General features: G+C 52.7%; 50 protein-coding genes and 3 pseudogenes (2 of these 53 running past the window's edge). 17 read left to right on the top strand and 36 right to left on the bottom strand.

Features of this window, described 5'->3' with window-relative positions; genetic code table 11:
- The 4 genes from BLX24_RS13710 to BLX24_RS13695 all read right to left on the bottom strand — a co-directional run.
- On the bottom strand, positions 1-1,262 hold the 5' portion of the coding sequence (locus tag BLX24_RS13710) for a RagB/SusD family nutrient uptake outer membrane protein (protein ID WP_071503724.1). Its footprint begins 466 nt before the window's first position; the window shows 1,262 of its 1,728 coding nt (coding positions 1-1,262); it begins with the start codon at positions 1,260-1,262; its stop codon lies beyond the left edge, outside the window.
- Positions 1,263-1,283: 21 nt separating this feature from the next.
- A complete protein-coding gene (locus tag BLX24_RS13705) occupies positions 1,284-4,565 on the bottom strand; it encodes a SusC/RagA family TonB-linked outer membrane protein (protein WP_071503723.1) in 3,282 nt (1,093 codons plus the stop codon).
- A 203-nt stretch (positions 4,566-4,768) separates the two neighbouring features.
- The gene (locus BLX24_RS13700) at positions 4,769-5,884 is read right to left on the bottom strand and encodes a FecR family protein (protein ID WP_071503722.1); all 1,116 of its coding nucleotides are present in this window, start codon (positions 5,882-5,884) and stop codon (positions 4,769-4,771) included.
- Between the two features lie 43 nt (positions 5,885-5,927).
- Positions 5,928-6,500, bottom strand: a complete 573-nt coding sequence (locus BLX24_RS13695) for an RNA polymerase sigma factor (RefSeq protein WP_071503721.1) — start codon at positions 6,498-6,500, stop codon at positions 5,928-5,930.
- A 160-nt stretch (positions 6,501-6,660) separates the two neighbouring features.
- Between BLX24_RS13695 and BLX24_RS32690 the strand changes: the two genes are divergently transcribed.
- On the top strand, positions 6,661-6,807 hold the full coding sequence (locus BLX24_RS32690; protein ID WP_177225836.1) for a hypothetical protein: 147 nt from the start codon (positions 6,661-6,663) through the stop codon (positions 6,805-6,807).
- Between the two features lie 186 nt (positions 6,808-6,993).
- On the opposite strand, the gene BLX24_RS13690 is transcribed toward BLX24_RS32690, so the two are convergent.
- Together BLX24_RS13690 and BLX24_RS13685 are read right to left on the bottom strand one after the other, a co-directional pair.
- A complete protein-coding gene (locus BLX24_RS13690) occupies positions 6,994-8,199 on the bottom strand; it encodes a PepSY-associated TM helix domain-containing protein (RefSeq protein ID WP_071503720.1) in 1,206 nt (401 codons plus the stop codon).
- Complete coding sequence (locus BLX24_RS13685; RefSeq protein ID WP_071503719.1) at positions 8,199-10,535, bottom strand: TonB-dependent receptor; 2,337 nt, start codon at positions 10,533-10,535, stop codon at positions 8,199-8,201. The genes BLX24_RS13690 and BLX24_RS13685 overlap by 1 nt, the downstream gene beginning before the upstream one ends.
- A gap of 282 nt (positions 10,536-10,817) precedes the next feature.
- Here BLX24_RS13685 and BLX24_RS13680 point away from each other — a divergent pair, with 282 nt between their 5' ends.
- Positions 10,818-14,243, top strand: a complete 3,426-nt coding sequence (locus tag BLX24_RS13680; RefSeq protein WP_071503718.1) for a DUF7133 domain-containing protein — start codon at positions 10,818-10,820, stop codon at positions 14,241-14,243.
- A gap of 81 nt (positions 14,244-14,324) precedes the next feature.
- Here BLX24_RS13680 and deoC read toward each other — a convergent pair whose 3' ends face one another.
- The 5 genes from deoC to BLX24_RS13655 all read right to left on the bottom strand — a co-directional run bounded on the left by deoC (position 14,325) and on the right by BLX24_RS13655 (position 20,307).
- Positions 14,325-15,041, bottom strand: coding sequence for a deoxyribose-phosphate aldolase (gene deoC / locus BLX24_RS13675; protein WP_071503717.1), 717 nt, complete (start codon positions 15,039-15,041; stop codon positions 14,325-14,327).
- A complete protein-coding gene (locus BLX24_RS13670) occupies positions 15,038-15,877 on the bottom strand; it encodes a TatD family hydrolase (RefSeq protein ID WP_071503716.1) in 840 nt (279 codons plus the stop codon). The genes deoC and BLX24_RS13670 overlap by 4 nt, the downstream gene beginning before the upstream one ends.
- A 33-nt stretch (positions 15,878-15,910) precedes the next feature.
- A complete protein-coding gene (locus BLX24_RS13665) occupies positions 15,911-16,969 on the bottom strand; it encodes an SMP-30/gluconolactonase/LRE family protein (protein ID WP_071503715.1) in 1,059 nt (352 codons plus the stop codon).
- A gap of 154 nt (positions 16,970-17,123) precedes the next feature.
- Entirely contained in the window at positions 17,124-17,711 is a 588-nt protein-coding gene (locus BLX24_RS13660; RefSeq protein WP_071503714.1) for a Uma2 family endonuclease, read from the bottom strand.
- Between the two features lie 25 nt (positions 17,712-17,736).
- A complete protein-coding gene (locus BLX24_RS13655; RefSeq protein ID WP_071503713.1) occupies positions 17,737-20,307 on the bottom strand; it encodes a M1 family metallopeptidase in 2,571 nt (856 codons plus the stop codon).
- A 64-nt stretch (positions 20,308-20,371) separates the two neighbouring features.
- Here BLX24_RS13655 and BLX24_RS13650 point away from each other — a divergent pair, with 64 nt between their 5' ends.
- From BLX24_RS13650 to BLX24_RS13640, 3 genes are all read left to right on the top strand, one after another.
- Complete coding sequence (locus BLX24_RS13650) at positions 20,372-21,292, top strand: hypothetical protein (RefSeq protein ID WP_071503712.1); 921 nt, start codon at positions 20,372-20,374, stop codon at positions 21,290-21,292.
- A 3-nt stretch (positions 21,293-21,295) separates the two neighbouring features.
- On the top strand, positions 21,296-22,222 hold the full coding sequence (miaA, locus tag BLX24_RS13645) for a tRNA (adenosine(37)-N6)-dimethylallyltransferase MiaA (protein WP_071503711.1): 927 nt from the start codon (positions 21,296-21,298) through the stop codon (positions 22,220-22,222).
- A 167-nt stretch (positions 22,223-22,389) separates the two neighbouring features.
- The gene (locus BLX24_RS13640) at positions 22,390-22,959 is read left to right on the top strand and encodes a heme oxygenase-like domain-containing protein (RefSeq protein ID WP_071503710.1); all 570 of its coding nucleotides are present in this window, start codon (positions 22,390-22,392) and stop codon (positions 22,957-22,959) included.
- 102 nt (positions 22,960-23,061) lie between these two features.
- Here BLX24_RS13640 and BLX24_RS13635 read toward each other — a convergent pair whose 3' ends face one another.
- From BLX24_RS13635 to BLX24_RS13605, 8 genes and pseudogenes are all read right to left on the bottom strand, one after another.
- Positions 23,062-23,805 carry a glycosyltransferase family 2 protein gene (locus BLX24_RS13635; protein ID WP_071503709.1) on the bottom strand — a complete coding sequence of 248 codons (744 nt, stop codon included), beginning with the start codon at positions 23,803-23,805 and terminating at the stop codon, positions 23,062-23,064.
- 51 nt (positions 23,806-23,856) lie between these two features.
- Positions 23,857-24,966, bottom strand: a complete 1,110-nt coding sequence (locus BLX24_RS13630) for a DegT/DnrJ/EryC1/StrS family aminotransferase (protein ID WP_071503708.1) — start codon at positions 24,964-24,966, stop codon at positions 23,857-23,859.
- A 109-nt stretch (positions 24,967-25,075) separates the two neighbouring features.
- Positions 25,076-25,237 (bottom strand): annotated as a pseudogene (locus BLX24_RS34065) (N-acetyltransferase); the annotation flags it as partial.
- A gap of 78 nt (positions 25,238-25,315) precedes the next feature.
- Positions 25,316-25,552, bottom strand: a pseudogene (locus tag BLX24_RS34060) (LbetaH domain-containing protein); the annotation flags it as partial.
- A gap of 3 nt (positions 25,553-25,555) precedes the next feature.
- Positions 25,556-26,563: a Gfo/Idh/MocA family protein gene (locus BLX24_RS13620; RefSeq protein WP_071503706.1), complete on the bottom strand. Its 1,008-nt coding sequence runs from the start codon at positions 26,561-26,563 to the stop codon at positions 25,556-25,558.
- Between the two features lie 7 nt (positions 26,564-26,570).
- Complete coding sequence (locus BLX24_RS13615; protein WP_071503705.1) at positions 26,571-27,839, bottom strand: hypothetical protein; 1,269 nt, start codon at positions 27,837-27,839, stop codon at positions 26,571-26,573.
- A gap of 196 nt (positions 27,840-28,035) precedes the next feature.
- Positions 28,036-28,752 carry a LytR/AlgR family response regulator transcription factor gene (locus tag BLX24_RS13610; RefSeq protein ID WP_071503704.1) on the bottom strand — a complete coding sequence of 239 codons (717 nt, stop codon included), beginning with the start codon at positions 28,750-28,752 and terminating at the stop codon, positions 28,036-28,038.
- A 1-nt stretch (position 28,753) separates the two neighbouring features.
- A complete protein-coding gene (locus tag BLX24_RS13605) occupies positions 28,754-29,914 on the bottom strand; it encodes a sensor histidine kinase (protein WP_071503703.1) in 1,161 nt (386 codons plus the stop codon).
- Between the two features lie 250 nt (positions 29,915-30,164).
- Here BLX24_RS13605 and BLX24_RS13600 point away from each other — a divergent pair, with 250 nt between their 5' ends.
- On the top strand, positions 30,165-30,497 hold the full coding sequence (locus tag BLX24_RS13600; RefSeq protein ID WP_071503702.1) for a hypothetical protein: 333 nt from the start codon (positions 30,165-30,167) through the stop codon (positions 30,495-30,497).
- A 43-nt stretch (positions 30,498-30,540) separates the two neighbouring features.
- Here the strand turns inward: BLX24_RS13600 and BLX24_RS13595 are convergent, their stop codons facing one another.
- The 4 genes from BLX24_RS13595 to BLX24_RS13580 form a co-directional block, all read right to left on the bottom strand.
- Positions 30,541-31,899, bottom strand: coding sequence for an NAD-dependent succinate-semialdehyde dehydrogenase (locus BLX24_RS13595; protein WP_071503701.1), 1,359 nt, complete (start codon positions 31,897-31,899; stop codon positions 30,541-30,543).
- A gap of 69 nt (positions 31,900-31,968) precedes the next feature.
- Positions 31,969-32,382, bottom strand: coding sequence for a type II toxin-antitoxin system VapC family toxin (locus tag BLX24_RS13590; protein ID WP_071503700.1), 414 nt, complete (start codon positions 32,380-32,382; stop codon positions 31,969-31,971).
- Complete coding sequence (locus BLX24_RS13585; RefSeq protein ID WP_143092666.1) at positions 32,379-32,702, bottom strand: hypothetical protein; 324 nt, start codon at positions 32,700-32,702, stop codon at positions 32,379-32,381. The genes BLX24_RS13590 and BLX24_RS13585 overlap by 4 nt, the downstream gene beginning before the upstream one ends.
- Positions 32,703-32,714: 12 nt before the next feature.
- Positions 32,715-34,730, bottom strand: a complete 2,016-nt coding sequence (locus BLX24_RS13580) for an alpha/beta hydrolase domain-containing protein (RefSeq protein ID WP_083421966.1) — start codon at positions 34,728-34,730, stop codon at positions 32,715-32,717.
- 222 nt (positions 34,731-34,952) lie between these two features.
- Between BLX24_RS13580 and BLX24_RS13575 the strand changes: the two genes are divergently transcribed.
- Together BLX24_RS13575 and BLX24_RS32685 are read left to right on the top strand one after the other, a co-directional pair.
- On the top strand, positions 34,953-36,467 hold the full coding sequence (locus BLX24_RS13575; protein ID WP_177225835.1) for a PAS domain-containing sensor histidine kinase: 1,515 nt from the start codon (positions 34,953-34,955) through the stop codon (positions 36,465-36,467).
- Positions 36,468-36,654: 187 nt separating this feature from the next.
- Positions 36,655-36,813 (top strand): hypothetical protein, encoded by a 159-nt coding sequence (locus tag BLX24_RS32685; RefSeq protein WP_177225834.1) that lies wholly within the window; start codon positions 36,655-36,657, stop codon positions 36,811-36,813.
- 93 nt (positions 36,814-36,906) lie between these two features.
- Here BLX24_RS32685 and BLX24_RS13570 read toward each other — a convergent pair whose 3' ends face one another.
- Positions 36,907-37,905: an aminodeoxychorismate synthase component I gene (locus BLX24_RS13570; protein WP_083421965.1), complete on the bottom strand. Its 999-nt coding sequence runs from the start codon at positions 37,903-37,905 to the stop codon at positions 36,907-36,909.
- Between the two features lie 501 nt (positions 37,906-38,406).
- On the opposite strand from BLX24_RS13570, the gene BLX24_RS13565 reads away from it, so the two are divergent.
- The gene (locus tag BLX24_RS13565) at positions 38,407-38,991 is read left to right on the top strand and encodes a SprB repeat-containing protein (protein WP_177225833.1); all 585 of its coding nucleotides are present in this window, start codon (positions 38,407-38,409) and stop codon (positions 38,989-38,991) included.
- On the opposite strand, the gene xrtN is transcribed toward BLX24_RS13565, so the two are convergent.
- The 9 genes and pseudogenes from xrtN to BLX24_RS13520 form a co-directional block, all read right to left on the bottom strand.
- Complete coding sequence (xrtN, locus tag BLX24_RS13560) at positions 38,972-40,087, bottom strand: exosortase N (RefSeq protein WP_071503696.1); 1,116 nt, start codon at positions 40,085-40,087, stop codon at positions 38,972-38,974. The genes BLX24_RS13565 and xrtN overlap by 20 nt on opposite strands.
- Positions 40,084-40,305 (bottom strand): annotated as a pseudogene (locus BLX24_RS32130) (hypothetical protein); the annotation flags it as partial. The pseudogene BLX24_RS32130 and the gene xrtN, both read right to left, overlap by 4 nt.
- Entirely contained in the window at positions 40,257-41,132 is an 876-nt protein-coding gene (locus BLX24_RS13550) for a hypothetical protein (RefSeq protein ID WP_071503694.1), read from the bottom strand. The gene BLX24_RS13550 and the pseudogene BLX24_RS32130, both read right to left, overlap by 49 nt.
- A gap of 153 nt (positions 41,133-41,285) precedes the next feature.
- Complete coding sequence (locus BLX24_RS13545) at positions 41,286-41,585, bottom strand: winged helix-turn-helix domain-containing protein (RefSeq protein ID WP_071503693.1); 300 nt, start codon at positions 41,583-41,585, stop codon at positions 41,286-41,288.
- Between the two features lie 32 nt (positions 41,586-41,617).
- The gene (locus BLX24_RS13540) at positions 41,618-42,283 is read right to left on the bottom strand and encodes a hypothetical protein (protein WP_071503692.1); all 666 of its coding nucleotides are present in this window, start codon (positions 42,281-42,283) and stop codon (positions 41,618-41,620) included.
- A 3-nt stretch (positions 42,284-42,286) separates the two neighbouring features.
- On the bottom strand, positions 42,287-42,667 hold the full coding sequence (locus BLX24_RS13535; protein WP_071503691.1) for a diacylglycerol kinase family protein: 381 nt from the start codon (positions 42,665-42,667) through the stop codon (positions 42,287-42,289).
- A gap of 21 nt (positions 42,668-42,688) precedes the next feature.
- The gene (locus BLX24_RS13530) at positions 42,689-43,312 is read right to left on the bottom strand and encodes a DUF1361 domain-containing protein (RefSeq protein ID WP_229201796.1); all 624 of its coding nucleotides are present in this window, start codon (positions 43,310-43,312) and stop codon (positions 42,689-42,691) included.
- A gap of 181 nt (positions 43,313-43,493) precedes the next feature.
- Positions 43,494-44,081: a hypothetical protein gene (locus BLX24_RS13525; RefSeq protein ID WP_071503689.1), complete on the bottom strand. Its 588-nt coding sequence runs from the start codon at positions 44,079-44,081 to the stop codon at positions 43,494-43,496.
- Between the two features lie 211 nt (positions 44,082-44,292).
- The gene (locus tag BLX24_RS13520; protein WP_083421963.1) at positions 44,293-44,715 is read right to left on the bottom strand and encodes a DUF2141 domain-containing protein; all 423 of its coding nucleotides are present in this window, start codon (positions 44,713-44,715) and stop codon (positions 44,293-44,295) included.
- Positions 44,716-44,757: 42 nt separating this feature from the next.
- Here BLX24_RS13520 and recJ point away from each other — a divergent pair, with 42 nt between their 5' ends.
- The 7 genes from recJ to guaB all read left to right on the top strand — a co-directional run bounded on the left by recJ (position 44,758) and on the right by guaB (position 53,428).
- Positions 44,758-46,500 (top strand): single-stranded-DNA-specific exonuclease RecJ, encoded by a 1,743-nt coding sequence (gene recJ / locus BLX24_RS13515; protein ID WP_071503688.1) that lies wholly within the window; start codon positions 44,758-44,760, stop codon positions 46,498-46,500.
- Positions 46,501-46,702: 202 nt separating this feature from the next.
- Positions 46,703-47,434, top strand: coding sequence for an LPS export ABC transporter ATP-binding protein (lptB, locus tag BLX24_RS13510; protein ID WP_071503687.1), 732 nt, complete (start codon positions 46,703-46,705; stop codon positions 47,432-47,434).
- 120 nt (positions 47,435-47,554) lie between these two features.
- Positions 47,555-48,235 carry a response regulator transcription factor gene (locus BLX24_RS13505; RefSeq protein ID WP_071503867.1) on the top strand — a complete coding sequence of 227 codons (681 nt, stop codon included), beginning with the start codon at positions 47,555-47,557 and terminating at the stop codon, positions 48,233-48,235.
- Positions 48,236-48,237: 2 nt separating this feature from the next.
- Positions 48,238-49,608 carry a sensor histidine kinase gene (locus tag BLX24_RS13500; RefSeq protein WP_071503686.1) on the top strand — a complete coding sequence of 457 codons (1,371 nt, stop codon included), beginning with the start codon at positions 48,238-48,240 and terminating at the stop codon, positions 49,606-49,608.
- Positions 49,609-49,696: 88 nt separating this feature from the next.
- A complete protein-coding gene (locus tag BLX24_RS13495) occupies positions 49,697-50,641 on the top strand; it encodes a DUF8428 domain-containing protein (protein WP_071503685.1) in 945 nt (314 codons plus the stop codon).
- A 14-nt stretch (positions 50,642-50,655) separates the two neighbouring features.
- The gene (locus BLX24_RS13490) at positions 50,656-51,816 is read left to right on the top strand and encodes an endonuclease/exonuclease/phosphatase family protein (RefSeq protein ID WP_071503684.1); all 1,161 of its coding nucleotides are present in this window, start codon (positions 50,656-50,658) and stop codon (positions 51,814-51,816) included.
- A 139-nt stretch (positions 51,817-51,955) separates the two neighbouring features.
- Entirely contained in the window at positions 51,956-53,428 is a 1,473-nt protein-coding gene (gene guaB, locus BLX24_RS13485) for an IMP dehydrogenase (protein ID WP_071503683.1), read from the top strand.
- Positions 53,429-53,498: 70 nt separating this feature from the next.
- On the opposite strand, the gene BLX24_RS13480 is transcribed toward guaB, so the two are convergent.
- The 3 genes from BLX24_RS13480 to recO form a co-directional block, all read right to left on the bottom strand.
- The gene (locus BLX24_RS13480) at positions 53,499-54,242 is read right to left on the bottom strand and encodes a metallophosphoesterase (protein ID WP_071503682.1); all 744 of its coding nucleotides are present in this window, start codon (positions 54,240-54,242) and stop codon (positions 53,499-53,501) included.
- 33 nt (positions 54,243-54,275) lie between these two features.
- The gene (gene mazG / locus BLX24_RS13475) at positions 54,276-55,091 is read right to left on the bottom strand and encodes a nucleoside triphosphate pyrophosphohydrolase (protein WP_374755005.1); all 816 of its coding nucleotides are present in this window, start codon (positions 55,089-55,091) and stop codon (positions 54,276-54,278) included.
- Positions 55,092-55,181: 90 nt separating this feature from the next.
- A complete protein-coding gene (gene recO / locus BLX24_RS13470; protein WP_071503681.1) occupies positions 55,182-55,874 on the bottom strand; it encodes a DNA repair protein RecO in 693 nt (230 codons plus the stop codon).
- 133 nt (positions 55,875-56,007) lie between these two features.
- Between recO and BLX24_RS13465 the strand changes: the two genes are divergently transcribed.
- A protein-coding gene (locus tag BLX24_RS13465; RefSeq protein WP_083421961.1) for a putative Ig domain-containing protein crosses the window boundary here: on the top strand, positions 56,008-57,671 show its 5' end (the start). 1,849 nt of this gene lie beyond the right edge of the window; only the first 1,664 of its 3,513 coding nucleotides appear in the window; it begins with the start codon at positions 56,008-56,010; its stop codon lies beyond the right edge, outside the window.

Below are 57,671 nucleotides of genomic sequence, written 5' to 3'. Positions count from 1 at the left end.
GCAATTTTTGTCCCTGGTTTGGCCGCCAGGAACATGCCCACCTGATCGCGGAAGAAGAGCGGATACGGTCCTTTGGTCGAGCGTACGGTATCCTGCTTACCACTGGCATTGATGTAAGGCAGATAGCCTTTCAGGAACATCCCCTCCCGTTTGCTGTTGCCCAGGTTTTTGTACGTTTTCAGCCGGAGATCATCCGGGTATTTCTGAAACTTCACAAACGGTTTGCCCAGAGCAAAGCTGTATTCGGTGCTATCGACATCGCGGCCCGGCTGCAGTGCATATTTTGGGTTAGCAGTACCGAAGTCGGTAAAGCCGAAGTAGAACGTTGCATTGACCGGGAGCATCCAGAAATACATGCCGCCATCGTACTGCCAGTGTGTCAGCCCAAAGCTGCCCGGAAACCCGAAAAGCGTTTCACCTGAGGTTGGATTCGTATAGTCAAACGGGGCATCCCAGCGGCTTTCCAGTGCATATTGCCCGTATTTTCCGCCCAGAATATCGTTGCAGACGGTAGCACAATCGGCAAAGTGATCGGTACCGGTATATACTTTAGCGTTCAGGTAGAGCCGCACCAGCAAGGCCGCCGCGCCCCCCTGCGTCCACCGGCCAATGGCATTGGCGCCCAGGCTCTGGCGGGTCGGCAGCTTCGGAATCGACTCTTTAATCTCTTTTTCGATAAAATTGAACGCTTCCTGCGGCGGCACCTGCGGACCACCCTGTGTCTCGCCTTTTACCTTCGTGACGATCACAATATTGCGGTAAAAATCCAGCAGGCGGAGGTTGAGCCATGCCCGCAACACCCGCACCTCGGCAATCATACCGTCCAGTTCAGCCTGCGTCATATCGAACCGGGCGGGGTCTGTAATGCCCTGCAAATCTTCCAGGGTATTGGTTGCCAGCGTCACCCCGCCATAGAGTGCGTTCCAGGCATCGCTTGTGTAGCCATCGTTCGGCGTCCAGGTGTGGTAGTGCACCCGCTGAAACTGCCCGCCGTCGAACCAGTCGCCCTGGCGGTTCGGCGTCATCAGTTCATCCGAGCTGTTTTCCTGCAACATAAAGGTAGAGCCCCCCTGAATAGTCCAGTAACTGTGCTCAAACGGACGCAGAAAATCGCGGATCACGTCTTCTTTCTTTTGCAGAAAGTTGTCGGAAACGATCCGGTCAGAAAGTACTTCGTCAAGGTTAGTACAGCCGCCGGTTGCCATGAGGATCATGGAGACTGCCGCTGTTCGTATGGTATTGGTAAGGTTAATCCGTTTCATGTGTTAAGTAGGGTCCAGTGGTTAGAAAGTGACCTGTAAGCCTAATAAGTACTGCGTTGTCGACGGGAAATAGCTCAGCGAACTGTTGATGCCCGGATATAATCCGTTCACCTGCACCAGATCCGGATCGCCGCCGGTGTATTTGGTGAATGTCTTCAGGTTACGCGTTGTGGCATAGATCCGTACCGAGCGCATAAATTTGCTGGTAACCGGCTGCGTATAGCTCAGGTTGATGTTGTCGATTTTGACAAAACTGCCCGGTTCCAGGAAATAGTCAGACAACGACGAATAGGTAGCCGGACTCTTCAACTGAGCATATTTACCACCGTCGTAAGCCGACGACAGGGTGTTGGCATTCTGCTGGGTAGCCGGTGTGCCGAGGTAGAACGCGTAGGTATTAAAGATTTTATACCCGAACGTGCCCCGCAGGAATACCGTCAGATCCCATTTCCGGTAATGGAGCGAGTTGGTCAGACCAGCCGTAAACTTCGGCAGGCCGTTGCCGACAAACTGCTTATCATCGTTCGACGCCTTGTTGGCCACGATAACGTTGCCGGCCTTGTTGTAGACTAACAGGTTGCCCGACTCGTCGACACCAGCCGACCGGAGCATGTAGAAGCTACCGATCCGCGTGCCTTCCTGCAAACGCTGTGCATTACCCGGGCTGCCCGGTGCCGGCATGCCTACCACATCCACAAACTTCTGCCCTTTAAACGCCTCATTCGAGAATGAAACAAACTTGTTATCGTTCGTCGCACCGGCAAAGGTGATGTTATAGGCAAATTCCTTATTAGCTACTACCGCTGCATTCAGTTGAATCTCCAGCCCGGCGTTTTTCATGGTTCCGACATTGGCGAAGGTCGATCCCTGAATGTTCGGCGGATTCGGGACGGCATAGGACCCCAGCAAATCCTTATTTGTGCGGATGTAGTAGTTCAGACTGCCCGATAACCGGCTGTTTTTCAACAGGTCAAAGTCGACACCGATGTTGAAGTTGATCGCTTTTTCCCAGCGCAGGTTGTAGTTTGTGTTCTGGCTCGGGCCCCAAACCTGATACGATGAGCCATTGTAGAGGTAATAGCCATAACCCGAATAAGTATCGAGCGACAGGTAATTGCCGAAGTCCTGGTTACCCGTCACCCCGTAGTCGGCCCGCAGTTTCAGTTCGTTCAGCCACGGCAACCCACTGGCAAACTTCTCCTGAGTAACGCGCCAGCCCACAGAGGCGGCCGGGAAGTTCCCCCATTTGTTGTCGTACCCGAATTTTGACGAGCCTTCGCGCCGTAAGCTGGCCGAGAAGAAGTATTTCTGGTCAAAGTCGTAGTTTACCCGACCGAAAAACGCTGCCAGTTTTGAGTTGTTCCGGTAAGAACCAACGTTGTTAACGCCCTGTTGCAGGTTCCAGAGGCCGGTGCCCAGGTTGTTATACGTCAGCACATCCGACGGGAAGTTTTCATTAGCCGCATTGAAACCCGACGACTTAAAGTACTGGTACGAGTAGCCGCCCAGGAGCTTCACCGAGTGCTTCTGCACATCAAGAAAATAATTGCCCGTCCACTCAAAGCTTTTCTGATCGTTTTCGTCAAGCGACTGCGAGGCCGTATTCCGCTTCGAGCCGTTGACGACTGTCGTCAGCGTTGACGGGGTAAAGTTCTGGTTCCGGAACGATGAGCTCACTTCACCAATCGTAATCATCGTCGACAGATTTTCCAGCAGATTCAGCTTAAACGACCCGTTGATATCCAGATACTTGATCTCCTGACCCGCCTTTACCAGTTTTGCCCGCTCAACAGGGTTGTTGGCAAAAAATCCGCTGGTGATATAGTTATACTTACCCGCCTGGTCATAAATAGACTGTGTCGGGTTCAGGGTTAACGCATAGTTAAATCCGCTGTAGTCGGCCTGACTGGTTCTCGCATACCGTGGAGCCGCACTGAACGTAATGTTATACAGGTTGTTGGCTGAGGTATGGTTGATATTCACCCGGCCACCATACTCTTCCTTGGCTGAGCGCAGATCTACCCCGTTGGCGTTGCGATAATCCACCGACGAAAAGTAGTTGGTTTTGCCGCTGCCACCCGAAAACTGAAGCGTATGTTTCTGCGAGAACGTCGGATTCCGGCTCACGGCTTTCATCCAGTCGGTGTTGCCGCCCAGGTCGACACCGCGTTTGTTGGCCAGAAACTCGTCTTTCGACAAGACCGACAATTTGTTGGCGATGTAGTCAAACGCGCCGTAGCCGTCGTAGAAAATGCGGGAGTCGGAGCTTCCTTTTTTGGTCGTAATCACAATTACCCCGTTGCTGCCCCGTGTACCGTAAATAGCGGAGGCGGCTCCACCTTTCAGGACGTCAATCGACTCAATTTCGTTCTGGTTGATGTTGTCCAGGTTACCGCCCGGCACTCCGTTGATCACGAACAGGGGCCCTAAACCGGCACTCCGCGACGACACACCCCGCAGCTGAATGCTCGGTGTTGAGTTCGGGTCACCGGCAGCCGTATTGGTTACCGACAAACCGGCTACTTTGCCCTGAATCGCCATCAGCGGGCTGTTACTGCCTACGCGCAGCAAGTCAGCCGACGACAGGTGGGTAACAGCGCTCGTTACTTCCTTACGGTTCAGCGAGCCATAACCGACTACGACAACTTCGTTGATCGACTTCACATCCGGAACCAGCTGTACCGAAACAGTCCCCTGATTGGCCACGGCTACTTCTTTGGTTACAAAACCGACAAAGCTGAAGACCAGTGTCTGGGGACCGTCCGGGATGGTTAGCCGGTATGTACCGGTTTCGTCTGTGACCGCCCCACGCGATAAGCCCTTCAGCACCACGCTCACGCCCGGCAGCTTTTCGCCTTTTTCATCGGTAACGACGCCGGTAACCGTGCGATCCAGCGGCACATCAACCGGCTCCTCTACCTCACCCAGCTGGATATTGATCGGCTCTTCGGCAGTACGGGCCAGAATAATCTGCTCACCGGCCACGCTATAGCTGACCTTCGACGGGCTCAGCAGCTTTTCCAGTACCTGTTTCAGCGTGCTGTTCTGCACCCGCATCGACACCAGCATGCGGGCCGGCACCACCTGCGGACTGTAAGAAAATTTAACATTGGCGGCTTTTTCAATCGCCCGTAAAACATTTTTTACATTTTCATTCTGGATCGTCAGGCTCAACCGGCGGTTAAGTACCTCCTGAGCAGACGCATCACCGGCCTGCGAAACGCCGACGGAAAGCAGTACAATCAGGCATTGAAGAACCGTAAGCTGTACACATCTTACGACCCGGGCATTCACTTTTTTCATAGGGTTTATCACTTATGCAGTTAAGAAAAACGGCTGATATAGTCTGCTTAATCTGTGGGACCTATATCAAAATATTAAAATAATAGTAACCGGACAGCATCTTTTGCTGCCTCTCGGGTGAGCATTACAGGGCTGATGCGGATCAGGTGCTCATTACAGTAAAAAATTGATTAACAGAGAATTAACACAACAGAATCCGGCAATTACTGACAGCTTCCGCCGTTGATAACAACTTGCCCGTCAATGATTTCGTAGGTAGCGCCGATTGTCGCACAGACAATGGTCAGCTTTTGCTTAAAGGTTTCATTGGTCATCGTTGAGTTTAACTGACAATTTTCAAGTGCTTCCTTATTATAGTGGATATCAATCCCGTAGGCTTCTTTTATATCCCTGAGTACCTGACTGATCGGCGTCTCATTATATACAAATGAAGGCGTTTTCTTCCGGACGTAAGGGGTAATGACAATAGCTGGTGTATCGACCAGCATCTTATCAAACTGCGCCGTTTCGTTGTTGAAAATCACCTGCTGGTTCGGCAGCAGCATGACCCCTTTCGGCCGCTCTGCCGACGAAGCCGGTCCGTTGCGGTAGACCGATACCTGGCCCGACTGCACCTGCACCTTTACCCGTTTTTCCCGAAAAAAGGCCCGCACGGTAAACCGCGTACCAATCACCCGCGTTACCACATCGTTGGCATGAACAAAAAAGGGTTTATCCGTATCTTTAGTTACCGAGAAGGTAGCCTCTCCCGACAGGTAGACCACCCGGTTTTTGCGGCCAAAGTCAGCCGGATAGGTCAACCGGCTATCGGGGGCAAGCCATACTTCCGAGTTGTCGGGCAGGCGGATGAGCTGAAGTTTCCGGGATGTATTCACGGTTTCGGATAGCGACTCGCTGAGGGCCGTTACCTGCCGGTCGTAGGGCGTAACAGGTTTCGTTGCCGACTTCCACCAGTAGCCCCCGCCTAATGTCAGGACCACAGCCGCAGCGGCGGCCCACCGCATCCACCCGGACCGGCGTGTGCGGACAGCGGTCTCTGCTTCCCGCGCGTTGGTTTCCTGAATCCGGAGCCACAACCGGCGCACGGTCTCTTCGGGCAGGTACGTCTGCGCGTACGTATCTAACCCGAGGCGGATAGCTTCTACGAGGTCAACGGCCTGTTGATAGACGTCGCGCCGGTGGGGGTACTGTATCAGCCATGTTTCCCAGAACTGAGCAGACGCACGCGTAGGATCCAGTTGATGCGTCACAAAGGCATCGTCAGTCAGGAAATCAGCAGCAGAATAGGTCTCGTAGTTTTGCTCCACAGGCATCAGCATTTGTCAGTAGATGACAAATAGTGGAAAACGTACTCACCAAAACCTAAAAAAATGTAAAAAAAGTTAAAAATAAGGTGATGATCCAGCTACGGAGCTTCTCTACCGCCCGGAAAACGAGGTTCTTCGCCGACTGCTCGTTAACGTGCATAATTTCGCCGATCTGGTTGTAGTTCATATTCTCGACAAAGCGGAGTTTGAGGGCTTCCTGCTGGCGCGGCGGGAGCTGTTCGATCAGGCGCTGTATCCGTTGCTGACGGGTTGTGGCTGCTTCCAGTTCTTCCAGGATTTCCAGATCATTGGGTTCTGCCCATAAAGCGTCATAGTCTACCTCTTCCAGCGGGCGTCTCGGATGTTCCTTGCGTTCGAGCAGGTGCATGATGCGGTTTTTCAGCGCCCTCAGCAGGTAATGGCGGATGTTGTCGGGTGTCGTCAGGCGGGCGCGTTTGGCCCAGAGCTCGGTAAAGACATCATGTACGCAATCCAGCACAAAGGCCTCAGAAACAGCCACCAGGCTCATGCCATAGCGGTACATGGCCTGCACATGAAGCTGATAAAGCCGGGTGTAGGCGTTTTCGTCTCCCTCCTGAAAGGCCTGCCAAAGTTCCTGTTCGTTCATCTATCTGGTTTCCTGTCCCCGGATCCGGTACTCACGCATCCGCCGGCGTCTGACGGTATAACCCCGAACGTACCGGATTCGATCACTAAAAAGAGCGGCCTTTTCTGCTTTTATACTTCCCGTGTAATCAAAAAAACAGACCTACTGCTTATATGACTGATTGGCAGCCCTCGCGGCTAAAGCCGCCATTGTGGTGATGATGCCTTACCGCCCCGGCCTGAAGGCCGGGGTTCGTCTAAAAGGAAGCAGCCCGTTTCGTCCGGCCAGCCAGGCGTTACTTCATTCGACTACCGCCCACACCCCCTAACGCCACGCTTCAGCCTGGCGCACCCGACACCCCGCCATACGCCCCACACCCCCTAACGCCACGCTTCAGCCTGGCGCACCCGACATCCTGCCATACCGCCCCCCCCCCCTAACGCCATGCTTTAGCCTGGCGCATAAAAAAAGCCTGCGACAAGTCGCAGGCCTTCCGTAATCTGTTCAGTAGTGTTTACGCCGTTACCATTCGGGCACGTGCAGGGGTTTTCGATTCTTTTTTACGACGGCCCCGCCACACCAGAAAACCGGTCACCGGCAGGCTGGCGCAAATCAGACTTACGAGAAAGGCCAGGCATTTGGTCCAGATCCCGAAAATTGATCCCACGTGGATGTCGTAATTAGCCGAAACAACTTTCTCACCAAAGTTTTTGTCGGCATGCGGCCGGTTGTGCAGGAGTTCCCCCGAGTTTTCGTCGAAAATCAGATTATGGCTGACGTGGTACGAATAGCTCAGCTCCTTTACATACACCGAAAAATTCGGGTGTTCATGGTCGTCGATGTGGGGATGCCCCAGATCGATGCTGTAGTGCCAGGCAGTCGGATAGAGTTCCTCTACTTTGGCCGCCACTTTATCCAGCGTACCGGCCGAACGCAGCGAGGCCGGGGCTTTGGTGGTGATGTGCGAAAAATCGGGATAGGTCGTCTGTCCGCCGGAAAACACAAAATACATCAGCGACTGCACCGTAAAAAAGGCGTAAAACAAGCCCGTAATGGCTATAATCAAAGCCACAAACGACGCATAGAAGCCCAGGATGTTGTGCAGGTCATAGTTCTTGCGCTTCCAGTTCTTCACATTTTTCCAGTTGAACCAGAAGCGTTGCTTACGGGCACTTTTGTTTTTGGGCCACCACAGAATGATACCGGTAATGAGCATCACCACAAAAATAAGTGTCGGAATACCAGTGAGGTAGGTCCCCCATTCACTCTTAAGCAGAAAGCTCCAGTGAATGAATTTAACAATGTTGAAAAAGCCGTTTTTCTCATCAAAGACCGCCAGCACCTTTCCTGTATACGGGTTGACATACACCGTTTTATACATCACCAGCTCATTGAAGTAATGCCAGCCTTTCGGATCACTTTCGTAGTAATAAAACTGGTAGCTCCGGGTTTTGTCGAGCGGAGCATCTACCCAATGCAGCGGATATGTTTCGCCCGTCTGCCGGTTAATGCGCTTTTCCAGTTCCCGAAGCGGCAGAATGGATTTGTGGCTGATGCCGGTTTCGCCGTGGTGCAGGTATTCCTTACGGAGCATCGTCTGAACCTCGTCCTTAAAGACATACAGCGCTCCGGTGATGCTGACGATAAACACCACCAGCCCGGTACTAAGACCGAGCCAGAGGTGTAGTTTGCCAATGAGTTTCTTAACGTTCCCTTTCATTAAAATTTATACGAAATAGACAGACGGGCGTTCCGGTATGCTTCAGCCTGCCAATAGTAGAACTTAGTCCAGGTGTAGTATGAACCCGAATACAGGTAGTTATTGGTCAGGTTGTTGATGTTCAGCGCGACCGCAAACTTGTCGAACCGGTAAGAGATGGCGGCATCCAGACGGGTGTAGTCCGGCATGCGGTAGTCGGCTTCGGTATCGTAGGCCCCGTACCAGTTCGTACGGCCGTTCTGATACTGTACGCCAAGGGCTACGCCCAGGCCGCGCAGGGCCCCTTTGGTCAGGCGGTAGTTCAGCCACGCATTGGCGATGTTTCTGGCCGTTCCCGGAATCTGCTTGCCCACCACTTTTTCGTCGGTGTCTTTCGTAACCTTCGCATCGTTCCAGGCGTAGTTTGCGGTTACGTCGAGGCCGTCCAGGATTTCACCGCGCAGGTCAAATTCAACGCCCGACGCTTTGGTCTGTCCCAGCTGCACCGAAAAGAACTGGTGCTGCGGATCGCCGGTCAGTACGTTATTTTTCGTAATCTGGTACCCCGCCAGTGTAGCCGTCCACCGTCCATTCAGCCATTCTTTCTTTACCCCGATTTCCTTGTTGCTGCCCGTAATCGGGTCGAAGGCCTTGCCTTCGAAGCTCACACCGGCCTGCGGTACAAATGCCTGATCGAATACGGCATAGGCACTGGTGCTGTTATTCAGCGAATAACTCAGGCCAACACGGGGCGTAAATTTCTTCGCATCGGTACCGCCACTATATGGGTTCTGGTCGCGGACCGTTGTATACCGGCCGGCCAGCGTCAACCGCAGTTTCTCGTTCAGCAACCGGATTTCGTCCTGTACATACACCGCGCTGTAGTTGTTGTTGTAATACACGCCGCGCTCGCGGATGTCGAGCGTCCGGTCGAATACCGGATAGCCCGACGCCGGCACCTGACCATACACGGGGTGGTATACGTTGAAGCCGGCACGGCCGGTAATGGCCCCTGTCTGGCTCCAGTCGTGATAAAAATCCTTATCACCCATATCCACGCCAATCAACAGGCGGTGGCCGATTTTCCCCGTTTTCACGTCGCCGTTCAGGAAGAACTGGCCTACTTTCATGACGCCCAGGGCATCCCAGATTGACGCACCACGCAGCAGGGTATCGCCTTTGAAGCCCGTCGGCCACAGCGACTGCCCTACCTGATTGAAGGTCACGTAGGCAATCTGGCCGGTAAACTTCCAGTTGCTGTTGATCGTGTGTGCCAGTGTCAGGAAAAGGCTGTGGTCGTTGATGTTGGTTGGTTTCATGTTCACCTCCGCCGTTGTAAAATTGACCGGCAGGTCGCCCAGGCGATTCGGCGAGAAGGCATAATTGGACCCGATGGCCGACATCTGGTTAAACTGATAGTTGTACTCGGCCGTCAGCGATGTGCGTGGGGTAAACTGGAATTTCAGCACCGGCGCTACCGATACCCGGTTGTTGAATTCAAAGTCGCGGTGTGAGCCTTTCATCTGGCCCATCAGGTTCAGCCGGAACAGGACCTTTTTATCCTTGCTCAGCGCGCCGTCAAAATCCAGCGTGGTACGGTAGGTATCGAAGCTGCCGATGGTCATCGTGGCTTCGCCTTTGGTGATACCTGTCGGTTTTTTGGTTACGATATTATAGAAGCCGCTTGGTTCGCCGTTGGCCAGCATGAAACCCGCCGGCCCTTTCACAAACTCAATGCTTTCGACCATGCTCATGTCTTCGGCCACAGGACCAAAATCCGACTGCACGTTCATGCCGTTGCGGAAGCCGGGAATCCGTGAGCCGCGCATAAAAATATTGGCATAAATGTCCCAGTGTTCCATTTTAGCGGCCCCGCTGACGTTGCGGGTTACGCCTTCCAGAATATCAAAAATCTGCTGGTCTTTCAGCGTCTGGGCCGTTACAACCTGAATATTCTGCGGAATCTCGATCAGCGGTGTCTTCAGCCGCAGTGACACCGACGGGTAATCGGTCAGGTATTTACTCGGATTCGCCGTTATCAATACTTCCTGTAACTGATTCGCATTTTCCTGAAGTACAAAATCAACCGTTGCCGTTTCATTAGCCGCCACCGTCACTTTTTTAGCTGTGGCCTGAAGGCCGATAAAGCTCGCTTCGATGGTGTGCTGCCCCGCCCTGATGCCTTTCATTTCGTATGTACCGCTCGAATCCGCTACCGTTCCTTTTCCAAGTCCTTTCAGAAAAATAGTCACGTATTGAGCCGGTTTTCCATCCGACGTTGTAACCGTACCCCTAATCGTTCCCTGCTGGGCAAACACACTTCCGCTCAGAAGCATGAACAGTAAAAGCAATCGCATTTTTTTATATTTCTTTAGATTAATTCCAAACAACAGCACAAAAGTAGAACGGAAAACGATTTACACAAAATTTATTTAGAATTAATCAAAACAAAAATCATCTGATTACAGAAAGAGGTTACTAACAAGCCAGTATGTGGTATAACACGGAGAGACCATGCAGGGGGGCCGATTCTTTATTTTAACGGTGTGATCGTCAGGATAAAATCAGTCGCCATAAGTAACTTACCGGGCTTTTTTGATTTTACTACAGAGCCCATTTCCAACCTGTTTTAGTTAACAATGCTGTTTAACAAACCCTTTCGAAAGCCCATACTAGGTACTGCCCTGCTGGCCGTAGCGGTAGTATCCTGTATGAAAATGAACACCGGCCGAACGTCAAAAATGGACAATAAGCCGCTGGTGGTGAGAGAAGACGCGGCAACGGCCCGTGCCCGCGCCAAAGAAATCCGGGAAAAAACGTCCATTAAACTGGCCGACGGCCTCAAACTCGACCTGTGGGCTACCGACTCACTGGCACCGGACCCCGTCGCGATGGATATTGATGTGCAGGGGCGCGTGTACATTAACCGCACCAACCGGCAGAAAAACTCGGAATTCGACATTCGTGGTCACCGCGACTGGATGACGCCGTCGATTGCGCTCCAGACCGTCGAAGACCGCCGCGCATTTCTGCACAGCACGTTCGACCCGAAAAAGAGTAAGGAAAATGAGTGGGTCAAAGACCTCAACGACGACGGCTCCCACGACTGGAAGGACCTAGCGGTGGAGAAAGATGAGGTCTGGCGGCTCGAAGACACCGACGGCGACGGAATGGCCGACGTCTCTACGCGGATCATCAGTGATTTCTTCGACGAAATCACCGACGTAGCCGGCGGGATTCTGGTTCGGGCGAAAGACATGTTTATCACCATTGCGCCGGACGTCTGGCGGCTGCGCGATACCAACAACGACGGTATTCCCGATCAGAAAACGTCGATCAGCCATGGCTATGCCGTACACATCGGCTTCAGCGGCCACGGCATGTCGAACCCGATCGAAGGGCCCGACGGTAAAATTTACTGGAACATCGGCGACATCGGGGCCAATATCACTGCGCCCGACGGCAAAAAACACAACCGTTCCAACGAGGGGATCATCGCCCGCGCCAATCCGGACGGCAGCGACTTTGAAGTCTTTGCGGGCGGTTTGCGGAACACCCACGAATTTGTGTTCGACGAATATGGTAACCTGATCAGCTCCGATAATGACGGTGACCACCCCGGCGAAAGCGAACGGCTGGTGCACGTGGTCGAAGGCTCCGACGCGGGCTGGCGCTCCAACTGGCAGTATGGTAAATATACCGACCCGAAAAACAACGGCTATAAGGTCTGGATGGACGAAAAGCTGTTTAAACCCCGCTGGGACGGTCAGGCGGCCTACATCATTCCGCCGATCATGAACTTCCACAACGGCCCGACCGGTATGGTCTACAACCCGGGCACCGCTCTGGGATCGGCCTGGAAAAATAAATTCTTCCTCGTTGAATTTGTCGGCAACCCGGCCCGCTCGCCGATCTGGTCGTTTGGTCTGAAACCCAAAGGCGCTTCGTTTGTACTCGACGGCGAACAGAACATCCTGACCGGTATCCTGCCGACGGGCATCCGTTTCGGCCCCGACGGTGCGCTGTATGTGGCTGACTGGATCAACGGCTGGGACACCAAGAACTACGGCCGCGTCTGGAAACTGGACGTAACCGATGACAAAAACGACCTGAAAGCGCTGCGGACCGAAACCAAACGCCTGATGCAGCTCGACTACATGGCCCAAACCGAGGACATGCTGTATTCGCTGCTGTTTAATCCTGACATGCGCATCCGGCAAAAAGCCCAGTTTGAACTGGTGGCAAGGGGTGCTAAAGGTACGGCTACCCTGAACAAAGCCATCGCACAAACACAAAACCAGCTGGCCCGTATTCATGGCATCTGGGGTATGGGCCAACTGACCCGGCAGGACAAGGTAAATGCCTCGTCGCTGTTGCCCCTGCTGAAAGACAGTGATCCGGAGATTGTGGCCCAGGCCGCTAAAATGCTGGGCGATGCCGCTATTCCGGAGGCCGGTCCGCAACTGGTTCCGTTACTGGCCAGTAAAAACCCGCGCGTACAGTTTTATGGGGCACAGGCCATCGGCCGGATTAAATACCAGCCAGCCATCAACCCGCTGCTGGACATGATCAAGGCGAACCACGACGAAGACGTTTACCTGCGTCATGCGGCGGTGCTGGCCTTGTCGCGGATTGGTCAGGCGGAGCCGATGGTGGCCCTTGCCAACAATCCGGATAAGTCGCTCCGGCTGGCGGCGGTGCTGGTGCTGCGCCGGTTAGCCAGTGACCAGATCAATATCTTCCTGCAGGATAAAGACGAGTATATTGTGGCCGAAGCAGCCCGCGCGATCAACGATGATTTGTCGATTCCGGCCTCACTGCCGGCGCTGGCGGCCACGCTGAAAGAAACACGGTTTACCTCGGAGCCATTGCTGCGCCGCGCCATCAACGCCTGTCTGCGTGTCGGCGGCGATCAGGAACTGGAAACACTGATTGCCTTTGCCAAACGCAAAGACGTTGATAAAGTGATTCGTGCCGAAGCGCTCGCAACGCTTGGTTCATGGGCCAGCCCGTCCGTACTTGACCGCGTGGATGGTCGCTACCGCGGTCCGGTACAGCGGAATCTGGCGGCGGTAAAAGCGAAAGTTCAGCCACATGCACTGGCGCTGTTGCAGCAGGCAGAACCTGAAACGCAGATTGCGGCCGCGCAGATGTTTAGCCAGCTGGGCATGAGCGAAAACAATGCGGCCCTCGCCAAACTACTGGACGGCAACGCCGCGCCGGAAGTTCGTTCGGCCGTTCTGACCGCACTCGGCAAACTGAATTACAATGGTATGGAAGCCGCCATCCGCAAGAGCATGACCGATGAAAATGCCGATGTACGGGCAACGGCCCTCGGGCTGATGTCGGGGCAAACGCTGTCGCAGGATGCTCTGGCCGACGTATCGAAAGTTGTGTTTGACAAAGGCAGTATCAAGGAACAGCAGCAGATGTTACGCGTACTCAGCGCCCAGCCAGCCGACAAAACAGAACGGATTCTGTCGGGTCTGATTGACCAGCTGGCCGACAAAAAACTGTCGCCCAGCCTGACCCTCGAACTAAACGAAGCCGTAGAAGCCTCTAAATCATCGGCACTGGCCGCCAAACTGGCACCTCTGAAAGCCAGCGGCGATGGTGTGGCGGCGTTTAAAGACGCCCTGTTTGGCGGAGATGCGCTGGCAGGCCGCCGGATTTTCAATACCAGCACCGCCGCCGAGTGTGTCCGCTGCCACGCGATTCGCGGTCAGGGCGGAGAGGTTGGCCCGTCGCTGACCTTCATCGGCGACGTACTGAGTCGTGAGCAGATCCTACAGGCACTGATTGAGCCGAGTGCCCGCATCGCGCCGGGTTTCGGTACCGTTTCGCTGACGCTGAAAGACGGGCAGAACGTAACAGGCATCCTGTCGCAGGAAAATGAGCATGAACTCGTTCTGAAAACATCGGAAGCCGAGCCGCTGAAAATACCGGTTGCCCGGATTGCGAAGCGCGAAAACTACCCGTCAAGCATGCCGCCGATGGGTACACTGCTGTCGAAACGCGAAGTCCGGGACGTAGTTGAGTTTCTCTCGAATCTGAAGAAGAAGTAGAAACTGCTCTATATGGTAAAAGTGAAGTGGTGGCACGACTCAAAGTCGTGCCACCACTATATAGCCCCCTGCCCTACGCTCTTAGCTGATTCGCCGGTAGGCTTCCTCCATAATGGAGGCCGTTGAACTGGTGCCGATGCGTTTAACGCCCATTTGCTGAATGCGCAGAGCCTCATCCAGGGTGCGGATGCCCCCCGAGGCCTTGACTTCTACATTTGCCCCGATGTTGGCCAGCATTAGCCACAAATCGTGTTCGGTAGCCCCTTTATAGTCATAACAGCCATCGGCTCCTTTTACAAATCCGAAGCCCGTCGACGTTTTAACAAATGCCACACCAGCTTTCGTACAAATCTGGCACAGCCGGACCTTGTACGAATCCGCAGGTAAATAGTCGTTCTCAAAAATCACTTTAAGGATAGCACCTCCCCGCTGACAGGCGGCTTTGACTACCTGGACTTCATAGGCAATGTACTCCCAATCCTCACTAAGCACCTTGCCGATATTAATAACCATATCAATCTCAGTCGCTCCATCCTGACAAGCCTGCAAGACTTCCGCTATTTTGAGGTGAGGAGGCTGGCTTCCATGCGGAAAGCCGACAACGGTACATACTTGCACATCACTCCCGGCAAGTATCTCAGCCGCCATCGCTACCGCATAGGGCTTGATGCATACCGACGCGACATTATACTTTAGCGCCAGTTCACAGCCTGCTTTCAGCTCAGCATCTGTCAGGGCAGGATGCAGCAAAGCGTGGTCGATCATCTTCGCCACCGCTTCCAGTTCGTTCAATGTCATGCTTGCGGTAAAAGGTTAGCGTACAAAGCCGGCAGCAGCGACAGGGCGTTGGCCGTAGTATGGCGGGCGACATCGTCAATCGAAATACCTTTCAGGTCGGCAATGCGTTGGGCAATCTGGTGCAGGTAGGCCGGTTCATTGCGTTTACCGCGATACGGGACCGGCGCCAGATACGGGCTGTCGGTTTCCAGGACCAGGTGTTCCAGACCGATATGCGGTACCACCTGATCCAAGCCCCCGTTTTTAAACGTTACGACCCCGCCGATGCCCAGCTTAAAGCCCATACCCACCGCGCGGCGTGCTTCGTCGAGTGTCCCGACAAAACAGTGAAAAATACCGGTCAGGGTGGGCAGGGCCAGCTGCTCAATAACATCAGCAGCTTCGGCAAACGCATTACGGTCATGACCCGAGCGCGTGTGCAGCGATACGAACAGGTTCTGTTGAGCCGCCCACTGCAACTGGGTCCGGAACGCCTCAAACTGCCGGTCGACGTGGGTTAAGTCCCAGTAAAAATCCAGCCCGATTTCGCCGACGGCAATAAACGGGTGTCTGCTCAGTTCGGCTTCGACGGTAGCCAGTTCCTGCTCTACGGTTTGGTTGACATAGGTCGGATGGAGGCCCATCATAGGCAGGCATCGTTCAGGATATTGACCGGCCAGTGCCATCATACCGGCAATGGTTTCCTGTGCACAGTTGGGCATCCAGATCTGGCTTACGGGCAACGACCAGGCCCGTGCCAGCATATCATCACGTGTACCTTCGGGCTGCCCGTTCAGGATGCGGTCTGCCTCAAATTTCTCGTCGTAAATATGCGCGTGTGTATCAATCAGATTCATGCCGCAAAGGTACGGAATTACGGGGGAAGGTGTCTACAACTTAATCCGGTACAGCCAGTACGGGTACACCACCCGGTCGGTGCCGTCGTGGTAGCGGGGCGCGCGGTCGAGCTGCGCCATCGTGACATACAGGTAGCCATCGGGCCCGATGGCGTAGGAGTCGGGCCAGTGGATGCGTTTATCCTGCACGAGCGTTTCCAGCTTGCCCGCGGGCGTGCGCCGGCGAATGACCTGCTCCTGCGAATCGCCCATGTAGACGTTCCCGGCTGCATCGGCAATCATACCGTGGCTGAAACCGGCCTCGCCGAGGTCTTCAACGGCCGCCGATACCTGCGCTGCGGTATAGGCCGGATCATACAGGAATTTGGTCGGGATGCGGTACAGACGCTTTTTGGTAATGGGCCGGAAGTAAAAATACTCTCCGTCGTGGCTCAGAGCAATGCCGTTTACGTTGCTTGAAAACGGCCGGCCAGCCTGATCGCGCACGTCTTTCCCGTCGATGCTCAGGACTGTATTCGGGTCGGCTTTGGTGGAGGCATCGCCTTGCAGCAAGGTCCGGCTTTTGCCCGTTTTCAGGTCAAGCACGACCACTGCCGACCGGCCGGGATCCGACAAGTACGCCACCTGACGGCGGGCATCGACCTGTACATCATTCAGCCCGGCACCCGGCAAGTCGTCGAACCGGTAGACACGCTCAACCGTACCGTCCAGTGTTAGTTTTACCAGTTTGACGCCTGCCCGAATTGGTTTCATGCCGGTCGGGTTTGCCAGATCAAGCGCCCATACGGCATCACTACGGTCGATAAACAGGGCCTGCACGCTCAGGAAATGGTCCTGCGGTTGTGCCGTGTCCCATTTGTTCCATTCCGGATTCGGAAACGGTATCAGCTTACCGTTGGGCAATACTTCCACGACAGCATGCGCATAGTTGTCCGTCCATTTCGGAAAACTGACGAACAACCGGCCTTTTTTGGACATTGCTACCCCCACGGGCTGTAGCTTTCCGAACGATCGTACTTCCTCCAGTCCCTGCGCCTTTACCGGCAACAGGGCAATGAGTGTATAGACCAGGAGCAAACTGTAGTTTTTCATACGTTTTTGAGAACCGCTGTCCGGGATATATACATCCCGGACAATATAACAGCGGATTTGTAATCCGCTTACTATGTGTTTTATGTACCACGCACGGATTGCAAATCCGTGGTTATGGCGTTCAGGATTCAGAAATCCTGAACAGCAAGCATCATTAGGCCAAAACAATGCCTTCTGTTTCCCGATATACTTCGCGCATGGTAAGCGTCAGACCAATACTTTCCAGCCTGACGTCAGCGTCAATGTCAGCCGCTTCTGAAGCAATGTACCAGAAACCATAGTCATTTTTGCGAAATACCTCAGCGCGGACACGTGCCGAATCAATAAGCAGATATTCCTGAAAACCCGGGATACCCCTGTATAGACGAAACTTTTCACCCCGATCATAGGCCGCCGTACCCGGCGACAGTATCTCACCGAGCAGGCAAGGATTCGTTAATGTGTCCCGGTTCATATCACTATATTGATTCGGACCACAAATAACAACCAGATCAGGGTATGTGTATAACCCATTGGCTTCGACCAGAATCCGCTGATCACTGGAATAATTACGACAACCTGTGCTCCGTCTGAGATGGCTACCGATAGCAAAGGAAACATTTTCCTTAATCGCATTATGATTCGTTGATGCACCGGCCATCGCGAATACCTCTCCCTGAACGTATTCGCTTTTATAGTCGGCATTGCGTTCCCGTTCCAGATAGTCTTCGGGGGCTATAAACGGCTGGTTCAGAGCAGACATATACGAGTAGGTTATCTCCGTAAATTTAAAACTTTTCGTACAACGACTTTAACTGCGGGTCTTCTTCTTTGTTGCGGATATCCTGCCGGAGGCCCTCCACACCGTCGACATCCAGCAGCAGCCCGAGTGCCTGATAAGCTCCGAACCGGACAAACCACGGCTTTTCAAAACGGGCCACATTTTCCAGCAACGGCAGCGCTTTACGCTGTAAATCAACGGATGAACGCAGCAGGTACTTGCCGAACACCTGAATAAAATTGTACGCTTCCTGTGGTTTCAGCTGCTTCAGATTCGATACATACCAATCGTAACGGGCCGGATCAGCTTTGGTTGCATAATATTCTGCCACCGCCGTCAGTATCTCACCGTTGGCAGACTGCTCAAAGCGGGCGGCCACCTTAGCCGCATCTGCCGGTTGCTGTTCCAGGTAATTTTCGAGCGCTACCGAGGCCACCAGACATGAGCTGTCGGCTAAGGCCGCCTTCAGCAGCGGCAGGTTAGCTTTGGCATCGATGGAATGGAGCGTCAGCAGGGCTTCGGCCCGGACAGCCGGCTTTTTGTCATGCTGTGCTTTATCACGCAGCAGCCGGACAACCTCCTCCCGCAACGGGCCTTTATAATCGGCAAACTGGTTAATGGCCGATTGCCGTACCCGCCAGAAAGGATCGTTCAGCGCCTCGACCAGCTTGTGCTGGGCCGATATATCGCCGAAGAACCCTTTGTCCTTATCCCCCAGCCGGAGTACCGCGTCGTGGCGTTCCTGATAGGCCAGCCGCCGGTCATACTGAAACAGCGTCATGCGCAGGTCCCGCTCCTGCTCTACCGTCCCGACCATGCGGTGATCGGCATCGAATATCACCAGATCAGGCTCCTGTTCAGCCGGAAACGTGAACGACTGCCGCGCCTGCGTCATCACAATATCGTGCGTGGTCAGCTTACCTTTCACCCAAACATCGACTTTCAGCGGCAACCGGTAGACCGGCGTGTACGGTCCGCTCGCCTGCTGATTGGCCACCAGCGTTACGTAGCCGGGCACATAACTTTGTGCTACCTTAATCGTCGCGTGTCCCGGTGCCATAAACCACTGATTGAAAAACCAGTTCAGGTCCTGACCGGTCACGTCTTCAAACGTTTCGCGCAGATCGGCCAGTTCTACCGTTTTGTACTGATAACGGATCAGGTACTGTTTCAGGGCCAGGAAAAACGCCTCGTCGCCGACCATCCGGCGCAGGTAATGGAGCACACGGCCGCCTTTCTGGTACGAGTGACTGTCGAACATATCCTCCCGGTCGGCGTACCCGTACCGGATCAGGGGTTCCTGTTTCTGCTCGGCTTCGTTGAGGTATTGATTCAGGTCGGCCAGCAGGTGCAGGTCGGCTTCATCGCGGCCGCGGGCGTTTTCGTACCACAGATACTCGGCATAGGTTGCAAACGCCTCGTTCAGCGGCAGGTTGGCCCACGACTCGCAGGTAACGAGGTCGCCGAACCAATGATGGGCCAGTTCGTGGGCAATCACGTCGTCCGAATCACCGTCCAGTAACTGCCGCCGGTCCATGTGTACGCCTTCCTGATGCACGGTGGCCGTTGTATTTTCCATGGCCCCGCTTACAAAATCCCGCACCACAATCTGACTGTATTTATCCCACGGAAACAGCACCCCGAAAAGTTTTTCGAACAAGCCGATCATAGCCGGTGTCCGGCCGAAAATAGCCCTTGCCTCTTTTTCGTAGGCCGGTTCCACGTAATAACTCACTTCCATGTTTCGGGGGCCGGTATCCCGCACATACGCGAAATCCCCGACGGCAATCATGGCCAGGTAAGGGGCATGCGGCAGGGTCTGCTGCCAGTGATCGGTACGGCTGCCGTCGGCGTTCGGCGTCGACGACACCAAACGACCATTGGAGAGGGTTCGCTGCCCTTTTTCGACGGTCAGGTAAATGTCCTGCGTCATTTTTTCATTGGGCGAATCAATTGTCGGAAACCAGCATGAATTCGCTTCCGTTTCGCCCTGTGTCCAGAGCTGACGCGGTTTGCGCGGGTCCTTCCCATCGGGGTTAATGAAATACAGCCCTTTATCGTCGGTAATAGCACCGTTAGTACGCGTAAAAATGCCCGGCAACTCGTTTGGTTTGGCCGTATATACAATCCGGATGCTGAATGTGTCCTTGCGTGTATACGTACGCGGCAGTTTCAGCTGGATTGTTTTCTGCCCGGGATAGGTATAGGTCAGCGAGTCGCGCACGGGCCGCCGGACAGTCTTCCGGCTCAGCGAGTCATAGGCCGTCAGGGTATCCAGCAGAACAATGCTATGAATCTGAAAGCCTTTGGCATCAATAGCAAGGGTATTCTGCGGGTAAAAATACGGTTTGAACCGAAGCGTGGCGACGCCCTCAACGTACTGTTTCGCCCAGTCGAACCGCAGGTCCAGCCGCGTGTGCAACAGGTCACAGGCCAGCGTCCGGCTGGAGTTATACTGCCGGTTCCGGGTTTCAAAAAACTCCTTCCGTGTCGTATCCGAAGGCATGGCACCGGCTACGGCCGTAGTCGCTACCCCTATCGCAAAGGCTACCAGTATTTGCGTCAATCCAATCTTCATATTCAAAATTTGCCTTAATTTTACCCAAATACAATCTATTTTTCATTTGCCAGCATCAACATATATGCCCCAACCGTTCGACTGGGCATCCGGTTTACCGGTTACTCCTTTCCCTCACCCGTCGCCGTTTCTGCTCAGCCAGCTTGCCGACACCCGAACGCTGGTGCACGCCGTCGACCTGGCCACGTACCGGGCTGTTATTCAAAGTTCCGGCAGCATTCCGGACAGCCGGTTCTTTCAGCAGTTGTCTGAACACCTGGCGCAGGATGGCTGGCAAACGATTCACCTCTGGGAGGATGTCTGGCAGACCAAACCAACCATTGTCCGCTCCCGGTTGCAGGCCCTTACCGGCCAGTCAGAACGCATTCCGGCGCGACTCACTCAGGTGCAGCGCATCGACCGCCCGACCCTCGATCAGTTCCTGACAACCCACCACTTACAGGTGCCGACCCAATCGAAATATAAATACGGGCTGTTTCTGCCGAAGCGGTATTTCCGCGTCTTATCGCCGGATTTCCGCATGCAGTATATCCGCGACACCGACGACGAACTGCTGGTAGCGGTGGCTACTTTCAGCTTTCCGCGTTCGGTTACCCGCCATGACCAGCCATTCCGTTCCTACGAAATGGTCCGGTTTGCCAATCACCTGTTTTCCACCGTTGTCGGTGGCCTCGACAAGCTCCTGAAAGCGTTTATCGCCGACCAATACAGCCTCCATCCTCCTGCCGAAGGCCATCCGCTCATCGATGTCATGACCTATGCCGACCGCGACTGGTCAGACGGCCGCAGTTATGAACGCCTCGGCTTCGAAAGGGTTGGAATGACCGTTCCGCAACCGTTCTGGCTCGATCCGGCCGGCAATATGCGTTACTATCCGCACCGGTTGCCGGAAGGACTCACCGAAGCCGGGCTTCCCGGACGAGGTTTTATTCCTATAGTCAACGCCGGGAGCATTAAGTTTATTAAACCCTTTTACCCCAATTAACGCATGGCCGACACCGATCTTCTGGTCATTCTGGGGCCAACCGCCAGTGGTAAAACAAAACTGGCCGTACAGGTGGCCCGGCAGCTTCAGGGCGAAATTATCAGTGTCGACTCCCGGCAGGTGTACCGTGGCATGGACATCGGCACCGGCAAAGACCTGGATGAATATACGGTCGATGGAGAGCCGGTTCCGTATCACCTCATCAACGTGGTCGATGCGGGGGAAGATTACCATATTTACCGGTTTCAGCAGGATGTGCAGCAAGCCCTTGACGACATCCGTCAACGCGGCAAACGACCCATTCTGTGCGGCGGCACGGGACTTTATCTGGAAGCGATCCTAAACCGGCATGCGTTCACGGCCATTCCCATTGACCAGGCCCTGCGCGATAGCCTGAGTCTGCTTTCTGATGATGCATTGCTGGCCCGTTTTCACCAAAGTTCCTCGGCTTATTCGGCTGTTGCTGACACATCGACCCGCAAACGGCTGATCCGCGCTATCGAAATCAACCAGTATCTGACCCGTCATCCAGACACGCCTTTGCTGAATCAAAAGCCTGAGCCAGCCGAAACACCTGCCGTTTTCGGCATTGACCTGCCCGTCGACGTTCGCCGCGCACGGATTACCCGACGCCTGCACGAGCGCCTGCAAAGCGGCATGATTGAGGAAGTAGAACAGTTACTGGCGTCCGGTATTCCGGCCGGAAAGCTGATTTTTTACGGCCTTGAATATAAGTTTATTACCCAATACTTAGCGGGTGAACTTGATTATGAAACCATGAGTGTCCGGCTCGAAACGGCCATTCATCAGTTTGCCAAGCGGCAGATGACCTTCTTCCGGAAGATGGAACGGGACGGGTTAAGGATTCAGTGGCTTGATGGTCTCCTGCCCCTCAGCGAACTGGTTCGTAGTATTACGTCAGCAGCGTAGATGATACTGTTTTTTATGTACCGTATACTCATTTTACGTACTGGTAACCAGTAAAGCTATTGTAAAATAGTATGAAAAACAGAACTTTTGTATAGTGAGTTGGTAGTATTAGTAGTAAGTATACCTAATGCCGCTAATCCGGTTATACTCAATTAATTCTTTTCGTTATGGATCTCCTGGCACTTCTCAATCAGAAGATGCAGCCGCTTTACGATCAGGTAAAAACGCTGCTCTTCCGGAACCGTGTCGACGCTGATGTGCTGACCTTAAATCAGTATCAGCAGCTACTGTACGTCAATCTGGCGTATCACCGTGCGCTGGAAGCTGCCCTGGCCCAACAAGCTTCCTATTTACCGAATTATGATCGTTTGCGTCACTGCAAAACGCCCTATCTGGTCGCTGATTTACTGGCAACAGGGGCACCGCTCCCGCTTGCCTACCCAACTTATTTTGCCCACTGGAATGCCTGGCAACTTCTCGGAGCTGCCTATGTAGGGGAAGAAATTGCGTTTGATGGACAGACCATCACCAGAGACTTACAACGCAGCCCGGTACTACCGGCCATGGCCCGCATTTCCCGTTTTTTTAATGGCCCGAAGAATGAAAACTGGGCCATTGCCTGTCAGGATAAACATGCTAAAGGCCACGAGGCCGATATTACAGAGGGAGCCGTCCGGGCGCTCGGTATTTACGAACGGCTCGCCGGTGAAAATACGCTGCCTTCGCTGGCCGCCTGAAAAAGTAGAGGACTTATAAAAAGTGGTGGCACGACCGGCAGCCGTTGCTGTTTGAGTCGTGCCACCACTACATAACATTACATAACTCCATAAATCCCTTCTTTACCGCACTGCAGCGGCCTGTTCGCGGCGTTTGCGCTTCAGCTCGACGCGGAAGCGGCGAAGGACGGCCCCGAGGGTCAGCGTATCCCGCAATGCCTGCCGGACAATGTACCACGAGGCCCCTTTGCTGACACCGGCCTCACGCGGATGGTAGCGCGATTCGACCTGCACCACCTTACGCCCCGACACCAGGAGCTTGGCACAAATCTCACTTTCAATCAGCGAGCTTTCGATCTCCAGATTCAGCGCGTGCAGATCGGCGGTTTTGTAGATTTTTACCCAGTTAACGTCTTTCAGGTCAAAGCCAAGATATAACTTATTGACCATGCGGTTGGCATACGACAACGCATTCCGCGCCATGGTGTACGTCGTGTTTTCGAGCCGGAAGTACGATACAAAGGAGTTTGCCGGTATATCCAGATACGGAATCAGCTCGTCGGTGTTGAACTGCCCGTCGGCCGGCACAGCGGTCAGGTTTTCGTTCCGGGCGTTGGCATAACCCGTGCGCAGGGCATGACCGATGCCCCGGTTTGTTTTATGAAACACCGGCCGGACCACATCGAAACGCGCATCCAGCTGACGGATCACGGCATCAGAACCATCGGAGCTGCCGTCGTCGACAATGACGATTTCGTACTGTCCGGGCCGGTGCTGCTCAAACGTATTGACCAGCTTTGTAACGACCTTCTCGACCGTTCCTACTTCGTTATAACAAAAAACGACAACACTCCAGGTTTGATTCATGCTATTGGCTGACAGCGCGGCGGCTTTGTGTAAACCGGCCGCGCCGTTCGGTTAATACTTATTGATTACGTTGATCACATGCTGCACTTCCTCATCGGTCAGCTCAGCAAACATCGGCAAGGACAGGCAATGATCGGCCAGGTATTCCGAATGCGGGAAATCGCCCCGGTGATAACTCAGGTTATGGTACGCCTTCTGCAGGTGACAAGGCACGGGATAATGAAGCCCCGGAAAAACGTTGTTTTCGTTCAGGTACGTCATAAAATCGTCCCGGTTTTCGACCGTTACCACAAACAGGTGATAGACCGACTCCGCCCACTCCGGCTGCTTCTGCATCTTCACCGCCGGATTGGTAATGCCCTGCTGATACGCCTTTGCAATCTCCTGCCGGCGGCCGTTCCACGCGTCCAGATACCGCAGTTTGATGTCCAGAATAGCGCCCTGCAACCCGTCCATACGCATGTTGTACCCCACTTCATCGTGGTAGTACCGGACCTGGCAACCGTGGTTCCGCAGGCTCCGTACATGGTCGTAATAGGCTTTGTCGTTGGTAGTCATGCCACCGGCCTCGCCATACGCGCCCAGGTTTTTGCCCGGGTAGAAGCTGAAACAGGCCATTTCACCAAACCCACCGACACGGGTACCGTTATACCGGGCACCGTGCGCCTGGGCGGCATCTTCGATCATTTTCAGGCCGAACCTGTCCGCTATTGCTTTAACTGCCTGCACGTCGAAAGGTTGGCCGTAGAGGTGTACACCGGCAATAACTTTTGTCCGTTCGGTAATGCGGCACTCAATCTGAGCAGGGTCGATTTCCCACGTATCGGGGTCGCAATCGACAAAAACCGGCGTTGCGCCTACGTGAGAAGCTCCCCACGCCGTGGCAATAAACGTATTGGCGGGAATGATTACTTCATCGCCCGGACCAACGCCGAGCGCCAGCATGGCAAGCTGTAGCGCCGTGGTACCGTTGTTAACGCCCATGGCATACTGTGTGCCGCAATAGTCGGCAAAGTGTTGCTCAAAGGCATCGACATACGGACCACCCGAAAACGCATTCGACTCGAAAACCTCTTCGGTAACTTTCAGCACCTCGTCCTTAATTTGCGCATACTGCTTTTTCAGATCGAGGCAGGGGATTTTAGCTATGGTTGATAACATGTTTCGTTAGGCGTTTGCGCTTCCGGAGCCGTGGCCCGTCAGCATCGTTATACACCGGATCAGCTGCGTTCAGCAGGCTTCTGTTCCGGTTTTACTTAGTTACTTCTTTTAAAAACTTAGCGGGGTTACCGGCTACGATGGTATAAGGAGCCACATCTTTGGTAACCACTGAACCGGCCCCGACAATGGCACCTTCGCCGATGGTTACGCCACACAGAATGGTTACACTCGAGCCGATCGACGCCCCGGTCTTCACCCACGTTTCTTCCATGGTCCAGTCGGCATCGGTCTGGATAGATCCGTCGGGATTGGTGGCACGCGGGAACCGGTCGTTGATAAAGGTGACGTTGTGCCCCAGAAAGACATTGTCTTCAATATGAACGCCTTCGCAGATAAAGCTGTGGCTCGAAATCTTGCAGTTTTTGCCGATTGTCGCCCCTTTCTGGATTTCGACAAACGTACCTACCTTCGACCCGTCGTCGATTGAGCAGTGGTAGGCATTCACAAAGTCATATATTTTAACGCCTTCGCCAACCTGCACATTGTTCAGGGAGCGCTTGGGTGAGTTTTCGGTTACTATCTGCATGGGTTATAAAAAGATTTCCTTCCCGTTTTGTTTAATCGATGCCTCAGCTGCTTCCAGCACACGCACGACTTCAAGGCCTTTCCGGCCGTCGACCAACGGTTGCTTTCCATCGAGGATTGAGGCGACGAAATCGGCAGCCATTTCAGCAAGTGCTTCTTTCTGAGCCACTTTCGGGATAAAGATATCGCCGGTGCGGTAGTCAATCAGCATTTTGTGTTTTTCCTGCTCCGATTGGTTTACCTCGTAGCTGGTGCTGTACATTTTTACCTTTTCGGTCGGTTCAACATCATCGTATAATACCATCCGCTTATCGCCGCCAATCAGAATCCGGCGCACTTTCAGCGGCGAAATCCAGGAGCAGGTGAAGTGGGCAATAAAGTCCGATCCGTAGTGCAGCGTCAGGTAGGCGATGTTCTCGATTTTGTTCAGTGCGTGGGCCTTACCGGTTGCGCTCAGGCTGACCGGCCGCTCGGGATACAGGTGGAACAGAATCGAAATATCGTGCGGCGCAAGATCCCAGATAACGTTTACATCGGACTGGAAAAGGCCCAGGTTGATCCGCGTCGAGTCGAAATATTGTAATTTTCCGATTTCACCGGTATCACATAACGACTTGATTTTCTGCACCGAACCCGTGTAGAGAAAGGTATGATCGACCATGATCACCTTATTTTGCTGTGCGGCCAGCTCAATGAGTTCTTCGGCATGGGCGACACTAGCCGTAAACGGTTTTTCGACCAGCACGTGTTTACCGGCCAGCAGCGCCTGTTTCGCCAGCGGATAGTGCGAGAAAACGGGCGTTGCCAGGATGACGGCATCAATAGCCGGGTCATTGAGCAGATCGCTAAAATCGGCCGTCACACCAACCGATGGAAAATTACGCTGAGCAATTGCCTGACGCTCCGGACGTGGGTCGCAAACGGTTTTGACAGTGCAACGGGGGGTACTCATGAAGTTACGCAGCAGGTTGATGCCCCAATACCCGTAACCAACTAAACCGATTTGTAGCATTATAGATTTATTTCGTTAATACAGCTCTGAATGATCGTATCTGCGTGACAATCACCCAGATCAGGCACCCGACAATGGCAATTTCGAGAAGATACTCGGCCAGTGCCCATGGATTCGCTAAATCAGCAAAGCTTTTGAATAGTGGCATGTTCATCCCCCACCAGATGGGTGGCTGAACAACGACCGTAAAATTAAACAAAAGCAAGACAAGCAAATGGTATTTTTTATCGAACGATAAGGTGGCAAAAAGCATTGGCAAAATGAAGATGTAGGCATAATTCGCAAGGGAACTTTGCTGTACGATCATCATAAACGCATAGGTCACAACCCACAAGGCCACAAAGCCATCTGCAAAGCGGTTACGCTGCCGATAGTAAAATCCTAAGAAACCGGCAAAGCCCAGTATTAACACCAGACCGACCCAGTTCAGGATCTTAGCCCCCAGCGGCACCATCGGCCCGATGGCGGTCCGGAGAATGGTCCAGAGGTTCGGCGTTCTGGGGTCGTTCGCCTGCTGAATCGGCTCCAGAAACTCCATACCCACCAGCCAGTACATAATTGCCAGCGACGGTACGCCGACAAGTAACAATCCGAGGATATACCGGATATGGTTACGGACCAGAAAAAAGACCGGGATCAGTGTCAGAATCAGAATGGCCTTGGTAACCACCATCCCGATGCCGAGCACGATACCCACCCACAAATCGTCTTTGCGCTCGCGCCAGACCAGCAGACAGATGACCCCAAACAGCCACATCAGTAAATCTTCCTGACCGCTCAGCACCGACAACACAAACGGAATCGGTAAGAACAAATAAATCAAGGCTTTATGAAACGGGTTATCGCCGCGAAAATGCACCCCGCCCCCGTTCTGATACAGCCGGAAGGTGAGTTGCAGCGTAAGGCCTTCAATCAGAATCAGTAACAGAATGATGGCCTTCGGACTGTTCCAGAAAATGAGGGGTAAGGCCGTCAGGTAGGCAAATACCGGCGAATAAGCCGAGTCAAAATCTTTATATACCAGTTTCAGTTTGTAGGCATCGAGTGCCGAAACATAAAACATGTGGACATCCGAACGGGCGTCGTAGTCAAATACCAGGTAAACGGCAATGAACGGCAGGATGCGTAACGCGATAAAGGCCAGCCATATAACCATTGGCTGCTGCTGCGGAGCAACATTAATCCGGTCTCTGAAGGTCCAGAGAAACCAGATAAACAGCGACAATACGGCCGTAATCGCTGCTTTTTGATAAACTATTTGCGTGAAATCAGGCATTTTGCGCCAGTTAGTACCGCGCAAAATTATAGATAAAACCAATAATCCCTAGAACATACGCTAACCTTGTTTACCGGAAAAAGAGATCAGTTTTCGGGTTAAATTCGCTTAAAGTAAGCCGCTTAACCTGATAATGGTCCTATCTGTACGTTCGATAACTTTTTGTCTGTAACCAGGACGCAGGCGTTTTCCAAGGTCAGATTTTCAGTACACGGCCGACATCTTTCTGGTATAAGCGCCCGATCGGCAACTCAACCCCTGCAATATCAACGTGGGCAGGCGTGAAAGCCGATATTTTGTTTACCGCAATAATATACGACCGGTGAATGCGCAGAAAACCGGTCTCCGGCAGCATCTCCTCCACCGACGAAATCGTTTGTTTTACCAGCAGCGGTTTCTGGCTTATGGTCACAATTTTGATGTAATCCTTCAGACTTTCCACATACAGGATGTCATGCAGGTAAATTTTGACCATCTTCCGGTCGGCGCGGAAATACAGAAACGCGTCATTGGCGGGCGGGACTGCTTCGCGCTCAGCCGGTATGGGCGGGGCAACTGCTTCGGTTTTCATGACCTTGGCAATCGCCCGTAAAAAGCGGTCGAACGGAATGGGCTTCAGGAGGTAATCGACCACATCGAGCTCATAGCCGTCAAGGGCATAATCGCGGTACGCGGTTGTAAAGATCGTTTTAGGCGGGTTGCGCAGGCTACGGAGGAAATCCGTGCCCAGCAGCTTCGGCATGTTAATATCCAGAAACAGCAGATCGACCGGCCGCTCCTGCAACACGCTGAAGGCCTGTACCGCATTCTGACATGTCCCGACCATTTCCAGTCCATCCACCATATCAACATACGACGCCAGTATGGCTAATGCCGGCGGTTCGTCGTCTACCAACAAGCAACGTGTTCCCATATTAAGCAGCCTCCTGTTCTAAAATAACCAGCGGCGACGATGCCCGCAGCCGGTCCGTTAGTTCAAGCGTTAAAATGACCATAAACGTTTCTTCACTGGCTACAGTCCGCAGTTCATACCGGTCGGGATAAAGCAGACTCAGGCGTTTTCTTACGTTCTGAAGCCCGATGCCGCCCACCTCACCGGTCTGTTCCTGTTCTGTATCGCAGCTGTTAATCAGTTTAAATTTAAGGATATTACCCTGTACACTCAGATCGAGGTGCATCCATGCCTGTTCCAGTTGCTGACTCGTGCCATGTTTAAACGCATTTTCCAGAAACGGGATCAGTAAGAGCGGGGCAATATGCCGGCGCGGCCAGTCGCCCTTGATCGATACCGACATATCGAGCCGGTTACCATAGCGCAGTTGCTCCAGCGCTATGTAGTTTTTCAGAAAGGTAATCTCCTTGCTCAGCGGTACCTCGGCCGCATTGCACTCATACAGCATATACCGCAGCAACTCCGAAAGCTTCAGCACCACCGCCGGTGACTGTTCGGAGCGCTGAAGCGTCAAGGCATACAGGTTATTGAGCGTGTTGAACAGGAAATGCGGATGGACCTGCGACTTCAGCAACTGCAGCTCCGCCTGTAGCTTTTCGCGTTCGATTTCCTGATAGGCTTCCTGTTTTGTATACCAGATTTTGGCCAGCTTAATAGCCGTAGCAAAACCGGCAAACGTGGTAGCCCCCCGCAGCCCTGCCATCATGGAGTAAAAGAAAATGCCCTGTGTGCGGCCCGTTCCCATTACAAGCCGCAGCGGAGCGACAATCCACTGAACCGTGACGGTCGACAGCACCGAGGTAAGCACCATCAGGATCAGGATGCCAAAGACCAGATGCAGGTAGCGGTTGGGGTTCAGGTAACGCGGAAAAAGCACATAGATGATACCGTAGGCCAGAAACATATGGGATGGCAAAAACAGAAAGGCCTCAATGCCCGACACTACATAGCTTCGGATCAAAGCCCGTCCGACCGGAACGCCTTTTTCCAGCCAGATACTCATGGGCAGAAACCCATACAGCACCGTACAGTATAACCACGCCATGCTCCAGAATAAGCCATGTCGTTGCAGCCGGTAACGCGGCTGGCCGGAGAAGACAAAATTGTGGTTGAAAAGTTGCATACCGGAGTGCTTTTGTGCCTTAAAGGTAGCCAAACAGCAACAGTTTAACCACTCTATCAGCGGTTTGTAGACAAACGGCGGGCATTCGTCGCCGAACAGCGGCAGCAGACGATCAGCGGCATTCAGCGACGGTTTCCGGCTGTCGGTCGGCAGGCACAGCCCAACGGGCGAAATCCGTGGTTTCGTATTACAGACGTGCTGATTTTTGACCCGACAAACAACAAATACTCCTCCTTAAACAGGAAACAACATGACAACACAAAACCGCTTCCGTCTGCTTTTATCCGCTTTTTTCTGCCTGACACTGGTTTCGGTATCCATCGCCCGGCCGGCCAGACCACGGATTTATCCGGCATCCGGTTTCTGGGTAGTGGAAACCTCACCGGCCAACCGGCAAAGCCTGGTCCGGTTTTACAACGACAACTTACAGGTTGTTTATCAGGAAACGTTGCCCCGCCGTCTGAATATCCGCCGCGAACAAACGCAGGAACGCCTGAACGCCGTACTGGAGAAAGTAATGGAACAAGCCAAAGCCGGTCAGTTCAATGAGCCGAAGCTGGTGGCGCTGGAACTAAAGAAGTAAGCATAGATGGCCGGTGCGTTGTGTGCGGCACCGGCCCCTTTGATCAGGCAATATAAATCGTTTTGGTAACGCAGAAATCTTTAATGCCGGCTTCGGATAGCTCACGGCCATAACCCGATTTTTTCACGCCGCCGATTGGCAACCGCGAATCAGATTTTGCCACGGCGTTGACAAACACGCTGCCTACCTGCAACCGGCGGCTCAGTTGTTCGGCCTTTGACAGATCGGCTGTCCAGATAGCCGCGCTCAGCCCGTACCGCGAATCGTTAGCCAGCCGGACAGCCTCTTCAACGTCGGCGACCTCCGTAATGGCCGCCAGCGGCCCGAACGTTTCTTCGCGGAATACGGTCGATTCGGGGCTGACAGCATCCAGCAATGTCGGCTGGAAGTTGCACTGATCGCGTTTGCCGCCAACCAGTAACGTGGCCCCTTCGGCCAGCGCAGCCTGTAGTTGTTTTTCCAGCGTTTCGGCCAGATCCAGCCGCGCAACGGGGCCAACGGCCGTTTCGGGAGCCGTCGGGTCACCCTGAACCAGTTCTCCGATGCGCGCTTTTATCAGCGCGGTGAAAGCCTCCTTTACCGGCTTTTCGACCAAAAAGCGTTTCGCGGCAATACAGACCTGCCCGGCATTGCTCATCCGCGACTGCACAGCCGCGTCGGCCGCTTTTTCCAGATCGGCATCCTGCAACACAATCAGCGGATCGCTGCCACCCAGCTCCATCACCGATTTTTTGATATTTTTTCCCGCCAGAGCAGCCACCGCCGAACCGGCGCGTTCGCTGCCTGTGAGGGTCACCATACCCACACGGTCATCGGTCAGCAGTTGTTCAACGGCGTTTGTATCGGCAATGACGGACTGAAAAATACCTTCGGGAAAACCGGCAGCGCGGTAAGCCTCCTCAATCGCCACGGCGCTGCCAAAGACATTCGGGGCGTGTTTCAGGATCGTGACGTTGCCTGCCATTAGCGCCGGTACCGAATACCGGAATACCTGCCAGTACGGAAAATTCCAGGGCATAATAGCCAGTACAATGCCTACCGGCTCATATACCACCATGCTTTTGCGGGCCTCCGTTGCAATCAGATCGGTAGCCAGCAGTTGCTCCGCGTGTTCGGCATAGTGATCACACTGACCGGCACATTTTTCAATTTCCGCTACTGACTCACGGAGTATTTTTCCCATTTCGGCCGTCATGAGCGCTGCCAGCCGGTCTTTGTGGGTACGCAGGTAAACCGCAAGTTCACGAAAGCACCGGGCCCGCTCCGAAAAGGTCAGGGCCGCCCAGGTCGGCTGAGCCGCTGCGGCCAGATCGAGCCGGCGGGTCACCTGTTCCGGCGTTTCTTCTGTGTATTCGTGAAGGGTTTCGAGGGTATATGGATTAATAGTCTGAAACGTTTTCATACAGGAGTGTATCAGCCTTGTAGCTGACAAACTGGTAACGGCAGGCCGTGCGGGTTTGTTCGATACCTGTCAGGGTGTATCAATCCAGTTTTCCAAAACGATTCCCTGCAAGTTGCTGAAATCACGGGTGTTCCTGGTCACTAACGTCAGGCCATGTGCAATCGCTGTTGCACCGATCAACAAATCAAAGTCGCTGACCGGCCTGCCCATACGCTTAAGGATTGTCTTCTGTCGGGCGTATTCGTAGAAGCATGTACCTATCAATAATGTACGATCCGAAAAAGCTCTTCTTAGCCAATTGACATTGCTGAGATTTTCGTGACGTCGGGAAAGAGAACTGTTCTCTACTCCAAATAGTAACTCCACAACCGTTATTTCAGATAGATAACAATTGTGGAGCCCTACCGAGTTGACCTTATCTGCTAATTTCTGGTCACCTTTAAAAAGGTGAATGCAGATGTTGGTATCGAGTAAATAGATCATAGTTCAATGTCCCGTCCCTTGTCATTCCGGGCGCTATAAATCATGTCAACCAGTTCGTCACCGGTTTCTTCACCCTGCCAGCTGCCAACGAATTTCTCAAAAGCAGCCTTCTGATCAATTTCATCTATGGCAGAAAGCCCAACCTGCGTATGTAAACCCATGCGTTCGGCAAGCCCCTTTACCAGATCAAAATCCTGATCGTTTTGTGTTTCAATGGTGATAATACGTGTCATATGCCCTCCTTTCTTCTGATAACGCCCGAAATCAAACCAGCGTTCTAATTTACCATTATTCTGACGGGCAAACAATGGGATAGTCACCCGTCAGCATCCCTACTCCATATGCCATTTCCAGAAGATCTGGCCCCGCTGGCGGACGGCCGGCAGGTCCTGCGGCAACAGGTAGCCTCCCTTCACCAGGTCATTGGCGGCTTTAGTCAGTTTGTTCAGATAGTCGGCCTCATTTTTATAGCGTTCGGCAATGGATTTACGCGGATCACCGGCAACCTTCGCCGCTTTTGTTTTCGCAAACGGGAAGTAGGATCCGTAAAAGTCCGTCAGTTGCTCGGGCGACCCCGTGGCCGGGTTGCGTTGATTCCAGCCGGTATACGTCCCCAGCGGCACCATACCTTCCGGCATCCGGAGCCCATCGAGCTCGTTGCCGTCTGCATCTACCTGCGGCACCTTCACGCCGTAGGCTTTGCCAACCTTCGGCGGCTGGTTGGCAATAATCTTTCGGTCGCCATAGTCGGGGCCATAATCAACGCGGTAAGTATAACGGATCGTTTTCGGATGCACCACGTTCGGAATCGCCGGAAACCGGACGGCGTCAACCGCTACCAGCGACCCTTTATCAATTCGCGGGTAACGGCTGACCGGTGGCTCGGTTCCGTCGGTTATCCAGCGCTGCATGGCCATCAGCAACGCCCGCATCCCATACCGCAGGTCGTTAGGGGTTGCCTGATGCGTGACGGTATTGTTGGGGAGCAACGACGTTTTATTGGGTAATACCGGTGTCGGAAAGTGCTGGCTCCCGGCAAAGAAATAGATCCGGACATCAGCCGGCAAGGTAGCATCCGCAGTACCGTCGCCCGTCGTGTGGAGCAGGGACGCCACCCGCCCGTAATACTCGTAAGAGGTGTATGTATGGAACAGTTTCGGCACAACGCCTTCCGCCGTCGCCCGTTTCAGAAGGCCGTCGGTCTGCCCCGTTTCTGCATCGGTCTGGTCAGCATCGGTAAACGGAAACACGTCGACCGGGAAAAACAAGGAATAAAACGGCGTACCATCGCGCGACGGCTCCGCAAACCGGTGATTAAACGTACCCATACCCGCCCCGCCAACGTGGTTATTCACCCCGTCGAACACTTTCCGGCCCTGTTCATCGGCATTGAAGCCCTCATAGATAAAGTGGCGCAGGTATCGCCCCGACTGCGAAATACCGAAGCCGATCGCCTTCGATACCGGTGCTACTGAGGTGGCTTCGTTTTTCAGATAAGAGACGAAATCGCGGACAGCCGCCAGTCCCAGACCCGCCACCGCCGGATTGGCTACCGGCCAGACAACTTCGTAAATTTTCCCCGGTTCAAAGCCATTTTTCAGATACACCGAGGTTGGATCCGGCTTAATCGCTCCGTTTTCCAGCTGCCCAAACCCCCACTCCGACCGTGGAATAGTGGTACGCTCGCCCAAAACCGTTGACCGGACAGTCAGCGTCGCGTCGGGACTGTTGGGATCAAGAACCGGCTGAGCCAGCTGTCCGCGGTGGCCCAGCGTGGTATGATATGCTTTGGCCGGCAAGACAATGTCGGTTCGGGCCAGGCCGGTAATGGTGCGGCCCGCTTCGGTGGCAACGGGTGCGATCAGCTTCAGGGCATAGTCGGCATCGGGCGTGTCATACTGCCAGCCGATCCAGACCACTGTAAATCCCTGATTCATCAGAAAACCGTCGCCGAACTGGTCTTCTGTTTCAGGATTCCGGGAACCGCCACCCATATTAAAAAAGGAAAGTGCTCCTTTACCGCCACGGTTCGAAATTTCGACCAGCGCCGTGCCGTTGCCTTTGGCAGCCACCTGCGGACGTAAGATGTAAAAATTGGCAGAGTATTCGACCTCGCCGACCGCGTTGCGGGGAGCCCTGGCCAGATCGGCGATGATTTTGTTATGCGGATTATCGGGAGATACCGTAAACCAGACCTTGCCGGCCAATCGCTCATAGGCACCGGCCGCCCCAAAGGCTTTGCCATTCAGCACCAGAGACCGGTTCTGAATATCGACTCTGGACACGCGCGCCCAGGCCGTTAATGTAAGAAAGAAGCAGGTTAAAAGCGTAACGATCCGGAAAATCATAAGGTCAGTTTTTTTTCCGCAACTTACTTAATCTGCACGAAATCTGCTCTAAACGCCGTTAGTACCGTTTTTTTATATACAAAAATCATTTTCCCACTCACTAAGATTATCGCTGCACACGTACAAAAACGATAGCGCTTCCATTAATTTTATGAATTAGCCGTACACTGATTACTAGTTTCGATGGTAAATAATGACCTCTTTCAAGCCCAAACCGAAGCCTTGACAGATCCTTTTCAGCAGGCGATTTACGGGACGGCGACCGGGATTACACTTTATCAAACCCTTTGGCAGGAAAATGGAGACGTTGACGATTTTCATATTGTACTCTGCAATCCGGCAGCTGCGCAAACCATCAACTTAACCCCCGAAGATATCGTCGGGCAACGCTTGCTGTCTATGCCGCTGGTCGACCGTAACGGCCCCCTGTTTACCTTCCTCACCGAGCTGGCCAGTAACCGCAAACCATCTGCCCATTTTGAGTTTTTTGATCCAACCCGGAAAAACCATTACGATGTCCGGCTCACGAAACAGGGCCCTTATATTGTTCAGACCACGACCGACGTAACGGCAACCAAAGCGATTTTACATGAGCTGGAAACACAGAAAGCAATGCTTAACAGCGTGTTTCATTCTGCCCGCAACGGGTTGGTTATCTACGAAGCCGTCAGAAACGAAGAACACCGGATCATTGATTTCAAACCCGTTTTCTGGAACAGAGCCGCCGTTAATCAAACCGAAGCAGAGTCGTTAACAGACCGGGTCTATACCCTGCTTGAAATCAACCCGGCCCTTCAGCTCACCCCCATTTTTGACAGACTCATCAACGTGGTTGAGAACGATACTACCTTCGATCTGGAATACGAATTTCACAATCACTTTTTCGATATTTCGGTATCTAAACTCGGCGACGGCCTCCTGGCGTGGCTTCTGAATATCGACGATTTCAAACAGGTGCAGGATCAGCAGGCGTATCTGCTCAAGCAACTGATGAAATCAAACGAAAACCTGCAGCAGTTTGCCTACACGGCCTCGCACGATTTACAGGAGCCACTCCGCAAAATACAGTCGTTCGGGGATTTACTGGTTTCGCAATATGGTGACCAGCTCAACAACCAGGCACAGGACCTGCTCCGGCGGATGCAGGGAGCGGCGGGCCGGATGCAGGTCTTTATCCGCGACCTCCTGGCGTACTCCCGCCTGACAACGAAACGGGAAACGGCTAAACCCATCGACCTCTCCGGTTTACTAAAAGATGTCCTGAGCGACTTTGAGTCCATTATTTCCGAAAAACAGGCGGATATCCACGTTGATCGGTTACCCGTCATTCAAGGGGAGCCTTTACAGTGGCAGCAACTTTTTCATAACCTGCTCTCGAATGCCCTGAAATTTACCCGCGAAACCCGGGAAGGCCAGCCGGTTCCTCCGCATATTACGATCACCTGCCGCCTGCTCACCAGCGATCAGCTCACGCAGATGCCGGAATTGCAACGCGATCAGGTTTATTACGCCATCACTATTGAAGATAACGGGATTGGTTTCGACGAAAAATACGGCGACCGCATTTTTGAGCTTTTTCAGCGGCTGCACGGCAAAAGCCAGTATGCCGGCACGGGTATTGGCCTGGCTATCGTGAAGAAAGTAGCGGATAACCATAATGCGGTGATCACTGCCAGCGGAAAACCCGGCGAGGGCGCAACCTTTACGTTATATCTGCCGCAGACACCGGTAAAGTAAGCGGTTATATTTTTATAACGCATTGCTATAAAGCCATAACAGGTGGTTATCAGGACGTACGCTTTTTCCTGCCAACTTTGTATCAACCAAACGGCAGAAAGCGCTCCTTCGGAAATTGCGCTCACGGATGGGGCGCGGAAGCCGAAAAGCGTATCGAGCAGGCAAATAACTCAACCATTTTATTGTTATGAAAACGCTGAATCCGGATCAACTCGAAGTACAGGAAATGAACAATCAGGAAATGATCGAAACACAAGGCGGTAGCTTCCTGAACCTGGCCAATGTGACTGAAATTTTTGACTTCGCTGCCATCGGCACAAGCCTGTCAATCGGCGGAGACGATTAATAGTGCCGGTCTGTCGGGCAACCGACGGATCGACAAATAGACGCATCGGTGCGGATAGCCAGCAGAAGGCTCATTCGATACCGGTGCGTTTTTTTATGTGGTTACCGATTCGCGGTGCGGAATCGGCAGATAAACCTTATCAATCAGTTCCTGGTACTCGGCGTATACGTCACTTTGGGCGGTAATCCCCCCTCCGCTTTTAAACACCAGCCCGTTTTCCTGCTGCTCAATAAACCGGATCAGTACGCCGCTGTCCAGGTTCCGGCCATCGAAATAACCAGCCACACCGGTGTAATAACCACGATCATACCACTCAGCCGTCCGGATAATTTCCAGTGTTTTCGGTTTAGGCGCGCCACTGATTGAACCGGCAGGCAATAGTTTCAGAAACAGATCTCCGAGCCGATCGGGCCAGTTTCCGGGCAACAGACCGGCAATTTCTGAACTGACCTGCAACAGGCTGCCGCGCTGCGTCTTTACTTCTTCCAGATACCGGTAGCGCTCTACCCAGACCTTGTCAGCGATCTGACTGATGTCATTCCGGATCAGATCGACGATGGTAGCATGTTCGGCGGCTTCTTTCGGATCGGCCAGAATGCGGGTGGCCGCATCCGGCAATGATGCGTCAATAGTGCCTTTCATTGGAAACGACGCAATCCGGTTGCCCTGTATCTGCACAAAAATTTCGGGCGAAAAGCAAACGAACTCATTCCGGAAACGAAGCTTATAGCGGGCAGTACTCAACCGGAACAATGCATCGAGCGAGGCATTTGTGGCAATCGCCGTCGGTGCAGAAAGATTGACCAGAAACGAATTACCGGCCCGAATCTGGCAGATTACATACTTAAAGGCTTCGGAATACTGCTCAAACCGGACCGGCGAGCGGCGGAAGCTAATCTCAACGTCGTTTTCAGGTACGATATCACTGGCATTGCCCCGCCCGTTGAACATAAATAAAATCTCATTTTCATGTATGCGTTCAGCAGGGATAACCAGCGGTTTTTCCAAGGCAAAATCAAACATAAAAAAGAAGGGTTCCCGTCGGCTCCCATACTCGTTCATCTGCGCTATGGCCTGATCAAGCAATGTCATAAACTGAGTTTCTTCGCGTATTCCTATAAGTTGCCGGGTCAGCTGTTAGTTCCCCTGCTTCTCTATCCGTTTAGGTTACTACTTGATTTATTATATCACAAAAAGGTGACCGTTATGCACTTATGACGTCTCTATATAGACAAAGTCAATTTAATTTTTTCCAATTATTAACTTTCTCACTGAGACTTTATTCTATTTTCTGGAAAAAATGTTGACAATTTCATTAATGCAAGTAATTGATTTTAAGAAACTTAATAAAACCTCAGTACTATAGCACAGATTTTGGTCAGTGTTATCTATCAGCTCAACGATTTAAAACAAGTTAGCGGCTGTCAGGTATGTGTTGTGTGTTTTATCTAACCCATAAAAATTAAAATGACATTGTTTAAAACAAAAGTACCCGAAAGGTATTTTTGTCTTCTGGTATATTGGTTTTTTCCAATTACGTTACTGGCTCAGACGGAGCCGGCAGGAGGCCAGACCAACAATGACTCCTTATTTTTGTTACCTGCCGAGCAGTTTGAGATTTTATATTCGTCTCAAAACATCCGGTGTAAAAATGACTCCACAGGGGCCATTTCGTTATACATTCTGGGGGGCTATGAACCGTATCAATACAACTGGAGCGATGGGATTACCACACAGAACCGCACCACACTGGCCGCAGGCACCTACAGTGTTACGGTTACCGATGCGGTAAATACCAGCCAGACGTTAAGTGTCAGCATCGATCCGGGCATCAGCCCAGAGCCTACCTTCCGGACCATCGCTGCTACGTGTGCCGGTGGAGCTGCCAATCAGGACGGCCAGCTGGTGCTGGCCAGTTTCAGTGCCACCGACCGGTATGATTTCTCGCAGGGGGCGACCTATACCGGCAGTGCCGATGCGCCCGGCACGCTGCCCGTTATTCCTGCCGACGGAATCATTAACCGCAACCAGCCGAATCCGGCGGCTACGCAGGCCTATACCGTCCGTGTGTTCAATGAGCGGGGGTGTTTTACTGACGTAACAGCGGCTTTACCCGCAACCAGTTGCCAATGCCAGACTTCGGTCTGCGTACCGATTACTATTCGCCGGCTGCGCTAAGCGGGGCATTCAGGGCAATCTGCCTGCCCGACCCATCCATAGTCACATTGACCAGCACATAATCAGGTGCTCCCCACAGCATTTTCCAGCGGAAAGCGATCTGGCTGATCGTTTGCTCACGGCCATTGGAAAACCACCAGTATGTATAGAGCGCACTCCCCCCTGGTTGCTGCGTGCCGGGATCGGATTTTTGTAAGACAGCCCGGTAGCACGGCCGCCCCCGCCAATGGCTTTCCTCAATAAGCTGCAACACATAGCCGCTCCCCCGCCAGCAAACCGCCGGACTATGCTCGGCACTCCACCAGTTCGATACGGGTTTGAGATACACTAAATAACCCGGCTTCTCCAGTTTCATGAACTGATTCGGTAAGGTGGCGCCGGTAAAACCCTGGCTCCGCCACTCCCCCGCTACTGCTTCCAGTTGTTTCCTGTCTACCGTTTCCGGTAGTCCGGTAATCCATTTTATCCCTATGCCCAGTATCAACAGGGCAATTGCCCATCCGGGTTGCGTTGTCTGACCCGGGTGCGCTTCCCGGCCAAAACGGCGGACCGCGCGGGAAATCAGCCACCACGCGGGCAGCCATGTATACCCAACAATACAGACCAGCCCCACCAGATCGTGTAGCCATGTGTCGGGCCCGATACCCAATAAAACCAGCACCAGAATGCGCAGCAGGTTGCTTACCAGCGTTAATCCGAAGATGGTAGCGGCCAGCAAGCCAATCCGGACGCGGTTCAACCGGCGGCGGAGGCGGGTTTCGTACTGCATGAGCCAGTATGCGCCTGCCAGTACCGACACGCCCGTCATGTGCAGTCCCGCACAGGCAGGATCAACCGACATGGCGACAGGATGCCCTGACCCCGATCCGCGGATCAGGACGTTTCCCGTAACCTGGACATCAAACCCGGCTAATTGCAGCAATCCACCGGCCCAATGACTCAGCTGTAACCGGATGTCGAAGCCAAAAACCGTCAGCACATACAGCAAGGCAGGCGACAGGAGCAGAAGCGTTAGCAACCTCGGCCACCAGTGCGTCCGTAACCCCAAAACGAACAGCACCAGGGCGAGGATGGTTGTCAGATCAAACGTTATCATGGTATGGTCAGGCGACGGACAAGAAATACACACAACAGGCAGGCAATCAGCAAGGCCCATTCGTGGGGTTCAGGTACGGCCCCTTCGTTTTTCAGAGTAGCGTTGTCGAGTCCCGTTTGATCCCGTTTGATGCCAAACCGGTTGTAGTCCTGCTCTGTTTCCAGCACAATCAGACTAGACACCGGCGAGAGGATATTGGCCTGCTCTGCCTCAGCCATTCGGGCAGGTCTTCGGTCTGCCGCATGACCAATGCCGTTTTCGCCCCCTCAAGCCGCTCTGTCTGTCTGCCCCACATGGCTAAAAAGCCCCAAACAATCAGAACGGGCAGCACCAGCCCGATCCGGACTGCCGGCCGCAGGTGCTCCTGAGCTTCATAGTCAATCCATAACCGCTTCCCGATGACCCAGGCAATCAGCAGCGGCACAAACGTGTGAAACGTGACCCCGAATACCAGTATCCCAGGTAAGCTGACCAGATACAGTTCTGTCAGGTAAAAGGCGGCGTAGACAAAAAGCCACCAGCATCCGGCCAGTACCAGATACAACACCTGCTGCATCCGGACGGGCATCTGCTCCTGCCACGTATGAGCGACCATGGCTCCCCCTGAGACAACCAGCATCACCTGTAACCAGAGCGTTGAGGCCTGAAAAACAACCATTAGCCGGTTCAATGCAAAGGCGCTGATCAGCCAGAGCAGCAGGCCCAGCCAGCGCACAGGCCGGCTCTCTGCCGGAAGCTCCCGCAGACGCACATGCCCTTGCCAAAGCAAATGAACGCTGAAAACAACCGTCATTCCATACTGCACCATAAAGGCAATTTCCCTGAAATTGTGCGCCAGGCTGTCTTCCTGCCAGTTCATGACGACCGTAATCAGCAACGACGTGATCAGCAGCGCAACCCCGCCCCGGAACGATGCCTGGTCAAAGGGGCGCAGCCAGGCTGTGCGTTTCCCGAAAATCTCCGGTTGCGGCGCATCCGGAATGGTTTGTACAGGGGCCTGCGAGTGAATGCACGGTTTATCAATCAGCTCAACATTTGATTTCACAAAGTACTTTGTATTTCAAAGTTAAATGAGAAAAAATTTAGCCACGCAGACACAGAAAGCCGGGGTGGCAGGAAGTACGTAATTGAAAAAGCGACGAATTAAGCTGACACGACCTTTTGGGGCCTGCCATGCGGGGGCGTTTTATGGCCAGCCTTATCCCAGCCCTTTGATAAAGGACTCAAGGCTGTTCAGGTGATCAGCAAATGCCTGGCGGCCCGCTTCCGTGGCAGTGTAGGTGGTGTTGGGTTTCCGGCCAACAAACTGCTTGGAAATCAGAAGATAGCCTGCCTCCTCGAGCGCCCGCAAATGCGTGGCAAGGTTGCCGTCTGTCAGTTGCAGCAGTTCTTTGAGCGCGTTGAAACTCAGCGACTCATTCACCAGCAATACCGACATGATACTCAACCGTGCTTTGCTTTCAAAGGCTTTGTTAAACTGTGCAAGCAAATCTTTCATCTGTCAAAAGTACAAAAAACCGGCATTCTGAATCAAATTACTCCGGTTTCGTTTTCTGGTTTAGCATCGTATTTAAAGTACATAACCATCCCGTAAACAATATGCAGAACGCCGAATCCGAAGGCCCAGGTCAGCAGGCTATACCCTGTTAGAAACAAACTCAGCAAGCCCAGTACAATTTCGCAGATCCCGAGATAATGCAAATCCCGGACGGTATACCGGCTGGCACTCAGCAGGGCAAGACCATAGAACACCAGGGTAGCCGGAAAGACCAGCCAGATCAGGTCGTGGTGAATCAGCCCGAGACAAAACACGCCCCCTGCCAGTAAGGGTGTAAACAAAGCCTGCAACAGGCGTTTAGATGTTGTATTCCAGATACTCATTCCCTGTTTGCGTGCTTTCCGGATCGTAAACAGGGAGCCGCCGATCAGGGCTACCAGCAAAACAATGAACCCGTCCAGCATCAGGAAACGGACAATATCCTGTTTGGCATCGGAAAACAGGATCTGTGTTCCGTCGTAGGAAGTATACGCCGTATAATGCAAATCCAGCCGCCAGTATACGGCAGCAGCACCCATCAGGGCTACCACGCCGGCAAAAACGCCGGACAAACCACTCAACGACAAAAATTTCGATGAGCGCTCCATCAGGCTGCGGATTTCGGTTAAGGTCTGTAGATGTTCGCGGGTCTCGTACATGATTTAAGAAAAAAATAGCTGGAAACGGGTATACAGTTTCATTCCGATTAAGAGGCTCCCTACCACCACCGCAACCAAAACCACAAGCAGCACGGCGCCGGCCGACAAATCCTTGATGGCTTTTACCTGCGGGTGATAGCCGGGTGATACCAGATCACATAGTTTTTCGATGGCTGTATTGACACCTTCGGCGGCCCATACCAATCCGATTTGTGTCAGAATAATCGCCCATTCGATGCGGTTCAGTTGCAGCCAGAAGCTTACGGCCACCACGCCGGAGGCGGCCAGCAGATGCACCCGGGCATTGTTCTCGTAGCGAAACAGGGCCAGGATACCGGCTCCGGCAAACCGGAAACTGCGAACCACTTTCAACAGATTAATCATACGGCAGGTCAGGCGGTTACGTCAGGCCTGCTTAACCTTTTTGCGGGTTTCGTCTTCACTGAAGAGATAAAACGCAATGTACAGACCGGCCAGCACCAGCCCGTAAATGATCGTCAGCTTCAGACTCAGGGTGTTGTGCAGGGCTTCATAAACCGCCCTGGCCAGCATAGCCGGCGTAGTCAGCAAATCCCAGCTGTTTAGCCGGATCCAGCGGCCCAGATAAATACCGAAGCCCGACAATACCTGACACCCCAGCATACAGAGCCAGGTCAGTAACGTGCCGGCACGCTGAACAACCAGCCGGTGTACCAGCAGGGTTGAGTATAATCCTGTCAGCAGCCCCGTTACGGCAAACAGAAAGATTGTCATGGTATCAAACCAGAGTAACGGCGACTGAATATGCTGAATATGAAACAGATCCGTAATGATGTATGGCGCATTTGGCAGAAAAACCAGCCAAAGCAGCAGAAACGGCCCGGCCATCCACGAACGCAGGGCACGGGAAGCCAGCAGATCCCGCAATACCAGTATAACACCCAGCGGAAACCAGGCCAGGGCTCCATTCCAGCACAACATGTAAAAAAACCACCAGTTATGTGTCAGTACGCCCCGCATGGTCACCAGCCCTAATCCGATGATGGTCATAATCAGGAGCGCGCGCAAACCCCTGCCCGATACGGGTGTGATCACAATCGGTCTCAGTATGCGCGGGGGAAGTAGTGTGAGTATCTGCATAAGCACAAAAGTACTTTGATTCACAAAGTAAGCTGGATTTTTATGGCTAAGTCAAGAAAAACCGCAAAAAAATAGTTAGCGGGGTAAACGTTTACTCCGAAATCCGGATGCGCATGTCGTGCGGAGCAACCTCCTGACCGCCGAAATAAACACCGGTACGCATAACAATTGACTTGTCGTGATCGTAGGTAATTTCTTCCAGATCCATCACGTTGTAGACTTTCCGGTTGTAATCAACTTTGATGCTTACATCAACCGGTTCGTTAATCTTTACCGCTTTCAGCATCTTCGTTTGCAGGACACCGGCCTTGTATACATACGACCCGAGCTCGATCCGTTGCGTGGCCGGATTCCAGCGCCAGCCGATCCGTACGCCATCAACGCGATGCGGCGGCTTGTAAATGCTCTGATTTTTCGACCCGACAAAACCAAAGCCAATGAGCTTGTTCCAATCCTGCTGATTGCCGCCGTCGAGGGTATAAATACAGGAACTGTCGAAGGTAACCGTAGCAAATAATAAGCGTGGCTTAATCAGCGTCCCTTCTTTCCGGCGGGGAAATGGCTCATGGGCCCCCTTTTTCAGCACCACCCAATCGGGATCCCGTAAAATAAAGTCAGGGATACAGGCAGCCATCAGGCCCGTCAACACCAATATCCATAGCCAACGTTTTGTCTTCATCTATGCTGAATTTATAAGTTGCCGTGCTGCTTATGAGGCAACATTTCCGCTCAATTACCGGACGGCGGCCGCTCAATAGACTGGCAAGGTAGCTAATTCCGGACGGATTTGCGGGCGGTTATGCCGTCAACTTAGGCAATGGAAACCCGTCACTAATCCGTTCGGTTCCGGTGCAAAGACCGTCCGGAACCACAGTGAAACTCAAAAAAGTTTACAGCAGTTTGATCGAAATGGCCGTATCGCCCGTCCCAACCGAAATCCGGCAGTCTTTGAAGGACGGCGCCGAAACCAGCGGCCGGTAGTTATTACTGAAGCCGTAAGGCTCTTTAGGGATTCCGAACAGTTTTTTGTCTAACTTCCCATTGTCGTTGACGTCGTGATAGACCGCAACGGCATATTCGCCGGGCTCCACATCAAATGAAACCTGTATGCGATTTTTTTTGACGTCAATACGTTTTCCATCAACAGGCTTACAGTCGGGAAATTTCTCACAGGGCTTAAACACAGCCACACTGATATTTCCGGACAGCTCTTTGATATTGTGTACATCGACAGTTAAGCTACTTTTTGCGGGTGCCTGAACCGGGGGTCCGGAGAGACTGACATAGCAGGCCAGTAATTGAAAAAAAAGCATACGGCGAGACGGTTTATTTAAAAACGATATTAATTTACAATTATGATTGCACAGCCAGAACCCAGGCGCAAGCGCTGGATAAAAAGTCCGCTTCCTGATACCCCGGAACAACAGTCGTTTATCCAACATCTGGTTCAGACGCTCGGTATCAGTCCGATTCTGGCCGGACTGCTGGTACAGCGGGGCGTCTGTTCGTTTGATGAGGCCCGGCTTTTTTTCCGGCCCGACATCAGCCATCTGCACGATCCGTTTCTGATGCAAGACATGGACCGCGCGGTGCAGCGGCTGACTATGGCCATTCTCCGGCAGGAGAAAATTCTGGTCTACGGCGACTACGATGTCGACGGCACCACTTCGGTAGCGCTTTTTTACGGCTTTCTGCGCACCTTCTACGCCAATACCGACTTCTACATTCCTGACCGCTACAAGGAAGGATACGGCATTTCGCAGGCGGGTGTACAATGGGCTGCCGACCATGACTTCTCCCTGATCGTTGCCCTGGACTGCGGCATCAAATCGGTTGACCGCGTGGCCGAAGCCCGTGCACTCGGCATTGATTTCATCATTTGCGACCACCACCGTCCCGGCGACGAACTGCCCGATGCGGCGGCGGTGCTGGACCCCAAGCGCGACGATTGTTCTTACCCGTATAACGAACTGACGGGTTGTGGTGTCGGCTTTAAACTCTTACAAGCTTACTGCATTTTTCAGAACATTCCGGTCGGGGACTTATATAATTTTTTAGACCTGCTGGCGGTTAGTATTGCGGCCGACATTGTGCCGATCACGGGCGAAAATCGCGTATTGGCCTACTATGGACTGAAAGTATTGAACAAAACCAGCCGCCCGGGCCTGAAAGCCCTCATTAAGATTGCCGGTCTGAACCGTGAGCTGGATATCAATAGTGTAGTCTTCGGCATCGGCCCGCGGATTAATGCTGCCGGACGGATCAAGCACGCCAGGGCGGCGGTTCAGCTGCTGCTGGCCGAAACCGACGAAGAAGCCGAACAGGCGGCTTTTGAGATCAACGAGAATAACAACAGCCGCCGCCAATACGATTCCAGCATGACCGAACAGGCACTGGCCATGATTCGCGGCAATGAGGAGCTGGTCCATGCCAAAAGTACGGTCTTATACGATGCCACCTGGCACAAGGGCGTTATTGGCATTGTGGCGTCGCGGTGTATCGAGCATTTCCATCGCCCGACCATTATCCTTACCCAGTCGCACAATAAACTGGCGGGGTCGGCGCGGTCGGTGCCGGGATTTGATGTGTACGAAGCCATTGAGGAGTGTGCTGATTTGCTCGAACAGTTTGGCGGACACACCTTTGCGGCCGGTCTGACCCTGTCGGAAGAGAACCTTCCTGCGTTTCAGAAACGGTTTGAAGAGGTAGTGGCCCAACGTATTGATGAGGAAATGTTGACGCCTATGATCAAGATTGACCTGACCATTGATCTTGACCAGATTGATGGTAAGTTTTACCGGATTCTGAAACAGATGGCACCTTTCGGGCCGCAGAATCTCCAGCCGGTATTCACGACGGAAGCGGTGTATCTGGCTCAGCAGCCGATTATCATGAAGGAAAAACACCTGAAACTGATTCTGCGCCAAAAGGGTTCTGATAATACCTACACGGCGGTAGGATTCGGGATGGCCCATTATGCTCCGGAACTGTCATCGCAGCAACCGTTCTCGATCTGTTATCAGCTCGATGAGAATACCTACAACGGGAACACAACCTTGCAGCTGATGTTGAAAGACATTCGGGTAGCGGAGTTATAATGACGTTCATTCCGGACGATAATAAGGTAATTTGACAATAAAATGTCTGCCCGACTGCGTGAAAGAGTGCATCTTTGCAGGAATAAAACGTTTATCGTTAAAAAAGATTAAGAAACGTTTGTATACGAGGTCCGTATCCATTGATATGGTAATTTGCCCAACCCAATACTACGATACGCTTCGTGATAACAACAAAAGCTGAATGATACTCCGAACCGAAAATCTGATAAAAAAATACGGAGCCCGTCTGGTCAACAACAATGTCTCGTACCAGGTCGGACAGGGCGAAATCGTTGGCTTGCTCGGGCCGAACGGCGCCGGTAAAACCACATCGTTTTATATGGCTACGGGCCTGATCAAGCCCAACAGCGGCAAAGTATACATTGACGATCAGGATATTACCTCCCTGCCCATGTACAAGCGTGCCCGGCTGGGGGTTGGCTATCTGGCGCAGGAAGCATCGGTGTTCCGGGATCTGACGGTCGAGGAAAACATCCTTGCCGTGCTGGAAATGACGAACTCGCCTAAAGCCGGGCGCAAGGCAAAAGTACAGGAGCTGCTCGATGAATTCAGCCTGAACCATGTCCGGAAAAACAAGGGAAAAGTGCTGTCGGGCGGGGAACGCCGGCGGACAGAGATTGCCAGGGCACTGGCCGTTGACCCTAAATTTATCCTGCTCGATGAACCGTTTGCGGGGGTCGATCCGATTGCGGTTGAAGATATCCAGAGTATTGTTGCCCGGTTAAAACACCGGAACATCGGTATCCTGATCACCGACCACAACGTAAACGAAACCCTGTCGATTACCGACCGGGCCTACCTGCTGTTTGAGGGCCGGATTCTGAAACAGGGCTCTGCCGAAGAACTGGCAAGTGACCCCGAAGTGCGCCGCCTGTATCTGGGTCAGCATTTTGAGTTGAAACGTAAAATTTAAGCGCTTAATCCCGACGATTAAGCCAGACCAGCGCTGCCAGAAACACCGGCCGATGCGATCACGCACCGGCTTTAGTGCTTCATAGCTAACCGGTTGACAGCGCACAAACTGCCGTTGCTGATGAAAATACTGGTCATTGAAGATGAAGTGCGCATGGTGCAGCTCATCCGGCAGGGTTTGGAGGAGCATCAATGGGAGGTCGACATTGCGTATGACGGCACCATTGGCTTTCAGCTGGCCACGCGGTCGCCCTATGCCCTGATTATCTCTGACATTATTCTGCCGGGCATCAACGGGCTGGAACTCTGCCGGAAACTCCGTGAGGCTCATATCGATACCCCTATTCTGCTGCTGACGGCCCTGGGTACTACCGACGACAAAATCACCGGACTCGACGCCGGTGCCGACGACTACCTGGTGAAGCCTTTTGAGTTCAGAGAACTGATGGCCCGCGTCCGGGCGCTGACCCGGCGTTCGGGCGGACTGGTTCAGCAGGCCAATACGCTGCGGTTCGCCGATCTGGAACTGAATTTAGACACCAAAACCGTGGTTCGGGCCGGTAAAGACATTACACTGACGGCCAAAGAATTCTCGTTGCTTGAGTATTTTATGCGCCATCAGGGACGGGTGCTGTCCAAAGTCGAACTGGCCGAAAAGCTATGGGATATAACCTTCGATACAGGTACCAACGTGATCGAAGTATACATTAACTTTCTGCGCAAAAAAATCGACAAAGATTTCGATACCAAGCTGTTGCACACACAGATCGGCATGGGGTATGTCTTAAAACTCAACGCATAACCATGATTAACATCCGCACTCGCCTCACCTATCAGTTTGTTGTGCTGGTAACGGGTATTCTGCTGTTTTTCTCATTGGGCGTCTATTTTTTCAGTAAGCTATACCTCCAGAAACGCTTTTTTAAACGGCTACAGGACCGCGCCATTACGACCACCACGCTCCTGTTTGATTTGCAGACGGCCGATACCACGGTCATGCGGCTCGTCGACCTGTCGAACAAGGAACCGCTTATCAATGAAAACATTTCGGTCTACAGCGAACAACTGAACAAAGTGGTGTTTACGACCAATCCGGCCAATGCCACCTTCCACGAGCAGTTTATCCCGCGCCTCCGGAAAGCAGCCCAAACGGCCTATATTCATTTCGGCGACTATCAGATTCTGGGCCTGTACCTGTCGAACAGCAAAGGCAATAGCTGGGTGATTGTCAGCGGCATTGACCAGAACGGACGCGAGGCCCTCGAAGACTTGCGTAAGATTCTGATTGTCATGGTCCTGGCCGGGATTTTGTTGCTCAGTATTTCCGGCTGGTTCTTTGCCGGCCGCGCTCTGGCACCGATGTCAGGTATTGTGCAGCAGGTAAAAACCATTTTTCCGGCCAATGTCGGAAAACGGGTAGATCACCCCAATAAATCCGACGAGATCGGGGTGCTGGTCGCCACATTCAACCAGTTACTCGACCGCATTGAACAGGCCCTTCTGACCCAGAAAATGTTTATCGCCAACGTATCGCACGAGTTGAAAAACCCACTCGCACGCCTTTACGCACAGATCGACGTAACGCTGATGCAGAAGCGAACGCCCGAAGTCTATGAAAATAGTCTGCGCCTGTTGCAGGACGACACGCGTTCGTTAACGCAGCTGACCAATACCCTGCTGGCACTGGCCAATACCGTTGCCGATGGCAGGCAACTGCCTTTTGCCGCGATCCGGCTCGATGAACTGCTGTGGGAAGCCAAGGCACAGGTCCGGAAATGGCGTAATGAGTATCAGATAGACCTCCATTTTGATGAATTCCCGGATAATGAAGATGAGCTGTTAATCCATGGTAACGAAGCCGCACTTAAGGTTCTTTTCATGAACCTGCTGGATAACGCCTGTAAATTTTCGACCGATAAAACGGCCAGAATACACTTTTCAGCTAATGCCGGCGGACTTACCGTATCCGTATTCAATCGCGGCAATCCGATTCCGCAGCGTGACCTGCCTCACATTTTTCAACCCTTTTACCGGAGCGATGCAACCGCACAAGCCACTAAGGGTCATGGCGTTGGCTTAGCCATTGTGGCTCAGATTGTAGACCTGCATAAGGGAGCAATTTCGGTAGACTCTACAGAAGAAGGCACCCGCTTTACGCTTCTTTTCCGGCATTAAAGGCCATTTTAAGGTAATTTTAAAGTCAGTTTAAGTCGTGCTTAAGTTTCTGTCAGTTCATTTGTAACTCGATAGGAGAAACATGAATATGCAGGCGACTACTAACCACCAGATTATCTTTAAAATAACCATCGGGGTGCTTATCGGCATTTTTACGCTGATGGGCTATTTATACTTAGGCGCTCAGAATGAAACACTTGAACTCCAGAAATCGCTCACCAACAAAGTAGAACAACTGGCGGAGACCGAAGCAAAGCTTGATTCCATCGCCCGTGAGCTGGATACCAAAATCACACAGGTCCGGCAGTTGGGTGGTAATGTAACGGAGCTACGCAAGATCCGCCAGCAGCTCGAAAACGATAAAAAGAAATTAAAATACGATTTCAGTTTCTCCGCCCAGAATTATCAGTTCAAAATCAGGGAATACGAAAACTACCTGACGACCAAAGACGATGATATACGGCAGCTCCGGGCTGAAAACGGAACGCTGTTGAGTCGTGCGAAAGAACTGGAAGCCGAAAAGCAGCACGTTATCAATGAAAACGCGGGACTCAAAACCGAGAAAGAAGCGCTCAGCCAAACCGTTGCCAGCTACTCAGCCCAGAACGATGACCTGAAGCGTAAAGTCAATTTAGGGTCAGCCCTGAAAGCGGTAGAGGTGCAGGTTGCCGCCGTTTCGTCGGGGGGCCGCGAACGCAGCGGCGGCAGTTATAAAGCGTCGCGCATCGATCGCCTGAAAATCTCCTTTACCTTGCCGGCCAACCCGTTAACTGCCCAGAACACGAAAGATATTTTTGTCCGGATCATGGACAGCAACGGAGCCGTATTAAGCGAAACCGGTGTCGGCGGTGTCCTTTTCTACGAAGGCCGTGAAATCGGCTACAGCATCCGCCAACCCGTTTACTACGAAAACAATGACCAGAAGGTCGATGTCCTGTACCGTAAGGACACAAGCTATAAATCAGGCAAGTACACCATCGAACTATACGCCGAAGGCTTCCGGATCGGCACTGGTAGCTTCGAGGTCAAATAAACAGGAGCCAGCCTATGAAAGCCACACAGACACCCCGCCCTGCCCTCAGTGAACAGTATCACATGCTGGTAGCTTATGCCATCCGGGCCGGAAAACTCATACTAAATCAATACCGTCAGTTCCCGAAAGCCTATGCCATGCTGGGTTATCTGTTTCTGACGATGGCGTTCTGCTACTCCCCTATTGTCGGCCATTGGCTGACCGGCTTTGTCATGATGACACTCCCGGTGGCCATTATTGCCGGCTTCATTACCTGTCTGTATCTGTGGCGTAAAGGCCAGCATATCATCGCAACGGCGGGCCTTATCTGGGTACTTTGCAGCTTGCCCGTGGTCAAACGTTTAATTGGCGGGCTGGGTACACCCGCGCAGGAACTGACGTCAGCCAAAAAACTGAACGTACTCAGTTTCAACAGCGAATCGTTTGGCGACGACCACACATCGGCGGCCACGCTCAAGGCACTGAAAGCCGATATCGCCTGTTTTCAGGAATATACCCCTAACCGCCGGATCGAGCAGCAATATGCCGACCAGATGGCGAAACTGACTTGTTTTGACAATAACCGGGAAGTCGGGCTGGCGCTCTTTTCGCAATACCCGATTATTAATCAGTACGGCCGGATCTGGAACCGCGCCGGAGGTCCGAATATCAACGGGTACCTCTGCGCTGACATTGTCTATGGCCGGGATACCGTCCGGGTGGTCAACGTGCACCTCTGGTCGATGGGTGTCCGGGTCAACACCGTTTTTGAGGCCCTCAGCGACGGAAAGATGATGGCCGCCGCTGAGGCGCTTTATGATACATTTGACCGCCTCCGGGAAGGCTTTGAGAAACGCGACGAACAGATTCAGGAGGTTGAAGCCTTTGTAGCCGGCAGCCGGTATCCGGTTATCATTTGCGGCGATTTCAACGAAACCCCGTTCAGCTATTCGTACGGGCAGCTGAGCAAACGTTTCAGCAACGCTTTTGAAGTTGCCGGCAAAGGCATGGGCTTCACCCTCAACCGCCATCCCTACTGCGTCCGGATCGATCAGCAGTTTTTCAGCGCCGACTGGTATGTAACATCCTGCCAGACCATTTCGGATATTACCGTATCAGATCACTTCCCCGTCATGGCGCAGTACGTGCTTAAAAAATCGGTAACACATCCGTCGGCTTACGTAGCCAGCCGATGATAAAACCGGTTTTAAGAACGGTTTTGTTGTACATAACCATGTTTTTGAGGCTTATATATATTAATATTTTGTGAACCACACCGGGATTCAGGGATTTTTCGTAGCTTTGCCTGGCAAATAAGACAACCAGTTATTTGCCATGAGCTTAGACTCCGCCAAGTTTCTCTACGAGGCTCTCACCTACGACGACGTACTGCTCCTGCCTGCCTATTCGGAGGTTCTTCCCCGCGATACAAAAACCGACACGCAACTTACCCGCCACATCCGGCTGAACATTCCGCTTATTTCGGCGGCAATGGACACGGTGACCGAGTATGAGCTGGCCATTGCTATGGCGCAAACGGGTGGTATCGGGATTATCCACAAGAATATGTCGGTGGAGGCCCAGGCCGAACAAGTCCGGAAAGTGAAGCGGTACGAGAGTGGGATGATCATTGACCCCGTTACGCTTACCGAAGGAGCCACGCTGGCCGACGCGCACCGCATCATGCGTGACTTTAAAATCGGCGGCATTCCGGTTGTAGACGCTTCCAACAAACTGATCGGTATCCTGACTAACCGTGACCTCCGTTTCCAGACAGAACTGTCGCGGCCGGTTACGGATATCATGACCAGCCAAAACCTCATTACGGCCCGTATCGGCCTGACCCTCGATGAGGCCGAAAGTATTCTGCAACAGTTTAAAATTGAAAAACTGCCTATCGTTGACGACCAGCATCATCTGGTCGGACTGATTACGTATAAGGATATTCTGAAAAAGAAAAACTATCCGAACGCCTGCAAGGACGAACTCGGCCGGTTACGCGTAGGCGCTGCCGTCGGGGTAACGCCTGACCTGATCCGCCGGATCGAAGCCCTCGTAAAAGCCGGTGTCGACGTGATCAGCGTTGATACGGCCCATGGTCACTCGAAGGGTGTACTGGACGCCGTCCGGAACATCAAAGCTACGTTCCCGACGCTGAACGTCATTGCCGGTAACGTAGCCACTGGCGAAGGGGCCAAAGCCCTTGCCGACGCCGGTGCCGATGCCGTTAAAGTTGGGGTTGGTCCGGGCAGTATCTGTACTACACGGATTATTGCCGGTATCGGTATGCCGCAGCTGACAGCCGTTTACGAAGCGGCGAAGGCACTTCAGGGCACAGACGTTCCGGTGATTGCTGATGGTGGTATCCGGTTCTCCGGCGACATCACCAAAGCCATTGCCGGTGGTGCCAGTACGGTCATGGTAGGCTCTCTGCTGGCCGGTACAGAAGAAGCACCGGGCGAAGTGGTCCTCTATGAAGGCCGCCGTTTTAAAACCTACCGCGGTATGGGCTCGGTTGAGGCCATGGAAGAGGGCTCGAAAGACCGGTATTTCCAGGATGCCGAAGACGATATCAAAAAGCTGGTGCCGGAAGGTATCGTAGGTCGCGTTCCGTTCAAAGGCCGTGTCTCCGAAATCATCTACCAGTTGGTAGGTGGTCTGAAAGCCGGTATGGGCTACTGCGGTGCGGCGTCTGTTCCTGCGCTGCAGGAGGCTAAATTTGTTAAGATCACGTCGGCCGGTGTCCGCGAAAGCCACCCGCACGACATACAGATTCAGAAAGAAGCGCCGAATTATTCGGCCCGCTAATGTCCCGATATACAAAACGCCGCCGGAGCCTGTGCTCCGGCGGCGTTTTGTATATCGCAGACTGCACGGTTTATTTCCCCGATTCCAGGTAATGTACGGTGCTGTACAGACCGTCTGAATCAAAGACAAATTCCCGGATAGCAGGCCGGTAATGGTCAATCACGATCTCTTCTGTGTTTTGTTTCATCTGGAAATACAGCGATGGCGTAACCAGTACGGTCAGGTTTCCCCGCTGCACCCATTTCTCAACATGATAGTGCCCGCATAGTGCCGTTACGTGGCAGGGTAAGTCCTTAATCAGCTCCAGAAAACGCTCCGACTGCCGGAAGGGGTATTTGGCATCCATGAATTCAACGTGCGCCCTTACCGGCGGATGATGCATGAATACCAGCACGTTACTATCCCGCAGTGCCTCTAAATGCTCTTTGAACCAGTTCCATTGCGTTTCTGACATTTCGCCTTTCGACGTATCCAGAAATAATCCCGGATAGCCCTCGAGCGGTAAAGCATAATACAACTCGCCGTTCTGCAGGTGGTGTTTAAACCGCATATGCTCGCACAGCATTACCGTATCGTCGTGGTTACCGGGAATCACATACACGGGAAAGGGCATATCCGTGATCTGCTCGTTTACCCATTGATAGATGGCTTCGTCGCCAACGTTATAACAAATGTCGCCGCCGAGTACGAGCACATTCGGATGAAGATCTTTAACGTAGGCCAGCGCATTCAGGAAGTTCCGGCGCACATCAACGCCGTAAGGTGTTTCACCGGCACCGGCAATGTGCAGATCAGTTAGAAAGGCAATTCGCATGGTCGTGTAATCAGTGAGGTAGTGTCAGGCTGTTTATTTTCGTTTTGCTTCTTCCCAGTACACATCCATTTCCGCAAGGGTCATGTCTTTCAGGGCCTTACCGGCAAGCTTTGCCTGTTCTTCCAGGTACTGAAAACGCCGGATAAACTTTTTATTGGTCTGTTCCAGCGCCGTTTCCGGATTGATGTCGATAAAGCGGGCATAGTTAACAAGCGAAAACAACAGGTCGCCAAACTCACCCTCTGCCTTTTCCTTATCGATGGCCTGCCCGGCTGATACGTTAAACTCTGCCTTAAACTCCTGAAGCTCCTCCTCTACTTTTTCCCAGACCTGTTCTTTCTCTTCCCAGTCGAACCCGGCACCGCGTGCTTTTTCCTGAATCCGCATGGCTTTCACCAGCGCAGGCAGCGAACCCGGCACACCCGACAACACTGATTTATTGCCTTCCTTCAGCTTCAGCTGCTCCCAGTTCTGCTTTACCTGTTCTTCGGTATCCGCTTTGACATCCCCGTAGATATGCGGATGGCGCGAAATCAGTTTTTCACAGATTCCGTTCAGAACATCGGCTATATCAAACGTATCGGTTTCCGACGCGATGCGGGCATAAAAAACTATATGCAGCAAAATATCGCCCAGTTCCTTCCGGATTTCGGGCAGATCATTGTCCAGAATGGCATCTGACAGTTCGTAGGTTTCTTCGATTGTCAGGTGACGGAGGCTGGCCATGGTCTGCTTTTTATCCCACGGGCATTGTTCACGCAGTTCGTCCATGATTGTCAGCAGACGATCAAAGGCGAGCAACTGTTCCTGCCGGCGGGATGGCATGGCTTCAAAAGGAGCGTTCATCATCAGGTTGTTTCGTATGAAATAAGGCCTGCAAAATTAGCCAAAAGCTATCGCGAATAGCTACTTTATGCCAATATCTTACAAAAATCTCCGTCAGCTCATGACTTCGTGTAATACCGCCAGCGACTTAATCTCGCCCATAGCATCCACATGGATACGGTAATAGGCCACCAGAGCTTCCAGCAGATTCAGGCGATCAGCGCGCGACAGCCGGACAGCGGTACCAACCGGACGGCGGAGTAAGGTGTTCAGCGCCAGTTCGGTTTCGGCATTGGGTAGAAACGGGTAGGAATGTTCGCGGAGCTGCTGTTCAAACTCACGGGCATTTTCGGCGCCGAAACCCAGATAAGCCGACAGTTTTGCCAGAAACGCAAGGTGAAAGTTTTCATAACCCGTTTCCAGATGTTCCAGCAAAAGAATTGACTCCAGCAAAAACTGAAAAAGCATCGGGTTTCCCGACTCTTCCTTCAGGCTTTTCGTCAGCATTTCGGTCAAAAAAAGGGCAATGCCGGATTTTGCGATATCAAACGGGATACTTTGCAGGGGATGCAGCGTCTTAATTTCCGAGAGCCGGTTCAGGTCGCGGTCGTCTTTGTAATAAACAACCATGTCCAGTAAGGTCATCGGCTGAAACAAGGCAATCTTATTGGTTTTGCTTTTGGCCGAACGTACATTATTGACCACGTAACTCTGAAGACCAAACGCCTCGGTATAAACCCTGGCAATGATCGACGTCTCCCGATAACGTATATAGCTTAAAGCAATCCCCCGTGTTTTATGTAACATAATCGAATGTCAGCGTATACAGATTTAAAGCCATGTTTTCATCTGTAATCAATAAGCAGTTCCTTTTCTTATTTAACACAAAAGCCTCAAAAAAAAGGCGTAATTTCGTAGATATTTTTGTTGACTGAGGTGCATGATTAATCGACTACGTAACTATTTCTTATTGATTACCACAGCGTTGCTGGTCATACCCGCCAGCCTGAACGCTCAGGTATTAACCCGCCGCTCGGCTTCCGGAATTTCCTTCGACAAGTCAGGAATCGGCGGCAATCAGGGAAGTCCGATGCTGGTATTACCAGCCATTGCGGTGGATCAGCTTATGGCCGAAGATGAAGCTGCCACAAAAATGGGGGTTCCTTTCCGATTCGGGACTAAACGGGACGCCGACGTAACCATTACGACCGAAGGGCAGCGTTCTGAAAGCGGCGGCAACCGGCTCTATTCCTATCAAATCTATTCAGAGGGAGCGTATTCGCTCAACCTGCTGTTCGACCGCTTTCACCTGATCGACGGAGCCAGCCTGTACATCTACAATCCGGGCCAAACAATGGTCATCGGCCCGATTACCAGTGCGCAGAATCCGGCCAATAACCAGTACTGGACCGATATCATCGCCGGTTCGCAGTTGATTATTGAACTGCGGGAACCGCTGTCGGCAGCCGAAAGCAGCGATTTGCATCTGTCCGGCGTTGTCCATGGCTATCGGAATCTTTTCCCGGATAAAAGCATGGACAAGGTATTCGGCAGTTCCGCTTCCTGTGAGCTGAACATGACCTGCTACCCCAATCTGCAAAACGAAGGCGATGGTGTTGTCATGATCCTTCTTGATCAGGCCACCCGTCTCTGTACCGGCTCTATGGTCAATACAACCCGTCAAAGCTTCCGGTCTTTTATGCTGACGGCGTTCCACTGCATTGATATCGGGACGTATGTCAATGGGGTACGAACGGGCTACAATGACGGGACCCTTAACAGTGCCGAAATCGGTCAGGCACAGAACTGGCTGATCCGTTTCAACTATCAGAGCCCCACCTGTAACCCTTCCCAGGAAGATAATGAAGTTGTGACACTGAATGGAAGCGCACTGCGGGCGGCCTACAATCAGTCAGACTTCGCACTGATGGAAATTTATCAGCAGATTCCGACCGATGTAAATACCACTTATCTGGGCTGGAATAAAGCCAATGCCAACACCAGTAATGCGTTTTCCATTCACCATCCACAGGGAGATGTCAAAAAGATTTCATTCGCCAGTGCCGATACCCAGATTTCCGGCTATGGCAATACGACTGGTAATGATCACCTGACAGTACCGTGGGGAAGTCTGGGCGTAACGGAAGGCGGCTCCTCCGGGTCTCCGCTTTTTGATGCAAACAAACGTATTATCGGGCAATTACACGGCGGGCCATCGTATTGTGGGGCGCCGTCTTCCCTGCTTGCCGATTATTATGGCAGGCTTTATACCTCGTGGGCAGGGGGGGGCGCCGTTGAGTCCCGTTTAGCAGACTGGCTGGATCCGCTTGGCAGCGGAGCCCAGACCACTAACAGTGTCAAAGCCGCCGTAAGCGGCCCTTCGGCATTTACCGGAACCGGCACCTTTGCACTCAATGTCAATGATAACAGTATTGTTTCATGGTCGGTTTCCCCGGCCAACTCCATCTCCGTAAGTGCAGGCACCGGCAATACCGCCAGTCTGGTCGCTACAGGCGTTGCCAGCTCGCTTACCATTACGTTTACAGTCAATGTCGGACAACCGTATCCGATCCGGTTCACGAAAGTCTTTGCCGCCTCTGTTCC

Source organism: Arsenicibacter rosenii (genome assembly GCF_001870735.1).
Classification (GTDB): domain Bacteria; phylum Bacteroidota; class Bacteroidia; order Cytophagales; family Spirosomataceae; genus Arsenicibacter; species Arsenicibacter rosenii.
Note: the sequence above shows the minus strand (reverse complement) of the source record. Positions and strands in the feature narration are given on the sequence as shown.

What these genes read in the sequence shown, in the direction of transcription:
- BLX24_RS13705 (WP_071503723.1), bottom strand. Translation starts at nt 4,565, where the DNA reads ATGAAAAAAGTGAATGCCCGGGTCGTAAGATGTGTACAGCTTACGGTT.
- BLX24_RS13700 (WP_071503722.1), bottom strand. Translation starts at nt 5,884, where the DNA reads ATGCTGATGCCTGTGGAGCAAAACTACGAGACCTATTCTGCTGCTGAT.
- BLX24_RS13695 (WP_071503721.1), bottom strand. Translation starts at nt 6,500, where the DNA reads ATGAACGAACAGGAACTTTGGCAGGCCTTTCAGGAGGGAGACGAAAAC.
- BLX24_RS13690 (WP_071503720.1), bottom strand. Translation starts at nt 8,199, where the DNA reads ATGAAAGGGAACGTTAAGAAACTCATTGGCAAACTACACCTCTGGCTC.
- BLX24_RS13685 (WP_071503719.1), bottom strand. Translation starts at nt 10,535, where the DNA reads ATGCGATTGCTTTTACTGTTCATGCTTCTGAGCGGAAGTGTGTTTGCC.
- BLX24_RS13680 (WP_071503718.1), top strand. Translation starts at nt 10,818, where the DNA reads ATGCTGTTTAACAAACCCTTTCGAAAGCCCATACTAGGTACTGCCCTG.
- deoC (WP_071503717.1), bottom strand. Translation starts at nt 15,041, where the DNA reads ATGACATTGAACGAACTGGAAGCGGTGGCGAAGATGATCGACCACGCT.
- BLX24_RS13670 (WP_071503716.1), bottom strand. Translation starts at nt 15,877, where the DNA reads ATGAATCTGATTGATACACACGCGCATATTTACGACGAGAAATTTGAG.
- BLX24_RS13665 (WP_071503715.1), bottom strand. Translation starts at nt 16,969, where the DNA reads ATGAAAAACTACAGTTTGCTCCTGGTCTATACACTCATTGCCCTGTTG.
- BLX24_RS13660 (WP_071503714.1), bottom strand. Translation starts at nt 17,711, where the DNA reads ATGTCTGCTCTGAACCAGCCGTTTATAGCCCCCGAAGACTATCTGGAA.
- BLX24_RS13655 (WP_071503713.1), bottom strand. Translation starts at nt 20,307, where the DNA reads ATGAAGATTGGATTGACGCAAATACTGGTAGCCTTTGCGATAGGGGTA.
- BLX24_RS13650 (WP_071503712.1), top strand. Translation starts at nt 20,372, where the DNA reads ATGCCCCAACCGTTCGACTGGGCATCCGGTTTACCGGTTACTCCTTTC.
- miaA (WP_071503711.1), top strand. Translation starts at nt 21,296, where the DNA reads ATGGCCGACACCGATCTTCTGGTCATTCTGGGGCCAACCGCCAGTGGT.
- BLX24_RS13640 (WP_071503710.1), top strand. Translation starts at nt 22,390, where the DNA reads ATGGATCTCCTGGCACTTCTCAATCAGAAGATGCAGCCGCTTTACGAT.
- BLX24_RS13635 (WP_071503709.1), bottom strand. Translation starts at nt 23,805, where the DNA reads ATGAATCAAACCTGGAGTGTTGTCGTTTTTTGTTATAACGAAGTAGGA.
- BLX24_RS13630 (WP_071503708.1), bottom strand. Translation starts at nt 24,966, where the DNA reads ATGTTATCAACCATAGCTAAAATCCCCTGCCTCGATCTGAAAAAGCAG.
- BLX24_RS13620 (WP_071503706.1), bottom strand. Translation starts at nt 26,563, where the DNA reads ATGCTACAAATCGGTTTAGTTGGTTACGGGTATTGGGGCATCAACCTG.
- BLX24_RS13615 (WP_071503705.1), bottom strand. Translation starts at nt 27,839, where the DNA reads ATGCCTGATTTCACGCAAATAGTTTATCAAAAAGCAGCGATTACGGCC.
- BLX24_RS13610 (WP_071503704.1), bottom strand. Translation starts at nt 28,752, where the DNA reads ATGGGAACACGTTGCTTGTTGGTAGACGACGAACCGCCGGCATTAGCC.
- BLX24_RS13605 (WP_071503703.1), bottom strand. Translation starts at nt 29,914, where the DNA reads ATGCAACTTTTCAACCACAATTTTGTCTTCTCCGGCCAGCCGCGTTAC.
- BLX24_RS13600 (WP_071503702.1), top strand. Translation starts at nt 30,165, where the DNA reads ATGACAACACAAAACCGCTTCCGTCTGCTTTTATCCGCTTTTTTCTGC.
- BLX24_RS13595 (WP_071503701.1), bottom strand. Translation starts at nt 31,899, where the DNA reads ATGAAAACGTTTCAGACTATTAATCCATATACCCTCGAAACCCTTCAC.
- BLX24_RS13590 (WP_071503700.1), bottom strand. Translation starts at nt 32,382, where the DNA reads ATGATCTATTTACTCGATACCAACATCTGCATTCACCTTTTTAAAGGT.
- BLX24_RS13580 (WP_083421966.1), bottom strand. Translation starts at nt 34,730, where the DNA reads ATGATTTTCCGGATCGTTACGCTTTTAACCTGCTTCTTTCTTACATTA.
- BLX24_RS32685 (WP_177225834.1), top strand. Translation starts at nt 36,655, where the DNA reads ATGAAAACGCTGAATCCGGATCAACTCGAAGTACAGGAAATGAACAAT.
- BLX24_RS13570 (WP_083421965.1), bottom strand. Translation starts at nt 37,905, where the DNA reads ATGACATTGCTTGATCAGGCCATAGCGCAGATGAACGAGTATGGGAGC.
- xrtN (WP_071503696.1), bottom strand. Translation starts at nt 40,087, where the DNA reads ATGATAACGTTTGATCTGACAACCATCCTCGCCCTGGTGCTGTTCGTT.
- BLX24_RS13545 (WP_071503693.1), bottom strand. Translation starts at nt 41,585, where the DNA reads ATGAAAGATTTGCTTGCACAGTTTAACAAAGCCTTTGAAAGCAAAGCA.
- BLX24_RS13540 (WP_071503692.1), bottom strand. Translation starts at nt 42,283, where the DNA reads ATGTACGAGACCCGCGAACATCTACAGACCTTAACCGAAATCCGCAGC.
- BLX24_RS13535 (WP_071503691.1), bottom strand. Translation starts at nt 42,667, where the DNA reads ATGATTAATCTGTTGAAAGTGGTTCGCAGTTTCCGGTTTGCCGGAGCC.
- BLX24_RS13530 (WP_229201796.1), bottom strand. Translation starts at nt 43,312, where the DNA reads ATGACCATCATCGGATTAGGGCTGGTGACCATGCGGGGCGTACTGACA.
- BLX24_RS13525 (WP_071503689.1), bottom strand. Translation starts at nt 44,081, where the DNA reads ATGAAGACAAAACGTTGGCTATGGATATTGGTGTTGACGGGCCTGATG.
- BLX24_RS13520 (WP_083421963.1), bottom strand. Translation starts at nt 44,715, where the DNA reads ATGCTTTTTTTTCAATTACTGGCCTGCTATGTCAGTCTCTCCGGACCC.
- recJ (WP_071503688.1), top strand. Translation starts at nt 44,758, where the DNA reads ATGATTGCACAGCCAGAACCCAGGCGCAAGCGCTGGATAAAAAGTCCG.
- lptB (WP_071503687.1), top strand. Translation starts at nt 46,703, where the DNA reads ATGATACTCCGAACCGAAAATCTGATAAAAAAATACGGAGCCCGTCTG.
- BLX24_RS13505 (WP_071503867.1), top strand. Translation starts at nt 47,555, where the DNA reads ATGAAAATACTGGTCATTGAAGATGAAGTGCGCATGGTGCAGCTCATC.
- BLX24_RS13500 (WP_071503686.1), top strand. Translation starts at nt 48,238, where the DNA reads ATGATTAACATCCGCACTCGCCTCACCTATCAGTTTGTTGTGCTGGTA.
- BLX24_RS13495 (WP_071503685.1), top strand. Translation starts at nt 49,697, where the DNA reads ATGCAGGCGACTACTAACCACCAGATTATCTTTAAAATAACCATCGGG.
- BLX24_RS13490 (WP_071503684.1), top strand. Translation starts at nt 50,656, where the DNA reads ATGAAAGCCACACAGACACCCCGCCCTGCCCTCAGTGAACAGTATCAC.
- guaB (WP_071503683.1), top strand. Translation starts at nt 51,956, where the DNA reads ATGAGCTTAGACTCCGCCAAGTTTCTCTACGAGGCTCTCACCTACGAC.
- BLX24_RS13480 (WP_071503682.1), bottom strand. Translation starts at nt 54,242, where the DNA reads ATGCGAATTGCCTTTCTAACTGATCTGCACATTGCCGGTGCCGGTGAA.
- mazG (WP_374755005.1), bottom strand. Translation starts at nt 55,091, where the DNA reads ATGATGAACGCTCCTTTTGAAGCCATGCCATCCCGCCGGCAGGAACAG.
- recO (WP_071503681.1), bottom strand. Translation starts at nt 55,874, where the DNA reads ATGTTACATAAAACACGGGGGATTGCTTTAAGCTATATACGTTATCGG.